Source organism: Microvirga sp. VF16, assembly GCF_016864375.1.
Taxonomy (GTDB): domain Bacteria; phylum Pseudomonadota; class Alphaproteobacteria; order Rhizobiales; family Beijerinckiaceae; genus Microvirga.
This window is the reverse complement of record NZ_CP069354.1, coordinates 2,238,880-2,296,550: the sequence shown is the minus strand read 5'-3', so window position 1 is coordinate 2,296,550 and position 57,671 is coordinate 2,238,880. Positions and strand designations below refer to the sequence as shown.

The 57,671-nt window shown below is 63.3% G+C and carries 51 protein-coding genes (2 of these 51 only partly in view); 28 read left to right on the top strand and 23 right to left on the bottom strand.

Features of this window, described 5'->3' with window-relative positions; all coding sequences use genetic code 11:
• The 5 genes from JO965_RS10885 to JO965_RS10865 form a co-directional block, all read left to right on the top strand.
• Positions 1–396, top strand: the 3' end of a protein-coding gene (locus JO965_RS10885; RefSeq protein ID WP_203443638.1) for an AraC family transcriptional regulator. The gene continues 498 nt to the left of window position 1, outside the view; 396 of the gene's 894 nt are visible here — the last part of the coding sequence; its start codon lies beyond the left edge, outside the window; the stop codon is at positions 394–396.
• Between the two features lie 469 nt (positions 397–865).
• Positions 866–1,261 (top strand): heme-binding protein, encoded by a 396-nt coding sequence (locus JO965_RS10880; RefSeq protein ID WP_203443637.1) that lies wholly within the window; start codon positions 866–868, stop codon positions 1,259–1,261.
• Between the two features lie 64 nt (positions 1,262–1,325).
• Positions 1,326–2,135, top strand: a complete 810-nt coding sequence (locus JO965_RS10875; RefSeq protein ID WP_203443636.1) for an SDR family oxidoreductase — start codon at positions 1,326–1,328, stop codon at positions 2,133–2,135.
• 187 nt (positions 2,136–2,322) lie between these two features.
• Positions 2,323–2,763 carry a nuclear transport factor 2 family protein gene (locus JO965_RS10870; protein ID WP_246776873.1) on the top strand — a complete coding sequence of 147 codons (441 nt, stop codon included), beginning with the start codon at positions 2,323–2,325 and terminating at the stop codon, positions 2,761–2,763.
• 191 nt (positions 2,764–2,954) lie between these two features.
• Positions 2,955–3,428: a nuclear transport factor 2 family protein gene (locus tag JO965_RS10865; RefSeq protein WP_203443634.1), complete on the top strand. Its 474-nt coding sequence runs from the start codon at positions 2,955–2,957 to the stop codon at positions 3,426–3,428.
• A 92-nt stretch (positions 3,429–3,520) separates the two neighbouring features.
• Here JO965_RS10865 and JO965_RS10860 read toward each other — a convergent pair whose 3' ends face one another.
• Positions 3,521–4,945 carry a PLP-dependent aminotransferase family protein gene (locus tag JO965_RS10860; protein ID WP_371826873.1) on the bottom strand — a complete coding sequence of 475 codons (1,425 nt, stop codon included), beginning with the start codon at positions 4,943–4,945 and terminating at the stop codon, positions 3,521–3,523.
• Positions 4,946–5,104: 159 nt separating this feature from the next.
• On the opposite strand from JO965_RS10860, the gene JO965_RS10855 reads away from it, so the two are divergent.
• Entirely contained in the window at positions 5,105–5,539 is a 435-nt protein-coding gene (locus JO965_RS10855) for a DUF983 domain-containing protein (protein WP_203443633.1), read from the top strand.
• A gap of 34 nt (positions 5,540–5,573) precedes the next feature.
• Positions 5,574–6,146, top strand: coding sequence for a cytochrome c oxidase assembly protein (locus JO965_RS10850; RefSeq protein WP_203443632.1), 573 nt, complete (start codon positions 5,574–5,576; stop codon positions 6,144–6,146).
• A gap of 100 nt (positions 6,147–6,246) precedes the next feature.
• Here JO965_RS10850 and JO965_RS10845 read toward each other — a convergent pair whose 3' ends face one another.
• Together JO965_RS10845 and hemA are read right to left on the bottom strand one after the other, a co-directional pair.
• Positions 6,247–7,326 carry a histidinol-phosphate transaminase gene (locus JO965_RS10845; protein WP_203443631.1) on the bottom strand — a complete coding sequence of 360 codons (1,080 nt, stop codon included), beginning with the start codon at positions 7,324–7,326 and terminating at the stop codon, positions 6,247–6,249.
• Complete coding sequence (gene hemA, locus JO965_RS10840) at positions 7,323–8,579, bottom strand: 5-aminolevulinate synthase (RefSeq protein WP_203443630.1); 1,257 nt, start codon at positions 8,577–8,579, stop codon at positions 7,323–7,325. Before hemA ends, JO965_RS10845 begins: the two co-directional genes overlap by 4 nt.
• Positions 8,580–8,851: 272 nt before the next feature.
• Between hemA and JO965_RS10835 the strand changes: the two genes are divergently transcribed.
• From JO965_RS10835 to JO965_RS10795, 9 genes are all read left to right on the top strand, one after another.
• Entirely contained in the window at positions 8,852–9,103 is a 252-nt protein-coding gene (locus JO965_RS10835; RefSeq protein WP_203443629.1) for a hypothetical protein, read from the top strand.
• Positions 9,096–10,520, top strand: a complete 1,425-nt coding sequence (locus JO965_RS10830) for a cytochrome ubiquinol oxidase subunit I (RefSeq protein ID WP_203443628.1) — start codon at positions 9,096–9,098, stop codon at positions 10,518–10,520. Before JO965_RS10835 ends, JO965_RS10830 begins: the two co-directional genes overlap by 8 nt.
• A 3-nt stretch (positions 10,521–10,523) precedes the next feature.
• Positions 10,524–11,531, top strand: a complete 1,008-nt coding sequence (gene cydB / locus JO965_RS10825) for a cytochrome d ubiquinol oxidase subunit II (protein ID WP_203443627.1) — start codon at positions 10,524–10,526, stop codon at positions 11,529–11,531.
• 209 nt (positions 11,532–11,740) lie between these two features.
• Positions 11,741–12,649, top strand: a complete 909-nt coding sequence (tehA, locus tag JO965_RS10820) for a dicarboxylate transporter/tellurite-resistance protein TehA (RefSeq protein ID WP_246776872.1) — start codon at positions 11,741–11,743, stop codon at positions 12,647–12,649.
• Between the two features lie 1,129 nt (positions 12,650–13,778).
• Complete coding sequence (locus JO965_RS10815) at positions 13,779–14,339, top strand: hypothetical protein (protein WP_203443625.1); 561 nt, start codon at positions 13,779–13,781, stop codon at positions 14,337–14,339.
• A gap of 161 nt (positions 14,340–14,500) precedes the next feature.
• Positions 14,501–15,877, top strand: a complete 1,377-nt coding sequence (locus JO965_RS10810; RefSeq protein WP_203443624.1) for an efflux RND transporter periplasmic adaptor subunit — start codon at positions 14,501–14,503, stop codon at positions 15,875–15,877.
• A complete protein-coding gene (locus JO965_RS10805) occupies positions 15,862–16,617 on the top strand; it encodes an ABC transporter ATP-binding protein (RefSeq protein ID WP_246776810.1) in 756 nt (251 codons plus the stop codon). The genes JO965_RS10810 and JO965_RS10805 overlap by 16 nt, the downstream gene beginning before the upstream one ends.
• A gap of 2 nt (positions 16,618–16,619) precedes the next feature.
• A complete protein-coding gene (locus tag JO965_RS10800; protein ID WP_246776809.1) occupies positions 16,620–17,849 on the top strand; it encodes an ABC transporter permease in 1,230 nt (409 codons plus the stop codon).
• Positions 17,850–17,985: 136 nt separating this feature from the next.
• Positions 17,986–19,038 (top strand): IS110 family transposase, encoded by a 1,053-nt coding sequence (locus tag JO965_RS10795; protein ID WP_203443622.1) that lies wholly within the window; start codon positions 17,986–17,988, stop codon positions 19,036–19,038.
• Positions 19,039–19,411: 373 nt separating this feature from the next.
• On the opposite strand, the gene JO965_RS10790 is transcribed toward JO965_RS10795, so the two are convergent.
• From JO965_RS10790 to JO965_RS10740, 11 genes are all read right to left on the bottom strand, one after another.
• The gene (locus tag JO965_RS10790) at positions 19,412–20,290 is read right to left on the bottom strand and encodes an arginase family protein (protein WP_203443621.1); all 879 of its coding nucleotides are present in this window, start codon (positions 20,288–20,290) and stop codon (positions 19,412–19,414) included.
• 113 nt (positions 20,291–20,403) lie between these two features.
• Positions 20,404–20,814 carry a cupin domain-containing protein gene (locus tag JO965_RS10785; RefSeq protein WP_203443620.1) on the bottom strand — a complete coding sequence of 137 codons (411 nt, stop codon included), beginning with the start codon at positions 20,812–20,814 and terminating at the stop codon, positions 20,404–20,406.
• A gap of 298 nt (positions 20,815–21,112) precedes the next feature.
• Complete coding sequence (locus JO965_RS10780; protein ID WP_246776808.1) at positions 21,113–21,757, bottom strand: alpha/beta fold hydrolase; 645 nt, start codon at positions 21,755–21,757, stop codon at positions 21,113–21,115.
• The gene (locus JO965_RS10775) at positions 21,684–21,953 is read right to left on the bottom strand and encodes an alpha/beta fold hydrolase (protein ID WP_203443618.1); all 270 of its coding nucleotides are present in this window, start codon (positions 21,951–21,953) and stop codon (positions 21,684–21,686) included. Before JO965_RS10775 ends, JO965_RS10780 begins: the two co-directional genes overlap by 74 nt.
• 209 nt (positions 21,954–22,162) lie before the next feature.
• A complete protein-coding gene (locus JO965_RS10770) occupies positions 22,163–23,050 on the bottom strand; it encodes a PhzF family phenazine biosynthesis protein (RefSeq protein ID WP_203443617.1) in 888 nt (295 codons plus the stop codon).
• Between the two features lie 443 nt (positions 23,051–23,493).
• A complete protein-coding gene (locus tag JO965_RS10765) occupies positions 23,494–24,372 on the bottom strand; it encodes an MBL fold metallo-hydrolase (RefSeq protein WP_203443616.1) in 879 nt (292 codons plus the stop codon).
• Positions 24,369–24,899: a hypothetical protein gene (locus JO965_RS10760; protein ID WP_203443615.1), complete on the bottom strand. Its 531-nt coding sequence runs from the start codon at positions 24,897–24,899 to the stop codon at positions 24,369–24,371. The genes JO965_RS10765 and JO965_RS10760 overlap by 4 nt, the downstream gene beginning before the upstream one ends.
• Before the next feature lie 41 nt (positions 24,900–24,940).
• On the bottom strand, positions 24,941–25,804 hold the full coding sequence (locus tag JO965_RS10755) for an alpha/beta hydrolase (protein ID WP_203443614.1): 864 nt from the start codon (positions 25,802–25,804) through the stop codon (positions 24,941–24,943).
• A gap of 22 nt (positions 25,805–25,826) precedes the next feature.
• Positions 25,827–26,651: an alpha/beta fold hydrolase gene (locus tag JO965_RS10750; RefSeq protein ID WP_371826872.1), complete on the bottom strand. Its 825-nt coding sequence runs from the start codon at positions 26,649–26,651 to the stop codon at positions 25,827–25,829.
• Positions 26,652–26,797: 146 nt separating this feature from the next.
• Positions 26,798–27,775 (bottom strand): alpha/beta fold hydrolase, encoded by a 978-nt coding sequence (locus JO965_RS10745; protein WP_203443612.1) that lies wholly within the window; start codon positions 27,773–27,775, stop codon positions 26,798–26,800.
• A 71-nt stretch (positions 27,776–27,846) separates the two neighbouring features.
• Positions 27,847–30,606, bottom strand: coding sequence for a winged helix-turn-helix domain-containing protein (locus JO965_RS10740; protein WP_203443611.1), 2,760 nt, complete (start codon positions 30,604–30,606; stop codon positions 27,847–27,849).
• A 609-nt stretch (positions 30,607–31,215) separates the two neighbouring features.
• On the opposite strand from JO965_RS10740, the gene JO965_RS10735 reads away from it, so the two are divergent.
• Positions 31,216–31,887: a hydrolase gene (locus JO965_RS10735; RefSeq protein ID WP_203443610.1), complete on the top strand. Its 672-nt coding sequence runs from the start codon at positions 31,216–31,218 to the stop codon at positions 31,885–31,887.
• Between the two features lie 83 nt (positions 31,888–31,970).
• Here the strand turns inward: JO965_RS10735 and JO965_RS10730 are convergent, their stop codons facing one another.
• Complete coding sequence (locus tag JO965_RS10730; RefSeq protein ID WP_203443609.1) at positions 31,971–33,281, bottom strand: hypothetical protein; 1,311 nt, start codon at positions 33,279–33,281, stop codon at positions 31,971–31,973.
• An 874-nt stretch (positions 33,282–34,155) separates the two neighbouring features.
• Between JO965_RS10730 and JO965_RS10725 the strand changes: the two genes are divergently transcribed.
• Positions 34,156–35,709 (top strand): acetolactate synthase large subunit, encoded by a 1,554-nt coding sequence (locus tag JO965_RS10725; protein WP_203443584.1) that lies wholly within the window; start codon positions 34,156–34,158, stop codon positions 35,707–35,709.
• 370 nt (positions 35,710–36,079) lie between these two features.
• Positions 36,080–37,123 (top strand): IS110 family transposase, encoded by a 1,044-nt coding sequence (locus tag JO965_RS10720; protein WP_203439317.1) that lies wholly within the window; start codon positions 36,080–36,082, stop codon positions 37,121–37,123.
• 480 nt (positions 37,124–37,603) lie between these two features.
• Here the strand turns inward: JO965_RS10720 and JO965_RS10715 are convergent, their stop codons facing one another.
• Complete coding sequence (locus JO965_RS10715; protein WP_203443608.1) at positions 37,604–38,629, bottom strand: IS110 family transposase; 1,026 nt, start codon at positions 38,627–38,629, stop codon at positions 37,604–37,606.
• Between the two features lie 188 nt (positions 38,630–38,817).
• Positions 38,818–39,711: a LysR family transcriptional regulator gene (locus JO965_RS10710; protein WP_203443607.1), complete on the bottom strand. Its 894-nt coding sequence runs from the start codon at positions 39,709–39,711 to the stop codon at positions 38,818–38,820.
• Between the two features lie 142 nt (positions 39,712–39,853).
• Between JO965_RS10710 and JO965_RS10705 the strand changes: the two genes are divergently transcribed.
• From JO965_RS10705 to JO965_RS10685, 5 genes are all read left to right on the top strand, one after another.
• Positions 39,854–40,819 carry an MBL fold metallo-hydrolase gene (locus JO965_RS10705; RefSeq protein ID WP_203443606.1) on the top strand — a complete coding sequence of 322 codons (966 nt, stop codon included), beginning with the start codon at positions 39,854–39,856 and terminating at the stop codon, positions 40,817–40,819.
• Positions 40,820–40,853: 34 nt separating this feature from the next.
• A complete protein-coding gene (locus tag JO965_RS10700) occupies positions 40,854–41,513 on the top strand; it encodes a pyridoxamine 5'-phosphate oxidase family protein (RefSeq protein ID WP_203443605.1) in 660 nt (219 codons plus the stop codon).
• A gap of 350 nt (positions 41,514–41,863) precedes the next feature.
• Positions 41,864–42,121, top strand: a complete 258-nt coding sequence (locus JO965_RS10695; protein WP_203443604.1) for a hypothetical protein — start codon at positions 41,864–41,866, stop codon at positions 42,119–42,121.
• Positions 42,122–42,352: 231 nt separating this feature from the next.
• A complete protein-coding gene (locus JO965_RS10690) occupies positions 42,353–44,131 on the top strand; it encodes an adenylate/guanylate cyclase domain-containing protein (protein ID WP_203443603.1) in 1,779 nt (592 codons plus the stop codon).
• A 490-nt stretch (positions 44,132–44,621) separates the two neighbouring features.
• A complete protein-coding gene (locus JO965_RS10685) occupies positions 44,622–45,458 on the top strand; it encodes a class I SAM-dependent methyltransferase (RefSeq protein ID WP_203443602.1) in 837 nt (278 codons plus the stop codon).
• Between the two features lie 606 nt (positions 45,459–46,064).
• Here the strand turns inward: JO965_RS10685 and JO965_RS10680 are convergent.
• The 4 genes from JO965_RS10680 to JO965_RS10665 form a co-directional block, all read right to left on the bottom strand.
• Positions 46,065–47,846 carry a vanadium-dependent haloperoxidase gene (locus tag JO965_RS10680; protein ID WP_203443601.1) on the bottom strand — a complete coding sequence of 594 codons (1,782 nt, stop codon included), beginning with the start codon at positions 47,844–47,846 and terminating at the stop codon, positions 46,065–46,067.
• Between the two features lie 459 nt (positions 47,847–48,305).
• Positions 48,306–49,112 (bottom strand): DUF1194 domain-containing protein, encoded by an 807-nt coding sequence (locus JO965_RS10675; protein ID WP_203443600.1) that lies wholly within the window; start codon positions 49,110–49,112, stop codon positions 48,306–48,308.
• Between the two features lie 293 nt (positions 49,113–49,405).
• Complete coding sequence (locus JO965_RS10670; protein WP_203443599.1) at positions 49,406–50,452, bottom strand: hypothetical protein; 1,047 nt, start codon at positions 50,450–50,452, stop codon at positions 49,406–49,408.
• Entirely contained in the window at positions 50,403–51,206 is an 804-nt protein-coding gene (locus JO965_RS10665) for an adenylate/guanylate cyclase domain-containing protein (protein WP_203443598.1), read from the bottom strand. Before JO965_RS10665 ends, JO965_RS10670 begins: the two co-directional genes overlap by 50 nt.
• Before the next feature lie 638 nt (positions 51,207–51,844).
• Between JO965_RS10665 and JO965_RS10660 the strand changes: the two genes are divergently transcribed.
• Positions 51,845–52,417 carry an NADPH-dependent FMN reductase gene (locus JO965_RS10660; RefSeq protein ID WP_203443597.1) on the top strand — a complete coding sequence of 191 codons (573 nt, stop codon included), beginning with the start codon at positions 51,845–51,847 and terminating at the stop codon, positions 52,415–52,417.
• Positions 52,418–52,686: 269 nt separating this feature from the next.
• On the opposite strand, the gene JO965_RS10655 is transcribed toward JO965_RS10660, so the two are convergent.
• Positions 52,687–53,505, bottom strand: coding sequence for a transporter substrate-binding domain-containing protein (locus tag JO965_RS10655; protein ID WP_203443596.1), 819 nt, complete (start codon positions 53,503–53,505; stop codon positions 52,687–52,689).
• Between the two features lie 645 nt (positions 53,506–54,150).
• Between JO965_RS10655 and JO965_RS10650 the strand changes: the two genes are divergently transcribed.
• Positions 54,151–54,483: a hypothetical protein gene (locus JO965_RS10650; RefSeq protein WP_203443595.1), complete on the top strand. Its 333-nt coding sequence runs from the start codon at positions 54,151–54,153 to the stop codon at positions 54,481–54,483.
• A gap of 719 nt (positions 54,484–55,202) precedes the next feature.
• Positions 55,203–55,610 (top strand): response regulator, encoded by a 408-nt coding sequence (locus tag JO965_RS10645; RefSeq protein ID WP_203443594.1) that lies wholly within the window; start codon positions 55,203–55,205, stop codon positions 55,608–55,610.
• A gap of 500 nt (positions 55,611–56,110) precedes the next feature.
• On the opposite strand, the gene JO965_RS10640 is transcribed toward JO965_RS10645, so the two are convergent.
• Positions 56,111–57,034, bottom strand: a complete 924-nt coding sequence (locus JO965_RS10640; RefSeq protein WP_203443593.1) for a LysR family transcriptional regulator — start codon at positions 57,032–57,034, stop codon at positions 56,111–56,113.
• Between the two features lie 122 nt (positions 57,035–57,156).
• Between JO965_RS10640 and JO965_RS10635 the strand changes: the two genes are divergently transcribed.
• Positions 57,157–57,671: the start of an aldo/keto reductase gene (locus tag JO965_RS10635; RefSeq protein WP_203443592.1), read on the top strand. The gene runs 520 nt beyond the window's last position; 515 of the gene's 1,035 nt are visible here — the first part of the coding sequence; the start codon lies at positions 57,157–57,159; the stop codon falls past the right edge of the window.

Below are 57,671 nucleotides of genomic sequence, written 5' to 3'. Positions count from 1 at the left end.
CTCGCCCTGTTGTCCCATCTCACTGAAAGATATGCTGAGACCAGAGCCGGGCGAAACCAGAATGGCAGGCTCGCGCCCTGGCAGGAACGGCGGGCCAAGGAATTGCTCGTCGCCAATCTCAGTGGGAAGGTTGGACTCCACGAACTTGCAGAAGCGTGCGGCTTGTCGCGTGCCCATTTCGCCAGGGCCTTCAGGACATCGACAGGCACAACGCCAATGCTTTGGCTCCTGACCCAACGGCTGGAGCGGGCAAAGAACCTGCTCTTGAACTCCGAGTTGTCGATCGAGGACATCGCACGCCACTGCGGGTTCGTCGACCAGAGCCATTTCACGCGCGCTTTCACGAAGCATCTCGGGACCACACCGGGGGCCTGGCGGCGCGACCGTCGGCTCTGACACGAATTTGCATAAGGCGCAGACCCGCGCTGCTCGGCACACTGAAGAGACAGCACTGCGATACAAAACGCAGCACTCCGCTCGCTGGTCGCGTCCTGAGCAGGGGCTAGTGTCGGCCAGGTCACGGGGGCGGCTGATCGGCAATCGATCGGGGCACACCCGTGCAGGAGAACGACGCTATGTCACCCACATTGCACCATGCCCGGGCCATGACTGGCACCGGGGAGCCCCGTGCCGCTGGAATCGACTTTCCCATGAACGTCGCGCTGCTTGAGCCCGCAGTGCACCAGAACCCGTTCGACGGCATCAGATCTGAGGGTGAGACGGTGCGTATTGTTGAATTTAGCTCACTAGCTCAGCAAAAAATCAGGCGATTATCTCATCAGTCGGCTCTTTGTAAAACATCCTCACTCGCTGATCGAAACCGGAGACCGCTTCCGCTTCGATCCTCGAAGGAGGAGACATTACAATGATTACCATCGACCAGGCCCGCACGGTCATCGCCGCCGGCGAGGCTCGGGCCACCCAGATCGGCGTTCCCGTGAACATCGCGGTCCTCGACGCCGCAGTGCACCTGAAGGCGTTCAGCCGCATGGACGGCGCCCTGCTGGGCTCCATCGACATCGCTCTCGGCAAGGCCCGGACCGCCGCCCTGTTCGGCATGCGGACCGAAGCCATCGGCGAGTTCTGCAAGCCGGGAGGCACCTCGCCCGGCCTCGAGAACAGCAATGGCGGCCTCGTCGTCTTCGCCGGCGGCCTCCCGATCCGGAATGCCGAGGGCACGGTGATCGGCGCGGTCGGGATTTCGGGCGGCGCGGTCGCTCAGGATCTCGACATCGCCGAGGCCGCAGCGGCGGCGCTCTGACCCTGATCTCCCATCCTGATCACACTCTCGACCATCAACCGAACTGAACCTGAAGGACTGCATCATGACCGCCAAGACCATCCTCATCACCGGCGCTGGCTCGGGCTTTGGCAAGGGTGCCGCCATCGGCATGGCCCGGAATGGCCACAGCATCATCGCCACTGTTCATGTCTCCTCGCAGGTCACCCCGCTGCGCGAGGAAGTCGCCGCGCTCGGCCTGTCGGACAAGATCCGCGTCGAGCGGCTTGATCTCACCGACCCCTATGACATCAAGCAGGCGCAGAAGTGGGACTTCGATGTGCTGTGGAACAACGCCGGCATGGGCGAAGCTGGCCCGGTCTGGGAGATCCCGATCGAGCTCGTGCGCAGGAACTACGAGGTCAACGTCTTCCTGCCCCTGCAACTCACGCAGGGTGTCGTCCAGCGCTGGGTGCGTGAGGGCAAGAAGGGCAAGGTGGTGTTCACCTCGTCGATGGGCGGCCTGTTCACGCCGGCCAACTGGGGCACCTACGTCTCGACCAAGCATGCGCTGGAGGCCTTCGCCGAGGCGATGCAGCAGGAACTGGCCGCCTACGGGATCAAGGTCCAGACGATCAATCCGGGTGCCTATTACACCGGCTACAACGAGACCATGGCGGACAATCCGTTCCGCTGGCTCGACGACGCGGTGAACTTCACCAAGCGGGCCGACCTGCGCAAGGGCTTCGACGATTTCTTCGCCACGCCCGAGGGCAGGATGGACCCGCAGGAGATGATCGACCGCATGATCGAGATCGTCCCTGCCGATACCGGCAAGTTCCGCAACGTGGTGCCGAAGAAGATCGAGGACATGCTGCGCAATCATCAGCTCGCCGCCTGGGACAACCAGATCTGATGTTCCCCAGAGTGGTTCCCTCCCAACCACTCAACTGCCCCGGGCCGGCGCGCAGCACCTCCAGCGCCCCAACCCGGCTCGGGGCTTTTTCCCGAAAGGATAGACAATGCAAATGGACACACCGGCAGCGTTTTCATTTGGCCACCTTCTTGCCGTGACCGGCGTCGGCGCACTGGCAGTGTTTGCGATGGTGACACCGGCACGGTCTCAGACTGGCGCAGCCCCAACCGAGAACAAGGCACTCGTGCAACAGGCCTTCGAGGCTTGGGCGGCCGGGACCGGCAGCCCCTACGACCTCCTTGCGGAGGACGTGAAATGGACGATCACGGGCAACTCGCTGGCCTCCAAAACCTATGGCAGCCGTGAGGCGTTCATCGGGGAGGTTATCCGGCCCTTCAACGCGCGCATGAGCGTTGGCCTCAAGCCGACGATCCGGCGGATGTACGTGGATGGCGACACCGTCATCGTCTTCTTCGATGCGAGCGGCACGGCCAAGGATGGCGTTCCTTACGCGAACACCTATGCCTGGTTCCTCGAGTTGCACGACGGCAAGATCACGAATGCATCGGCATTCTTCGACAGCATCGCGTTCAACGACCTGTGGACGCGGGTGCAGCCCGCTCGATAGGTGGTTTCAACCTCATTCCGTCGAGAAGCATGCCTCGGACGCCGCGATCCTTCAGCAGTGGCGCTCCGTCTGCCTTTCGACCGACTTTGCCGCGCCGGAGCTCATCACGACTTGAAGGTGACCCGCACCGCATGCCTCTTGCGCGACCCGCTGCAAGATCCCGAGTCCACGTTTTACGACAGGAGAGAAGAATGTCCGAGACACGTCCGCCGTTGCCCCCGTTCACAAGGGAATCTGCCATCCGGAAGGTCCGCGCCGCCGAGGACGGCTGGAATACCTGCGATCCGGAACGGGTGGCCCTGGCCTACACAGTCGACAGCTACTGGCGGAACCGCGCGGAATTCGCCCAAGGCCGCGAAGCCATCGTCGCACTTCTCACCCGCAAGTGGTCCAAGGAATTGGACTACCGCCTGATCAAGGAGCTCTGGGCTTGGGACGGAAACCGCATTGCCGTGCGGTTCGCCTATGAATGGCGTGACGACTCCAACAACTGGTATCGGTCCTACGGGAACGAGAACTGGGAATTCGACGACAACGGGCTGATGCGCCGACGGTTTGCCTGCATCAACGACCTTCCGATCAAGGAGAGCGACCGCAAGTTCCACTGGGACCGCTCCGGCCCGCGACCGGCCGATCACCCCGGGCTGTCCGACCTTGAGCTCTGAGAGGGCATGCCGATTCCTGACAGGCTCCGCCGACCGTGGCGGAGCCGTTTCGACACTGTTTGGTGCCTCGCCAGATGTGCGCTTCGAGGAGGTCATACGATCGAGGACAAGGCACTCGGCCCGTGCGACAGGACCGTCGCCAGAAGGTTGAGCCCGCGTTCCAGGACGGCCTGGTTCTGTGCTGCCCCAAGGGAGACGCGAATGGCATCCGGGGCAAGACCCACCGCGAAGGCCTCGCTCGGCACGAGGGCAAGGCCCGACTGCCGCGCATAGAGGTTGAGATCGGCTCGGCGCCAGCGCTCGGGAAGAGCCAGCCACAGGTGATGGCCTTCCGGGTGGGCCTGGAACCCAAGACCTTGCAGGACCCGGCGTGCGATCGCCTGCCGGGCGGCGCTCTCCTCGCGGATGGCCGCCGTGATGGCATCGAGCGTGCCGTCCACGATCCATCGCGAGGCGAGCGCCGCCATGAGCGGTGGCATCATGAGCGACATCGCGCGGATTTCCGCCGCGAGCCGCAGGGTGTCGGCCATGCCCGGGGTGACGACGTAGGCCGTTCGCAGGGCGGGCGTCACGCACTTCGACAGCGTGGCGATGTGCCAGGTGAGGTCGGGCGCGAGCGCCGCGATCGGTGCCGGCGCCTGCCGGGGCAGCGCCCCGTAGGCATCGTCTTCGATGATCGCGATCCCGTGCCGCCGTGCCACGGCGGCGATGGCTTCGCGCCGCAGGGCCGACATGGTCGCGGTCGTCGGGTTGTGGATGGTTGGAACGCAGTAGACGGCCTTGGGCCGCTCGCGCCCGCACGCCTCCTCCAACGCCGCCGGATCGAGCCCCTCCCCATCCATCGCCACAGGGACCAGCCGCACCTTGAGCTGATCGGCGATAGCCCTCAGGCCGGGGTACGTGAGATCGGGAACGCAGATGGCATCGCCTGGCCCGGCCATGACCCGCACGACGGCGTAAAGCGCCGTCTGGGCGCCGCCGGTCACCACGACCCGATCCACCGAGACCGATCCCAGGCGGGCGCCGAGCCAGCGGGCGGCGGCAGTTCGGTCGGGTGCGGCCCCGACGCTCTCCTGGTAGTGCAGGTGCATGAGGCCGTGCGGCGACGACAGAACGCCCGCGATCCCCTCCTGGATGCGCTCGCGCAGCTTCGCGGCAGGGGGCTGCGGGGGCATGTTCATGCTCAAGTCGATGATGGGCGAGCCAGCAGGCGCGACGTCCTCCTCCGGCGGCTTCCCGCGCACGTAGCTGCCCCGCCCGGTATTGGCCTCGATCAGCCCCAACCTGCGGGCCTCGTTGAAGGCCCGGGTGACGGTGGTGAGGTCGACCCCGAGTTCCTTGGCGAGCTGGCGCTGCGGCGGCAGGCGGTGGCCCGGCTTGAGCCGCCCGGACTGCACGTCGGCCAACAGGGCCTCGGCAATGGCCAGGTACTTGGGCCCGTTCTCGTTCTCGATCTGCGGCATCCAGGACAGCACGTTCCTTGACCTTCTTGTCTTGCAAATGTATGGCTCATGCATGACATACATAATGTGCGAAGCAGGTTGATGCAAACCGCGACCGAAGTCGCAGGCGTGGGTCAACCAACGCAATGAAGCTACAGCCTAATGTATGGATAGTCAATCCATACATATCAGAGCTCCTCGAGGCCCCCAAGGCGCACACCGGAAGGATCCGACATGACCGCTGCTCTCACGGCAACAGAAACCATCCTCAAGTACGGCCTCAAGTGCCGCTGCCCCCGTTGCGGCAAGGGCCGCCTGTTCAACGGCTTCCTGACCCTCGCCCCGCGCTGCGAGGCGTGCGGCCTCGACTTCTCCTTCGCCGACACGGCCGACGGTCCGGCCTTCTTCGTCATGATGACGATGGCCATTCCGGCGACTGCGTTCGGCGTGTGGGTCGAGATGGCCTACGAGCCGGGCCTGTGGGTGCATCTGCTCACGACGCTGCCGGTCCTCCTGCTGAGCTGCGTGCCGACGATCCGGCCCTTCAAGGGCATGCTCGTGGCGAGCCAGTTCTTCTACAAGGCCGAGGAAGGTCGCTTCGAGACAGCGCAGCAGGCGGCGGCAAGCAATGGGTTGCCTTCTCCGGGCTCCGTTGATTCCCGCGGCTGAGTGTTCCGTCTCCTCCGCACCGAAGGCTGCCACCATGTCCGATACCAACCCCTCGCCTGCGGGACGGGCCCGCGCCACGGCCCTGACCTGCCTCGCCGTTGCGGCCGGAATGCTCTGCGTCGCCTACGCGTCCGTTCCGCTCTACAACTTGTTCTGCTCCCTGACCGGCTTCGGCGGCACGCCGATGCTCGCCTCGGCTCCCGCCTCCAGGGTGCTCGACCGCACGATGACCATCCGGTTCGATGCGAACGTCGCGCCCAATCTCCCCTGGCGCTTCGCGCCCGAGACACCGTCGATCAAGGTCAAGGTCGGCGAGACCCGGAGCATCACGTACAGGATCGAGAACAGGGGCGACGCCCCGGCCACGGCGATGGCGACCTACAACGTCCTGCCGGAGCTGGCCGGCGGCCACTTCATGAAGCTGGAATGCTTCTGCTTCGAGGAGAACACCCTCCGGGCGGGCGAGACCATGGAGGCGACGATCGTCTTCTTCATCGATCCGGCCATGGCGGACGATCCGAGCATGGCCGACGTGCACGACATCACTCTCTCGTACACCTACTTCCCGTCGAAGAACGGCAAGGTCCAGGAGGCATCGGCCAAGTGATGGACCAGCGCCTCCCTTCGTCCGGCTCCCCTCCGACGACATCGCCGTCGGGCACGCCTGTCCTGTCCGCCTTCGAGAAATCGTCCCGAGAGGATGAACCCTACGCCCGAAGCAGGCGATCAAGTGCGCGGAGCAGTGCATCGTTCTCGGCCGTGGTGCCGATCGAGATGCGCAGGCTGTCACGGAGCCGGTCCTGGTCGAACCGCCTGACGAAGATTCCCTCGGCCGCCAGCTCCCGCAGCAGGCGCGGTGCCGTCCCGAATCGCCGTGCAGTCATCGTCGCGAGCAGGAAGTTCGCCTGCGAGGGGGCGCAGGTGAACCCACGGGCGGTGAGTTCCCGTGCCATCCGGTTCCGTTCCGCGCGAACGAAGGCCCAACTCGCGGCCGCCTCCCCCTGGTGGCGCAGGGCCGCCTCTCCCACCCGCTGGGCGACGACGTCCACGTTGTACGAATCCTTCGTCTTCGACACCATCGGCGTGACGAGCCCGGGCGAGCCGATCCCGTAGCCCAGGCGCAGCCCGGCCAGGGAATAGCCCTTGCTCATGGTCCGCAGGAGCAGGACGTTACCGCACTCCCGCACCAGACGGATCGTGTCATGCCCAGCCGCCGGATCGACGAAGTCGACATAGGCCTCGTCGACCACGAGCACGCCCCTGAAGGCCCGCGCCACTTCCGCCAGGTCGGCCACCGATGTCAGCCACCCCGACGGGGCATGCGGGTTGACGAGGATCGCCAGCCTGGCTCCGGCCCTGTTCCATCGCCGTGCAATATCGCCCGGCACCGACCAGTCATCGTCGAGCGGCACCGGGCACAGCGGGCTGTCATGAACCGCCGCCAGCACCGGATAGAGGGAGTAACCCGGCTCCGCGAGGCCCAGCGGGGCGCCGGGCGGCAGGAACGTCGTCAGTGCCAGCCGCAGGAGCTCATCGCCGCCATTGGTGGCAACGATGTGATCCGGCGTCAGGCCGTGCAGGCGGGCGGCTGCGGTGCGGAACCCCCAGGCCGTGGGATCGGGGTAGCGGCGCAGCATCTCCCCATCGATGCCGGCCAGGGCCGCGAGAACCGCGTCGCAGGGCGGGAACGGGTTTTCATTGGTGTTCAGCTTGGCGTTCGCCCGGGCGGGCTGCTCGCCTGGGACGTAGCCGCCCATGCGCCGCACGTTCTCGCGCTCGAATGTCATGCCACCTGCTCCATCATGAGCCCATGCTCCTGGAACACGGACACGAGGGATGTGACCAGGCGTTCCACCTGCTCGTCCGTGTGAAGCGGGGTCGGCGTGATCCGCAGCCGCTCCGTGCCGCGTGGCACCGTGGGGTAATTGATCGGCTGGATGTAGATCCCGTGCTGCGTCAGCAGGTCGTCGGAGACGCGCCGCACCAGGTGGGCGTCTCCGACGAAGACCGGGACAAGATGCGTTTGCGACGGCATGACGGGAATCCCGGCCTCCTTCAGGCGGCTTTTCACGGTGGCGACGACCTCCTGGTGGCGCTTGCGTTCGGCATTGCTGGCCTTGAGGTGCGCCACGCTCGCCCGGGCGGCGGCCGCGACGGCCGGCGGCATCGAGGTGGTGAAGATGAAGCCGGGCGCATGGCTGCGCACGAAGTCGATCAGGGGTGCCGAGGCCGCGATGTAGCCGCCGCCGCAGCCGAACGCCTTCCCCAGCGTTCCCTGGATCACCGTCAGGCGGTGCATCTGGCCCTCGCGCTCGGCCACCCCACCGCCGCGCCCGCCGTACAGACCGACGGCATGGACCTCGTCGAGGTAGGTCATGGCGCCGTAGCGCTCGGCCACGTCGCAGATCGCCCTGATCGGACCGACGTCCGCGTCCATCGAGTACACGCTCTCGAAGCACACCAGCTTCGGCCGCGCCGGGTCGTCGGCCGCCATGAGGCGCTCGAGATCCTCCACGTCGTTGTGCCGGAAGATGCGCTTCTCGGCCTTGGAGTGGCGGATGCCCGCGATCATGGAGGCGTGGTTCAGAGCGTCCGAATAGACGATGCAGCCCGGGATCATGCCGGCGAGCGTGGAGAGCGCGGCCTCGTTGGTGACGTAGCCCGTGGCGAAGACGAGAGCCGCCTCCTTGCCGTGCAGGTCGGCGAGCTCGCGCTCGAGCAGGACGTGGTCGCGGGTGTTGCCGGAGATGTTGCGGGTTCCCCCGGCCCCGGTCCCCACGCGGTCGATGGCCGCGTGCATGGCCTTGAGCACCGCCGGATGCTGTCCCATGCCGAGGTAGTCATTCGAGCACCACACGACGACGGGCTCGGACCGCCCCAGGGCGTCCGCGAGCGGAAACTCCCCTGCCCGGCGCTCCAGCTCGAGGAAGGTCCGGTAGCGTCCGTCCGCCTTCAGTTCGGCCAGGGAGTTTCGGAAGAAGCGGTCCGGTTCGAACGCAGTCCGGGATGCGTCGCACTCGAAGCCGAGGTTGGTGTCCATCTGTCTCTCCTGACATGTTCACGAAGTTATGTATGGATGTTTAAGCCATACAAAACGCTTGCCATCCATATAAACTCCGCCTTGCTGATTCTCCACATCGAGCGCGAAATGCCGCAGCACGCCGTATGATCTTTCAAAGAGCAAGTTGTGCCTTTATATCGACTGTCGCGATATGTCAGCAAACTGTATGCATAGATAATCCATACACTGAGCATGAAGGCGAGAGGGCACATCGCCCGGTGCCTTAGCTGCGACGACCATGGAGAAGAGTGATGGAAAGCACCCCAGCCAATGCGGCCTGTCATGACCCGATCCGAGACTGCGCTCGCATCGTGGGACCGTTCGGCAATGTGTCCGACGCGCGAAACGACGACGGCGAACCGATCCAGCTTGTCGAACCTGACCGCCGGAACTACGACTGTGGCAGCGGCGGCTGCCATTTCCGCCCCGACGTCTTTCGTCTCCACATCGACGATCAGGTCCAATCGGCCGTCGTCCTGTCCGGAGGGGAAACAGATGTTTGATCAGTTCGATGCCCTGCTTCTGGCGCGATTCCAGTTCGCGTTCACCATCTCCTTTCACTTCATCTTCCCGTCATTCTCGATCGGGCTGGCGAGCTATCTCGCCGTGTTGGAAGGGTTGTGGCTGTGGACCGGGCGCGAGGTCTACCTGAACCTGTTCAAGTACTGGCTCAAGATCTTCGCCCTCGCCTTTGCCATGGGCGTGGTCTCGGGCATCGTCATGTCCTACCAATTCGGCACCAACTGGGCCGTGTTCTCCGACAAGGCCGGACCGATCGTCGGCCCGCTGATGGCCTACGAGGTCCTGACTGCCTTCTTCCTCGAGGCCGGCTTCCTCGGCATCATGCTGTTCGGCATGGGCCGGGTCGGGCGACGGCTGCACTTCGCCGCCACGCTTGCGGTCGCCATCGGCACCTTCATCTCCGCCTTCTGGATCCTGTCCGCCAATTCCTGGATGCAGACCCCGGTCGGCTACAGCGTGAACGAGGTTGGGCAGTTCGTACCCGAGGACTGGTGGGCCATCGTGTTCAACCCGTCCTTCCCCTATCGCCTGATGCATACGGTGATGGCAGCGTACCTCACCACGGCCCTTGTGGTCGGCGGCGTCGGCGCCTGGCATCTCCTGCGCGAGCGCGCCAATCAGGGCGCCCGGGTGATGTTCTCGATGGCCATGGGCATGGTCGCCGTCGTCGCGCCGCTCCAGATCCTCGCCGGCGACATGCACGGCCTCAACACCCTCGAGCACCAGCCCGCCAAGGTCATGGCGATGGAGGGGCACTTCCAGAGCCATCCGGAAGGCGCGCCCCTGATCCTGTTCGGCATCCCCGACCAGGAGGCCGGCACGGTCCACAACGCCATCGAAATCCCGAAAGTAGGGTCACTCATCCTCAAGCACGACCTGAATGCCCCGGTGGATGGACTCGACACATTCGACCGCGCCAACTGGCCCCACGTCCCCGCGGTGTTCTGGTCCTTCCGCATCATGGTCGGCTTGGGCTTCGCGATGCTGGGTCTCGGGGCACTCAGCCTTCTCGCCTGGTGGCGCGGCAAGCTCCATGACTGGCGCCTGCTGCACCGGCTGGCGCTGGCCATGGGACCGTCAGGCTTCGTGGCCGTGATCGCCGGCTGGGTGACCGCGGAGGTCGGGCGGCAACCCTTCACCGTCTACGGCCTGCTCAGGACGGCGGCATCGGCCTCGCCGCTCGAAGCGCCGGCCGTGGCAGCCTCGCTGCTGACCTTCATCGTCGTCTACTTCATCGTGTTCGGAGCCGGCACGGGGTACATCCTCAAGCTCATGGGCAAGCCGCCCCATCGCGGCGAGACCGGGCCCGAGGCTGGACCCGGCCATCCCATCCGCACCGCCGGCATCACTCCGGCGCCGGCCGTCGATCCGGACCGCACCCTCGGCGCGGAGGCCTGAGCCATGACCCCTGTTCTCGATCTTCCCACGCTCTGGGCCTTCGTCATCGCGTTCGCGGTCTTCGCCTACGTGGTCATGGATGGCTTCGATCTCGGCATCGGAATCCTGTTCCCGTTCTTCAGTCCGGGACCGGAGCGCGACAGCGCCATGAACTCGGTCGCCCCGGTCTGGGACGGCAACGAGACCTGGCTCGTGCTCGGCGGCGGCGGCCTCATGGCGGCCTTTCCGCTCGCCTATGCCATTATCCTGCCGGCCCTCTACGTGCCGATCATCGCCATGGTGCTGGCGCTGATCTTCCGTGGCGTCGCCTTCGAGTTCCGCTGGCGTGATCCCGGGCATCGCCGCTACTGGGACTTCGCCTTCACGACGGGATCGGTCATCGCCACGCTGGCGCAGGGCATCACGCTCGGTGCGTTGCTGCAAGGCATCGTGGTGGAAGGACGCTCCTATGCCGGCGGCTGGTGGGACTGGCTCACGCCCTTCAGCCTGCTGGTCGGCTTCAGTCTCGTGATCGGCTATGCCCTGCTCGGCGCGACGTGGCTGGTCATGAAGACCGAGGGAGCCATCCAGGACCACAGCTTCCGTCTTGCGGGCCGGCTTGCGATCGGACTGATCGCCTGCATCGGGCTGGTGAGCACGGCGACACCGTTCCTCAGCGGCGCCTACTACGAGCGCTGGTTCGCCTGGCCGCAGGTCCTGTTCACTGCCCAGGTGCCGTTACTGGTTGTCCTTTGCTCCGGGACGCTGCTGGTGGGGTTGTCGCGCCGCTGGGAGTACTGGCCGTTCCTGCTGACCCTGGGACTGTTCGCCCTTTGCCTCGTTGGGCTCGGCATCAGCATGTTCCCGTACGTGGTGCCGAACGCCGTGACGATCCACGAGGCCGCGGCGCCGCTTTCCAGCCTCCGGTTCATGCTGGTCGGCGCGAGTGCGCTGATCCCGATCATCCTTGCCTACACCGGCTACTCGTACTGGGTGTTTCGGGGCAAGACCGGACATGAGGGATATCATTGATGTGCGACGAGATCGAACCGAACTCTGCGTTACACCGATGGCTGTGGTTCGTCGGCCTCTGGGCCGCCGGCGTTGGCGCGACAGGAGCGGTCAGCCTCATCATAAGATTCTGGCTGGTCTAACGCCCCATGCAGGACCCGATGCAACGCAACCGAGCGCGATCAGCGCGTCTCGTGTCCCCGCCCGTCGTCCCGGCGACCTTCTTCGGCATGGTCCTCGGCCTGGGCGGGCTCGGCAACGGATGGCGCGCCGCTACCAGGGTGTGGGGCGCCCCCGTGGTTGTCGGCGAGGCCCTGTCCCTCGCCGCGGCGCTCGTCTGGCTCGCTTGGCTGGTACTGTACGTCCTGAAATGGGCGACCTCCCGCGAGGAGGCGTTCGCCGAATTCCGGCACCCGGTCCAGGTCTTCTTCATCGCGCTGGTCCCGGTGGCGACCCTCATCGCCAGCATCGCGGTCGTCCCGTACCTGCCCGTTATGGCGTGGACGATGTTCGTGCTGGGCGTCGCGGGCCAGGTCGTGTTCAGCGCCTGGCTCGTGGGCGAGCTATGGCAGGGCGGACGCCACACGGACGCAACCACCCCGACCCTGTACATGCCCACGGTCGGCGGATGCTTCGTCAGCGCCATCGCCTGCGGCTCCTTCGGCTACCCCGAAGCCGGATTGCTCTTCCTCGGGGCGGGCTTCCTGTCGCTTGTCGTGCTGGAATCGATCGTGCTGCACCGCTTGATGACCCATACGTTGCCCGTTGGCCTGCGTGCCACGATGGGCCTGCACCTTGCGACCCCTGCCGTGGGTTCCGTTGCGTATCTTGCCGTCACCGACGGCCCTCCGGACCGCTTCGTGCAGATGCTGCTCGGGTACGCCCTGCTCCAGACGCTCGTCATGCTGCGCCTTGTGCCGTGGCTGCGACAGCAGCCGTTCTCGCCTGCGGCCTGGGCCTATACCTTCGGCGTCTCTGCCCTGCCGCTCGCGGCCATCCGCTTCGTCGAGCGAGGGCAGACGGGGCCGATCGCCTTCTTCGCCATCCCGCTCTTCATCGGCGCCAACCTGGTCATCTGCTGGATTGCGCTGCGGACCCTACGACTCGCAATCAAGGGGCAACTCTTTCCCAGGTCATAATCTCGCTTCGTCCGAGGGCAAGAGCCTGAACACGGAATGTCAGTCGTGGGTCAAGCTCGGTAGTACCGCAGGCCTGAACGTAGGTCCGCTCATCCCAGCAGTGCGGAAGTACGGCTAAGGTCAGCCCCGTGCCACGAGCGGTCATACGCGGCCGGAGAGACGAAGTCAGTGCAGCATCCCGCGCGTTCAGCCGAAGAGGGCGCGAGCGTGCGGCGCATGTCGACCAGCTTCTCGCAGCGGGGTACATTGGCATCTGCCTCTGGCAGCGCCATTTGCTCATAGCCTGTCGCGTATCTGGTGTCAGCAATCACGGTCATTCGTAGTCTGGCGCGAATGATAATAGCTTGGCGCCGCGCACCGCACCGGGGGAGAGGCCGTAGAGCAATGGCATGACCGAGGCCTTCGTCCGGACGATCAAGTGCGATTGCATTCGGGTGGGTCCGGCCCCAGATACCCGCACGGTGATGGAGAGCCTCCCCTTATGGTTTGAGCGCATAATTCCCGCACAAGGCGATCGGCTTTCGTTCCCAGCGTGAGTTCTTGTCCCACGTCAATCAAGATGATCGGTTCGATCTTTCGGGGCAACAATACCGATTCGGTATGTAGAGCACGCCTTCCCGAAGGTAAGAAACTCCTGACAGGCAGGTAATGTTCTTGCCGCCGGTTGAATTATATTTCGACGCTCACCTACAAGTTCATCACAACCATTGCTGCGCCACGGTTGTGAAGAAACTTTTCGCTCCGAAGGACTATTCCAATAGTGGTATCAGAAAGCAGATGTTTACAGCAAGAAACTTTTTATTTCTAGGACTCCCTAAACATAATACATCTTAAGGGTTAGTATTATTAGTTGAGTCAAGGGACGATCAAGGGCTGAGTAAAGCATAATAGCTCAAATTTTATCTATTGACCTAACAGCGAAGGTGTGCCTCTACTTACTTCGCGCTGCAGCGATAGTCAGAGTTGCTATCCTCCCAGACGCAGTATTGAGCCCGCATATCTATAGCAGAACAACGATGACATGCCTTCGATCATCAAGGGCATGCCGCGACAGACTTGTTAACGTCTTCAGTTAACATTCGCAATTTAAGCTCATACGCACGATCTAAAGATCAGAGGGAATATTATCATGACCGGGAAACGCAATTTCCTGTGCACTGGGCTGTGCACGGCAACCCTTCTTCTCGCCGCAACGGGAGCCATGGCTGCACCGGTTGATCGCGTCGGCAACGACAATACGATCAACGGCTCGACGTTCAACAAGGGCGAATCGGCGACGGGACCTCAGATGAACCGGTGCTGGGGGGAGATGGCCTCGCAACTGGCTAAACTCCCGACCGATAGCGCGGTGGGCGCCAATGGCAGCGGAATGGGCATCCACTCCAAGAGCGCTAACACCCCGCAAGACACGTTCCGCGACTCCACATTTGGTGGGACGGGCCCTCGCCTTGGCATCGGCAACGCCAGTTCCCTAGACGGAGGCCCCCACGGGGTCTCACCGGCAGATGGCGGCAATGGCCAACATGCGATCAACAACGGTAGCACCACGACCGAGGGCGTATCGTTCATCGGCAACGTAGGTTTCTCGCAGTTCGCCGATCCACTGACAGGCGAAATTACCACGACCTTTGGTGGAACCGCCGATCCGGTGACAACACTGCATTGCAGCCTAGAGCAGCCAGTTCCCTAGGCCAAAGCCGGTTTGCCCAAGTCACAGCCTTCGTCCCGCCGCGGCACCCCGCGGCGGGTCCCTTGCTCAACTCGGGGCCACGCGACGGCCGTTATACTGTGGTCACGTCCAGGAGCACGCAGCGCAAAAGCAGCATCGCCAGAAGCATGTGGGGCTGAGCTATGAAACGTCGCTATTGGATCTTGGTCCTGGGAACGGCGCTCGGCTCCGCCGCCTCCCTGGTGCCGCCTAGTGCTATCCCCGGCGCGCTCCAGCCGGCCGCACCTGCCCCTCAGTACATCACCGCTCCGGTCGACCGGGGCGACATCCGCACCACTCTGTCGGCGACCGGCACCCTCAACGCCGTTGGGACTGTCAAGGTAAGCTCCCAGCTCTCGGGCCAGATTGCCGAGGTGCTGGTCGACTTCAACGACCGCGTCACAAAAGGTCAGCCTGTGGCCCGCCTCGACACCACGGCCTTCGAGGCCCGGGTGCGGCAGGCCCAGGCCGCGCTTGACAGCGCCAAAGCGCGGGTCGTCATGGCCAAGGCTGGTATCGACCGCATGGCGGCCGGCCTCCTCCGCGCCCGCTCGGCCGTCCAGATGGCGCACGCCAACGTCGAAGGGGCGCGGGCCCGGGCGGAGAACGCCCGCCGTGACTTCGCGCGCAAGCAGACGCTCGTCGAACGCTCGACGATGTCGCAGGCCGCCGGTGACAGCGCCCTGGTGTCGGTTCAGTCGGCCGAGGCGGCGCTGCAGGCGGCCGAGGCCGAGCGCACTGGCGCCGACTCCGCCTTGCTGGCTGCCGGAGCCGACCACCGGTCCGCGGCCTCGCAACTCGCCTTCGCCGAGGCCCTGCTCAAGCAGCAGGCGGCCGTGCTCGACCAAGCCGAGGCCGATCTGGCGAACAGTGTCATTCGTGCGCCCGCCGACGGGGAGGTCATCGGCAAGGATGTTGATCGTGGTCAGATCGTCGCCGCCAGCCTGTCGGCGCCGACCCTGTTCGTCATCGCCCAGGATCTGCGCCAGATGGAGGTTCACGCCCGGGTCGACGAAGCTGACATCGGCCGCATCCGGCCCGGGCAGGCCGCCGCCTTCACCGTCGATGCCAGTCCCGGCCGGGCCTTCGCCGCCAAGGTTGCCCAGATCCGCAAGGCGCCGAGCCTGGTCCAGAACGTGGTCACCTACACCGTGGTGCTGTCGGCCTCGAACCCCGACCTGGCGCTGCTGCCCGGCATGACTGCCCTGGCGCAGATCACCATCGACCAGGCCAAGGACGTGCTGCGCATTCCCAACGCGGCCCTGCGCTTCCGGCCCCCCGGGACGGCCACACCGGGCGCCGCCCAGGCGTCCGAGGGTGGCATCACTGCCGTTTGGGTGTTGGACGGCGGCCGCCCCGTCAAGGTCCCGGTCCGGACCGGACGGAGCAACGCCAGCGCCACCGAAATCGTCGCCGGCTCGCTGCACCCGGAGCAGCAGGTGATCGTCGGCGTCGCGGCAGCGCGGGCTGATGGCTCGCTCCTTAGCCGCCTGGGAGGCGCCCTGTGGCCGCGCCGCTGATCCAAGCCACCAATCTTTGTAAGGAGCACAGACTTGGCGACACTACCGTCGCGGCGCTGCGCGGCGTCAGCCTCACCCTCGAGACGGGGGAGTTCATCGCCATCATGGGGCCGTCTGCCTCCGGCAAGTCGACCCTGATGCACCTGCTCGGCCTGCTGGATCATCCGTCCGCCGGCGGCTGTCTCCTCCTCGCCGGGCGCGACGTCATGAACTTGAATCCGGACGAGCGCGCGCGGGTCCGGGCCCAAGAGATCGGCTTCATCTTTCAGGCGTTCAACCTGCTCGGACGCAGCACCGCAATCGAGAACGTGGAACTGGCCATGACGTATGCCGGCATCCCCAGGAGCGAACGGCGACGCCGGGCAGCGATGGCTCTCGAGAAAGTCGGGCTTGGCCACCGTCAGCACCATTGGCCTGGTCAGCTATCCGGCGGGGAGCAGCAAAGGGTGGCGATTGCACGAGTGCTCGCGGCAGGACCGGGCCTGATTCTCGCCGATGAGCCCACGGGCGCCCTCGACACCGCCACGGGGCGCGAGATCATGGCTCTGCTCCAAGATCTGAACCGAGCGGGGCGGACCATTATCCTCGTCACTCATGACCCTGCGGTGGCTGGTTATGCGCAGCGCATCGTGCGGATGCAGGACGGGTGCGCCATCAGCGACGGACCAGTTGTCCGTGACGATGGCTCTAAAGGCATGATCTCACAGGACTTGGCTGTCTCAGAGATGGTGGCGTCATGAACATGGCGGAAACCATCCGCATCGCTTGGCGTGCCATCAGGGCCAACCTCCTGCGCAGCACATTGACGATGCTTGGGATGATCATCGGCGTGGCCGCCCTAATCACTATGGTGGCGATTGGCAGTGGAGCTCAGAGCCAGATCGACGAGCAGATCCGCTCGCTTGGCGCCAACCTCTTGATGATCCAACCAGGTTCGTCAAACCAAGGCGGTGTGCGCCTGGGAGCGGGTTCGCGTCAGAGTCTGACCGAAGAGGATGCAGCCGCAATAGCGAGCGAAGTGCCTGGGGTCGTCGTTGCAGCGCCAACGACTTCAGGAGCCATCCAGGTCGTGCATGGCAATGCCAACTGGTCCACCCTCGCCGGCGGCATCACTCCGGCCTATCTGGTCGCGCGCGACTGGCGAGTCGAGACGGGACGCGGCTTCACTCTTGATGAGGTCGACACCGCCGCCAAGGTAGTCCTGCTCGGAGGGGCTGTCGTCGACAAGCTGTTTGAGGACAAGGACCCTCTCGGCCAAGTGGTTCGGATAGCCAATGTTCCGTTCACCGTAATCGGGGTTCTGACCAGGAAAGGGCAGAACGCAGGTAATGGCCGCGACCAGGATGATGTTGTACTGATCCCGTTGTCTACCGCCAAGCTCCGCGTACTCGGGAGCAACAAGGTGAGCCGGAATGCAGTAGATTTCATTATGGTCAAGGTCGTCTCGGACGAGGCGAGCGTCTCGGCGCAAGAGCAGATCCACCGATTGCTGCGGCAGCGGCACAGGCTGTCCGCCGAGGCGCCGGATGATTTCCAGATCCGCAAGCCATCGGAAACCATGGAGGCTCGCGCGGCGGCTACCCGCTCTCTCACCTTCCTGTTGGCTGCCATCGCCTCGGTTTCGCTGGTGGTTGGCGGGATCAGCATCATGAACATCATGCTGGTCTCGGTCACCGAGCGGACCCGTGAGATTGGCCTGCGCCAGGCGCTTGGGGCACGCCGACGAGATGTTCGGAACCAATTTTTGGTCGAATCTACCATGCTATGCGTGTTGGGCGGCCTGCTCGGAGTGGGTGTGGGCGTGCTCGTGGCAGTTGGGATTGGCAAGTTGGCGGGGTGGCCGATTTGGGTGAGCCCGGCGTCGATTGCACTTGGGTTTGCCTTTTCCGGGGCCATCGGAGTGTTCTTCGGGTTCTATCCTGCCCACAAAGCCGCGCTGCTGGATCCCATTGAGGCACTCCGTTTCGAATAGGATGGATCTTCGGGTGAGCCCTTTGGCGGCACAGTTGGACGTCTGCTCTTGTTCCCCAAGGACTGCTAATGGGATGGACCGGCCGTGCTTACCGGCGCACCCTTCATCAGGGGCGCCCAGCACGAGGATCTGAGCCATGCCTAAAGCCCCGCTTCCGCCCATTGCCACCCTTGGCATCGACATCGGCAAGAACAGCTTCCACCTCATCGGCCTGGATGTCCGTGGCGCCATCGTTCTGCGCCAGAAGCTCTCGCGTGGACAGGTTGAGCAGCGCCTCGCCAATATGCCAACGTGTCTGATCGGCATGGAAGCCTGCGTCGGCGCCCACCATCTCAGCCGTCAGTTGCTGGCCCTTGGCCATGACGTGAAGCTGATCCCCGCCCAGTTCGTGAAGCCCTTCCGTAAGAGCCACAAAAATGATTTCCGCGATGCCGAGGCCATTGCTGAAGCCGTGGAGCGTCCCACGATGCGCTTCGTGCCTACGAAGACAGTCGAGCAACTCGACCTGCAAGCTCTGCATCGTGTTCGCGCCCGCTTGGTCAGCCAGCGCACGGCCGTGGTCAACCAGATCCGCGCCTTCCTGCTCGAGCGCGGGATTGCGGTGCGACAGGGCTTGCGATCCCTGCGCCAAGCGCTGCCGGACATTCTCGCCCAGCGCACCGATGTCCTCACGCCGCGCATGGTACGCCTGATCGAAGGCTTGATGCAGGACTGGCATCACTTGGATGAGCGCATCGATGCTGTCACCGACGAGATTGAAGCTCTCGTAGCGGCAGACGAAGCCTGCCAGCGTTTGATGAGCGTGCCAGGCGTGGGACCGATCATCGCCAGCGCCATGGTAGCCGCCATTGGCAACGGCGCCGCCTTTAGCCGAGGACGTGATTTCGGCGCCTGGCTCGGGTTGGTGCCCAAACAGACGTCAACGGGCGACCGCACGATCCTGGGCCGCCTGTCGAAGCGCGGCAACAGCTACCTGCGCTCGCTCCTGGTTCAGGCCGCTCGCGTGCTGCTGCTCTGGCCGGCCAAGTGGCGCCAACACAGTTTCGGGGCATGGCTCACCGCCGCGTCCACACGCCTGCACCACAACGTGCTGGCGGCGGCTTTAGCCAACAAGCTGGCGCGGATTGCCTGGAGCGTGCTGAGCCAGAACCGCACCTATGAACCACGGACAGCGGCTGTAATGGGTTGAGGGCAGCATCGCCCCTCCCCTGCATCAACCGCCTGGAACTCGCCGAGGTCTGCGAGAGGAACACGAGATGGAGAACGGTCGCGCCGTCGCATCTGGGCTCTGGTGACCCGTTTGGCCATGAAGGGCCGGTCCGCTTATGAGAACCGATGCGCGCGGATATCCATGATGGCCAGGAGCAATCGCTCCACATGGGCCGGATACATTAGCGCAAGACCAACCTCGCCATCTCGAAAAGCCTCTTGCGACGCACGGCCGGTCCATACATTCGGGTCAGGAACCGAGATTTCCTGCGCTTTCGGAACGTCCGCTTCTGAGGATTGCTGCCTTCGAGCTTAGGTCTCAGGCGTGCCTGGAGCTGCCGTTCCTTGCCGCCTTATCCATGGCCAAGAAGCGGCAGCGAGCGCAGTGAGTCCGACAACTTGATCGCGCTCCAAGGCATGTATTCGGTGATGGCCAGTCCCACGATGTCGGCTTCCGCCGCAACCGTATTGAGGATCGCCGCGACCTCCTCAAACCGCATCCGACCCTTGGGCACGTCATCATAGGTGCCCGGTGCGGCATAGGGATCGTGGAACAGGAGAAAGTCGTAGAGCGCGGGATCGAGGACATCGACATCGAAGTGGACCGCCACCTTCGTCGTCCCCGAGGCGCGCAGCCATTCCAGAACGCGCTCGGGCGAGCCTGCCAAGTCCTCCGGGCTAAGATGGGCGATCCCATGCGCGTGGATGAAGGCGGTCTCGCCAGGCGAGGTCTCGGTCAACCCGACATAGAGGACGCACCTCGGATCTACCGGCCGACGCACGGCCGCCACGAATGCGGGATCGCCTTCGCCCATGAGCGTCGCCAGCACATGCGTGTGGGCGTACCGGTTCTCCGCCGGAGGCATGATGTCCGGATGGGCGTCAATCCAGAGCACGGCTAGGTTGTCGCCATAGCGCTCGCTGAGATAGGCGATGGGCGCCAGATCGACGTGGCAGTCTCCGCCCAGCGTCACGATGGCCTCCGGTTTGTGCCGGGCGATGGCCGAGCGGGCGGCGGCGAGCTGTTCGAGCAAGATCTCGCGCGAGACGATGCCGCCCTCGACGGGCCGCTCGTCCTCCCTGGCGCGGGGAACCGGGACGGTCTCCTCCGGCCCCTGCGGCTCGGGTGCAATCGCGGCCAGCACCCGTCCTCCAATGCGGTAGTTGGGCCGGTCGCCACCCTGCCACTGCGGCAGGTTGAGGCGCAGAACCTTCCGCGGGTCGACGGCCATGGCGCGGCTCCTCGTCCTTACGATGCGCCAGGACATAGCGCGTGCGAGCAATCCGACAAACGGAGCGCGCGCGCCAGACATCGCGGAAAGCCAATTTTGAAGGACGTTTGCTCCTAGGCTGTGCTGGCCCGCAGCTCGCTCCAAGGCGCCTCACCGGACATATCGACCTGCTCCACTCCCAAGTCGCCAACACAGGGCCCGAGAATGGCAATGACCTTGGCGTCCTCCGTGCCGATATTGAAGGTCGCGTGCACGACCTTGGGAGGCATGAAGACGCTGTCTCCTGGGCTGAGAATACGCTTCTCCTGCTCGATCCAGTGTTCGACGGTGCCTGACACCACGTAGATGAGTTCTTCCTGATCGGCGTGATAGTGGAAGCTGTGTCCCTTGCCGGGGAAGAAGGTGCCTTCGAGCACGGTGAACCTGCCGGCGCCGGTCGAGGCCGGATGGCTCAGCCAGCCGAGCCGCATGATGTCCAGCTCCTCCCGCCTGACGTCACCCTTGAGTATGAACTTGCCAGGCATAGGTCGTCTCCCTCGATCCCCAACCCGCAGTCAGGATGCGCCCAAAGCGGCATGAGCGGAAGGAGGGCAATCGGGGCTGCGCGTGCATGAACCGCAGGTCCAATATTAACAGAACGAGGCGTCATGGAATGCAGAATTGGGTTACGGAGCGACGAACAGCAGATGAAATGACGGTCCGTTTACTGCTTCATGAGCAGACCAAAGTGTTCCTTCCGCGTCTGCCAGGATTTGAGCTTTCCGGGTCTCGGTTCGATCTGGCATTCGGTAGCAGAGGCCACCAACAGTCGCTCTACTTCTCTCACGTCGTGCGATCGAGTTCCTCGACCACAGCCGAGAAACCATGAGGGCTCTCCTGCGGCCAAAGATGCCCGACACCCGGTACTTCCACGTGCCGGGCATGACGGATGCACCGTGCGGCAGCGAGGGAGGGGATGGCGAAGACGGGTCTGGTCAAACCACCGTGGACAATCGAGACCGGCATCCTCAATGTCGTGAGATCCTCACAGGTGATCTTCGGGGGTGGCTCCTGAGCCATCAGGCACGGCAGTGAGTGAAGGTTGTCGCGGATGATGGTTCGGTATTCCGGACTTTGACGGTCCAAATAGCCATCCCCACCGGAGCCGTCGATCATCAGTCGAGCGGCTTCTTCCAGATTGCCCGCACTTGCGGCGGTGGCAATCGGTCCATAGATGGCCTGGGCATCCCGTCCGAACGCAGCCACTTCTTCCGGATCGGTGACATAGCTCGGCACGCCCGGTTCGTAGACCATCACACGTCGGAACAGATCCGGCCGCCGCAGCGCGGCCTCGAAGGCGGCATGACCGGAATAGGACCAAGCCACGAGGTACACCGGGGCAAGTCCGAGAGCCTCAATGAAAGAGAGCCTCAATGAAAGCAAGGAGGTCCTCGGCGTGCGTGGTGACGCCGAACGGGGGGCCCTCATCGCGCCACGAGACGCGACCGAAGTAGCGCTGGGTGTAGCCGATGCAGCGGTAGCGGCCTGACAATATCTCGCTATGTCCTTGCCAGGTCCTGAGGTCACCAAGCGCTCCGTGCAGGAACAGGATAGGCGGACCATCGCCGACATCGAAGTATTCGAAGACATCGCCGTTCAGGGTAGCGCGACGGAGTTCATTCATGGCGGTTTCCGGTCTGATCGCCGCAGTTTCACTCGTGAGGTGTAAGGAATGTTACTCTAAAGCTCAGTATGCACGGTGCCAGGCTATCCGGATTTCGTTCGTCAATAGGAATATGCGCCCTGCCCGTATCAGGCGAAGGAGAATTGATGGCTTATATCGCCTGTGCAGGTTTGATCCCGCAAAGGGATGCTCTTGGAGCACTCAGTCCTCTAAAGCAGGGCCTCGCCCCGGAACATCGGGGTGCAACTGCCGCCGACGCGCGAGCGATAGCCATCCTCGGCGCGCCACGAGGTTACCTTGAGCAAGCTCGGCCGGCCCATCTCGACGCCCTGAGTGATCGTGAAGGCGGCCTTGTCGCCGCCGTCGAGCGAGAGCAGCAGCGCGCCCAGCGTGGCGCTGGCACTGCCTGTCGCCGGGTCCTCCCAAGTGCCCGCGAGCGGTGCGAACATCCGCGCTCGGATCGTATCGCCGTCACGCGCATAGAGGAACAGTGACAAGCGTCCGGCCAATTCGCTATGCAGCCGCACGAGCTTGCGAAAAGCGGTGAGATCGGGCGTCGCCCTGGCAAGAGCTTCCGGCGCGACCTGCGTCAGCACGAACTTGACGCCGACCGAGGCCTGCACCGGCTTGTGGGCCGCTGTAACGATATCGGTGACGGAAAGCCCGGCGCAGGCGGCGATCTCGTCGATCGGCAACTCCATGCCGAGGGACAAGGCCTGCGGCGCCGCGATCACCGCCCCTGTCACGGCTCCTCCTGCATCGCGCTCCACTGCGATCTCGACGAGGCCAGCCTTCTGCTCGAAGCGCAGCACGCCGTCGCGGTCGCGGCCCTGGCGCGCCAGCACACACGCCGTGCCGACATTGGGATGGCCGGCAAAGGGCATCTCGGCCGTGCGATGGAAGATGCGCACACGGGCATCATTGGCTGGATCGTCGGCGGGCAGGACGAACGTTGTCTCGCTGTAGTTCATCTCCGCCGCCAGCGCCTGCATCTGCCCGTCGGAAAGCCCCTGCGCATCGGTGAAGACAGCCAGCGGATTGCCACCGAAGGGGCGGTCGGTGAAGACGTCGACAGTCTCGTACGGAAAGCGAGGCACAGCAAGCTCCGAAGTCGGATTGGGCTCAGCCGATCCCTAGCAGCGAAACCGGCTGAAAACCAATGCAGCGATGGAATGCGACCTATCACCTTTGCTGATCGTAGTCGGAGGCAGGACCGCAGAAAGCGCGCCAGTCGTCTCCGTCTGTTGACCGAGGGCACCAAGGCGGAGGCCCCCTCAATTGCACAATGCATCTTCTCTCAATCAGGACATGGTGCATCTACGCTATACCTATGAGGCGCGCAAATTCCTGAGGACAGTTCAGCGGCTACATCAATGTCCCAGACGTCCGGAATGGGTCAAAGAGTAACAAACAGCAAATGAAATGAAGGTCTGCTCACCACCTCATGAACTGACCAAAGCGCTCCTTCCGAGATGTGCCAACGGACCAAGCAGCCGTTCCAATCAACGAGCATGTCGCCCCCGGAGAGTAGGGCTTGGACTCAACTCGAGGCAGGCACATACCGATATGCGTTGCCGTACCTCTCCACCCTACCCAGTCCAGGATAGGTGAAGTGGTAGCCAAGCAGCAGCAGGCGGTCGGCCGCGGCGCGGTCCACGAAACGTTGCCGGGTGGCCGAGCCCATATCCTGGTCCGTGTCATTGCCGAAGCGCCAGGCCGGATGCTCGAAGGAGACAATCTGGTTGGTAACCACATCTCCACTCACGACCATGGTCTCGGGTCCAGCAAAAGCGTACGACAGATGACCAGGTGTATGGCCTGGTGTCGCGATGACCTGGAGACCCGGCATGATCTCGTCACCGTTCCTCACCGGGACGATGCGGTCACGGACTGCGGCCAGGTCGCGTTGGGCTCCCCTGGCGAAGTCGTGCAGCACGGGGGGTATCGAGGATGCATAGTCTGGATCCATCCAGAAGTCCCATTCGCTTGCTCCGACATAGTACGTGGCGTTCGGGAACCGCGGCTTGCCGTCCGGGCCGAGCATGCCCCAGACGTGATCGGGATGCGCATGGGTGAGCAGCACCTTGGTGATCGCACGATTATCGAATCCTGCGGCCTGAAGGGATTGCGCAAGCCGACCCTCGGTCGGCTGGAATTTCCCGCCACCCCCAAGGTCGATCAGGATCAGGTCCTCTCCCGAACGGATCAGCGGGATGTTGGCATTGGCGCGGATCGTTCCGGCGCTCCCGCAGAGACGTCGTTCGATGTCGCGCCATTCTTCCGGCGTGGCCTCGGGAGCCACGATTTCGGCGGGTAGCGCAAAGTGCCCATCGCTCAGCACCGTCACATCGAAGGCTCCATGCCGGAATGCGAAGGGTGCCCGATCAGGAAGGGATGCGGTGCGATCAAGCGTCATCATGAATCTTCTGGTTCATTGCCGGCCCGCAATGCCGCCAGCAGGGCTCGGATCGCGGAAGGCAGGCTTGCTCCGCCGTTGCTGAGAAGTGTCAGGCCACCAGCCCTTCCCCCGGGCGCGACACCGGATCTGCTGCAAATTGCAGCGACGGGCTTGCCCGACTTCAGGAACGCTCCGACCAGGGCATGGGTGTCGCTGCCGTTCGGCTCCCACACGGGGCCGACGCCTCCGATCACTACGCAGGCCTCGAAGTCCTCGACGAAGACATCGCGAAGCGGAAGCGTGTCTGCGACCTCGTCCCTGGCCTGTCGGTCCGACAGGAACCTGGCTATCAACTCGCTTCCGCTGCCCTGGCCTGGCGCGGGCCGGCTCAGCCACGGATAGCCACCGGCCTCCGAGGCGATCAGCAGCCGCGCACCTGCCGCCACCAGGGCGTAGTACACCGCCAGGAAATCCTCGAACGGATCGGGATCCGGCACCATCGCCGGATCGACGACGATCAGGATGGAGCTCGACGTTGTCTCCGGCATGGCCGCTTCTTTCCCCTGTGCAGGACCTCATGTGCAGGACCTCAGCCGACCGCTAAAACCCTTCCCGTCACCGGAAGCCGGGCATCCAGCCATTCGACGACATCCGCCAGGACGCGCTCGCGGCCGAGGTCGTTGAAGAGGTCATGGCTTTGCCCGTCATAGAGCTTGAGCGTCTTGTCCCTGGATCCGGCCTTCCCGTGAAACTCCTGGCTGCCGCCCGGACGCGTGACCTTGTCCTCGGTTCCATGCAGGATCAGGACCGGAAGCCTGATCGAGGCGAATACCGCCTTGAGCCTGTCGTTCGCCTTTGACAGAGCGGCGACCGTCGCCATCGGCTGCACCTCGCCAGCGATCAGCGGGTCGGCATCCATGAGGGCCACGACAGCGGGATCGCGCGAGAAGTCGCGGTTCTTCAGCCGGAGCATGGGAAGGCGCGGCACGATCCGGCTGATGGCCTTGATGACAGCCAGCAGGAAGTCCGGTGCGTAGACCTGGTAGGCAAAGCTCTCGCAGATGAAGCCTGCGAGCCGCTTCTGGTTGTCGAGCGCATAGGTCGACGAAACCACGCCGCCGGCGCTGTGACCGAAGAGGAACAGGGGCAGATCGCCCTCGCGGCGGCGCGCCAGCTCGATCACGGCGGATACATCGCCAACATACTCATCGACGTCGGTGATGAAGAAGCGTTCGCCGCCTGACCGCCCGCGGCCGCGCAGGTCGAGGGCATAGACCGCAAACCCGCTCGCGACCAGTTGCTCCGCAAGCCAGTGGTAATAGCCGCTGTGGGACTTCACCCCATGGCAGATCGCCACCACTGCCCTGGGCGGACCGGGGGGATGCCAGGACCGCACAAAGATCCGCAGCCCGTTTTCCCGATCCAGGAATTCCTCGTTCGCTTTCATGGTCATTGCACCCACCCTGTCGTATCGGTCAGCCCTTGATGAAGGCCAGGAGATCGGGATTGACGACGTCCGGATGCGTCGTGCACAGCCCGTGCGGAAGCCCCTCGTAGACCTTGAGCGTCCCGTGCTTCAGGAGCTTCACGGACAGCGGCGCGGAATCCGCGAACGGGACGATCTGATCGTCGTCGCCGTGCATCACCAGCGTGGGAACGTCGATCTCTTTCAGATCCTCGGTGAAGTCGGTCTCGGAGAAGGCCTTGATGCAGTCATACTGTGCCTTGATGCCGCCCATCATGCCCTGGCGCCACCAGTTGTCGATCACCCCTTGCGAGACCTTGGCACCGGGACGGTTGAAGCCGTAGAAGGGCCCGGCTGGGACATCGACATAGAACTGCGCCCGGTTCGCGGCGACCGCCGCACGGAAGCCGTCGAACACCTCCAGCGGCAACCCGCCGGGGTTCTTCTCCGACTTGACCATGATGGGTGGTACCGCGCCGATCAGGACCGCCTTGGAAACGCGTCCCGGCTCTGCGCGGGCAACGTAGCGCGCCACCTCGCCGCCGCCTGTGGAATGGCCGATATGGATCGCATCCCGGAGATCGAGGGCTTTCGCGAGCTGCACGACGTCATCGGCATAGGTATCCATCTCGTTGCCGTGAGCGGTCTGGGTCGAGCGACCGTGGCCACGGCGGTCATGGGCGATGACGCGATAGCCCTGATGCAGGAAGAACAGCATCTGGCTGTCCCAGTCATCGGCACTGAGCGGCCAGCCATGATGGAAGACGATGGGCTGCCCGCTGCCCCAGTCCTTGTAGAAGATTTCCGTGCCGTCCTTCATCGTGATCGTCGCCATCGTTCTGTCTCCTTCAGTGGATTGCATCATCGGATTCTTTGGGGTCGTCCCGAGCCCCTGAGCGTTGGCTCTTGCCGTGGTGGCCAAGCCGAGACCTGCTGCCATTACGTCGCGTCTGGTGAGATGCGCGGAGATGGCGGTCGCGCTCATGGCTGGACCTCCGGTCCGAGGAAGCGCATGACCTCGTCCCCGAACTCCTTGGGGTACTGGAACAGGAAGGCGTGGCCCGAATCCGGATAGATGATCAGCCGAGCATTGGGGATCGCCTGCGCCAAGGCATAGGACTGGTAGGTCGGGATCATCACGTCCTCGTTGCCGTTGGCGACAAGGACAGGCTGGCGGATCGATCCGACGCGCCGCAGCAGCGAGGTCTCCGGCGTGCCGACGTCGCTCCCGGCCGAGAGCATCGCCTTCCAGGCCTTCTCGCTGACGCGCTCGGAAAACGCATCCGCTCTCAGGCGCAGGCGGGCCAGATGCTCCCGCCCGGCCGCCTGGCTCGTCGGCGTTTCCTTGAAGAACAGGTAGAGGAAGTCCTCGTCCGTGTTGACCGGCTTGGTGGCGACCTCGATCGCCTTGGCACGAAGGTTGGCGCCTTCGACATAGCCCGCCCCGCTACCGACGATGATCAGCCTGCGGACGAGTTCCGGCCGCTGGAGGGTCAGCTCCTGTGCCACCAGACCTCCGAATGAGAAGCCCAGCACGTCGACCTGGCGGTAACCCAGGGCCTCGATGAATTTGGCGGCATTCGTGGCCCAGTCGGCCATGCGAGCCGGCGCCTCACCTCCGGAGCGGGCGACGCCTGCATTGTCGAAGATGATGACGTGTCGCCCGGCTGCGACGTGATCGAGGAAGGCTGGATCCCACTCGTCCATCGTCCCGCGGAAGCGGTTGATCAGGATCAGCGGCGTCCCGGACGGGTTGCCCAAGGACCGATAGGCGTAGGGGATGCCGCTGATGCCGACCGTCTGCGTCCCGACGCAGGAGGCGCCACACGTCTTGGAGTACTCCTGTGGGGAGCGAGCGGCCTGTGCGGTTGCCGTGGCCGGAAACGCCACCGACCACATGATGGCTGCAAGGCCAGCCGCCGCAGCCCGGGGCAGTGAAAAGAATGTCCGTGATGTCATCGCACGTCCCTCGGAATTGGTTGCGTCTTCGGGTCGACGCAACCATGGCTCCGGTCGGCGATGTGAACCAGTTAAGCGGTGTTAAAGCGCGTTAAATCATTCGAGGTGCCAAGTGTGCCGGCAGCTCTGGTGGCCCACGCCATCGCGCCCTGTTCCCTCGCCAAGGCCAGGGACTGTTCGATCAGGCGACGGGCGTCCTCTTGGGCGTCGTCCCGCGTCATGAGCAACTGGGCGTACTGACGAAGGAGTTCCGGCACGTACCAAGCCTCTCCGGTCTGCCGCGTCAGCGCCAGGGCCGTGTCCAGCAGCCTCAGCGCCTCCTCGACGCGGCCCAATGCCTGGAGGCCGGAAGCAAGGACGGCGTGGAAAACCGTCCGGTAGAGATGGAAGCCCGCGCGCTCGAGCCGATCCTGCGCATCCCGGACGAGCGATACACCGGCTGCGGCCCTGCCCTGACGGATCAGGATGTCGCCCTGGAAGCACTCGGCATAGGCATGCCAGACATCGAGGGCATGGGCCTTAGTCCGCTCCAAAAGCATTCCCGTGTAGTGCTGCGCGCGCGCCAGATCCCCGGCCATCAGGTAGATCGGGCAGACGGCGTCGGACAGGACGTGGCAGGTGGTCAGGTTGTGATCCGTATCCAAGGCCGTCCCGACCATGTCCTCCACTTCGCCGAGAGCCTCCTTGGCGCGACCGCGCAGCCACAACACGCGGGCGAGCGTGATCCGCGCCGTGAGGCGCTGCTCGTACTGGAACCGGGCCAGATGGGCTCCGCTGGCCGGCGTACGATATTCGTCGAGCATGCGGCGCACATGCGCTTCGGCTCGTGGCTGGTCACCCAGGAAGTGCAGCGATCGCGCGCGCATTCTTTCGCCGATGAGCCGATCCGCTGGATCCCGCGAGCGCGCAGCCATCCGGTGGAATTCCTCTGCCATCTCGAGAGCAGCACGGGAATTGCCGCTGTTGGTCCGGTCCACCCAAAGAGCCCACAAGGCCCGCAACTGGAAGTCGACGTCGTCGATCCGCCGGGCGATCCCAAGCGAGCGTTCCCACGCCTTCGCGCCGCTCGGGCGGCCGGAGATCGCACGCATGTGCGGGAAGCCCAACGCCGCGTATAACATCATGAGACTGGAATCATCGGTTCGATCCTGGCGCTCGAGCCAGTCGAGGGCCTGACGGACCCTCATCAGGCACTCGTCAACCAGGGAGAGCTGATACCAGAGGGGGATGGCGGCGACCGTCAGTCCGACCCCGATCATGGGATCGCCCTGCGGGGAGAAAGCCCAGTCCAGGGCGGCCCTCAGATTCCCCATGTCCCGGTGATGGAGCGCGAGCCAATCGGTATCATGGGTGGCCTGCCATTGCCCGGCGGCTTGTCCGAAGAACCCAAGGTAATGCATGGCGTGGCGCCGGGATGCCTCTTCACCTCGGCCTGATGCCGACAGCTTCTCCGCCGCATGGGCGCGCGTCATGTCGAGCAGGCGATACCGGGCCGGATGGATGCTGCGGTCGGCCACGACCAGTGACTTCGCGACGAGGTCGCCGAGGCAGGCCGCGACGTCGATGGTTCCTCCGTCGGAAGCCACCGCTCGCGCAGCCTCCATCGTGAATTCCTTGTTGAACAGCGACAGGTGGCTGAGCACGAAGCGTTGCGGCTCGTCCAGGAGTGAGTGACTCCAGTCCAGCGCGGCGTGCAGGGTCTGGTGGCGCGGGAGCGCAGTGCGCCGCCCTCGCGTCAACCCATCGAAACTGTTCCGCAGCGAGACGGCAAGACCCTGGATCCCCAGGCTGTCGACCTGGGAGGCCGCCAACTCGATGGCGAGGCCGATGCCGTCCAGCCGTCTGCAAATCTCCCCCACGAGGGGAGCCTCGGCATCGCCCAGATCGTAGCCTCCGATGCCGTCGGCGACCCGCTCGACGAAGAGCTGTACGGCCGCGAACCCGAGAGCCGACGCCGCATCGTCCGCCTCTCCCTCGGATGGGAAATCGAGCGGGGCCAGGCGAAGGACCCGTTCTCCCTGTGCGCGAAGCGGTTCACGGCTCGTCATTAGGAAGTTGAGCTCAGGCGCCCTTGCAGCCAGCGCCTCCACCATCAAGGCAACGTCATCGATGAGATGCTCGCAGCAGTCGAGGATAAGAAGCATCGAGCGGTCGCGAAGCTGCTCGGCCAGTTCCGCGAGCTGATCCGTCGACCCGAGGACGCATCCTGCGCCTTTTGCGACGACCACCGGCAGCAATGCCGGATCCGTGAGTGTCCCGAGGTCGACGAAGGCGACACCATCCGCGTAGCGGTCGAGAGTGCGCTGGGCAAGGGAAACGGCGATGGTCGTCTTGCCGATGCCCCCTGGGCCGACGATGGTCAGGAGCCGGAGCTCGGCGAGCTGCCGGTCGAGCAGGTCGAGCTCCCCGTCCCGCCCGATGACGCGTCCACTTAGGCGTGGCAGGGAGCCCGTTGCCGGGGCAGGCTGCCGAGGCTTGGATATCGCCGCTTGAACCTCTCCGGCCAACTCATCCGTTTCATTGAGGGGGGCAACGAAGCAGTAGCCTCGGCCAGTGATGTTGGAAATGAACCGGTGGGGCTCATGTCCATCCCCGAGCGCCTTGCGCAGGGCGGCAACATTGACCCGGAGATTGGTTTCCTCGACGAAGGTTCGGGGCCAGACGATCGAGATCAGGTCTTCCTTCGAGACCACTTCTCCGGCGCGTGAGACGAGAGCAATCAGAATGTCCAGCGCACGGCTGCCGATCTTGATCGGCCCGCTGTCGCGCAGAAGAAGACGCTCGGAGGGGATGAGCGTGAACGGACCGAATCTGACATTGGCGTTCTTCATCTGGCTCAGGCATCAAGGGGCAGGCATGAAACTATGCCTAACAAGATGCCGAAAGGGAAGGAGGAATCAGGGATCCGGCCCGCGGCGTGTCATTGGGTTCCGAGGCGATGTCCGGTCACCGCCATGGGATCGCTCGCCGGGAATGTTGCTGCGAGCGCCTCATCGAGGCCATGCTTCCGCCTCAGGTCCTCCACGCCGTAACGTCCCGCCGCGTGTTGGAGGAACAGACGCGGCCGGAGTGCGTCTCGTGTTTCAAGAAAAGCGTTCCGGTGCCCTGCATCGGGCAGCGATGGGATAGTGGCGGAGATCTCCGGTCTCGCCTAACCAAGCTGGATTCGCTGGAAGCCATTCCGCACGCGACGCGCAAGCTTCGGCATCCGCGCGGCTTCACAAATATTTACACGGTTTAACTTCCGACCAGGCCGGCTCCGGGACAATGTGGTTGCGCCCATCGGCGGGACGCAAGGAACTCCGATGACGCACGCTGCCCTCCTAAGCTGTGTTTCGCGCAGGGAGAGCCCAGACCCGCCCGACCGGTCGTCGGTGCGCTGGTCGCTGCCCACGGTGAAAGCCAGCATCGAACGGAAGATCAGGACACAAGGACAAGCCATGACGACAGCTACGTCGACACCCGGTTCCAATCTCCTCACACCCAGCGATCACGTGCTGATCATGATCGACTTCCAGTCGCAGATGGCCTTTGCCACCCGGTCGATCGACGGGGTCATGCTGCGCAACAACGCGGCTTTGGTCGCCGAGGCCGCTGCCGGCTTCGGCGTCTCGACCATCCTCACCACCGTAGCGGAAAAGAGCTTCTCCGGCCCCATGTTCAGCGAGATCACGAACGCCTTTCCTGGTCAGAAGATGCTCGACCGCACCTCCATGAACGCCTGGGAGGACGCAGGCATCATCGAGCGCATCAACGAGATCGGCAAGAACCGCATCGTACTGTCGGGTCTGTGGACCTCGGTCTGCATCGTCGGCCCGGCCCTCTCGGCGCTTGATCAAGGCTTCGAGGTCTACGTCATCGCCGATGCCTGCGGCGATGTCTCCGAGGAGGCTCACGAGCGAGCGATGGATCGGATGGTGCAGGCCGGAGTGCGTCCGATGACGTCGCTACAGTACCTGCTGGAACTCCAGCGCGATTGGGCACGGACCGAGACCTACGACATGACCACGAGCATCGCGAAGAAGTACGGCGGTGCCTATGGGCTCGGCATCATCTACGCCAAGACGGTGTTCGGCGCGAGCGAGGGCTCTCACGCCCAGGCACCCGAATAGCGGTTGCGTTCCCTTTTGATCCTCGGATGAGGAACCGTCCTGATCAGGGCACGCGGTGCGGCCAGGCCCGACAACCCCTGGGACTAGCCGCCCCCGCCGCTGGCGAGGTTCGCCGGCATGCCGTCGACGGGAAGATCGAGCCCCTGCTGGAGGCTGCCCAGGCTGTATTCGCGGACGCGCTTGTTTATCGGGTCGCTGACGAAGGCGCTCTCGCCGATGATGGCAAGCGAGGGCATCGGGGTCTTGGCCCCGTAGGCACAATCGAAGGCAGGAACCGCATCGAACTGCGCCACCTGCTTCCAGGCTGGGGCCGCATCATAGATCCGCAGCTTGCCGTCAGCCGTCAGGTTGGCAATGCGCTTACCGTCGGAGGCGACCTCAAACTGGCAGATCGCCTGTCCATCCGGAACCTGGAAGATGTCCTCCGGCTTCAGGGCTTCCGCCGTGGGATCGATGCGAAGAAGCGCATCATAAGGACTCTTGTTGCCATAGTTGGCAATCATGTACTGGGCACCTTCACGCGCCTTGATCGTCGAGGAGCGCCGGTTGTCCGGATACCGCACCCGGCGTGACGTCCACTGACCGTTGGTCTTGGCAAGGACCAGTACGCCGCCGGCTTTGGCATCGCCCTCAGGCCCCTGAGCACAGCCGAAGACATGGACGTTGTTCAAGGACGCGTGCCCGTGGAATTCCTTGCACGACTTCTGTGGGTCGGACAGGTCGTCAAAGGAGGCCACAACCTTCCAGTCCTCGCCCTGGACGACCTTGAAGCCGTTCGAGCGCGAACTCGCCTTCTGGTCGCCCTTGGCGTACGGCTCGTTGTGCGTCGACACGAGCCACTCGTCAGAGCCGAGCGCAAACGCAATCCCGTGCTGGGGCGCAGGGCTCTTCCAGGTCAGCGCCGTCGGATTGGCCGAGCCCAAGGTGTCGAGCTTGATGAACGTGGCCCGAGGCTCGCTCGAACGCACCCATGGCCGTTGTCCGTCGAAGAACACGGCGACCCAGTCATTCTCGGAGACGACATGAGCCGGCACATCGCCGGTAAGGGTGTGGCCGAGCAGTTTAGCCTCCCCCTTCTCCACGTCGGTGTGATCGCCGTGGGATTCGTACGTCAGGCCGGTGTCGAGAAAGCGAACGGTACCCGCATCATCGCCCGTCTTGATGACCGTGTAGCGGCCATCTTCCGTCGTGGAGAGCACCGGATTGGCTTTTGGCATATCGAAACTGTGGGTAACCTCACCGCTGTCGAGATCAAGTACGCTGACTAGGGGCTTCTCGTGATCGGCAAACACAAGACGACCTCGCAAGACGGCGTGATCGTGCGCCAACGCGGCAGCCGTGAGCGCCACGAGAGATGACCCCATGGCAAAGGTCAGCATCGCCAATTTGTTCATGCAACTGTCCTCTGGTGTTGGGACGCAGAATGCGCTCCCGGGGCTCACCGTCTGGCGCAGCCCGATTCCCGTATAGTATACTGTACGTACAAGCACCGTATAATGTACGTCAAGGGGGATGATGCGATCGGGCCAAACGTCGAGTGTCCTCGGTGGGCTTCAAGAGAGCTACCTGGAGGCCCCAGGCCCGATCCAACAGGGCGGAAGCGCACGTGGCGAAGATCGAGATGGCGTTGTAAAGGACCGGCGGAAGGTCCGCGTCGGGTCAGGAGCCGAGATTCCCGCGCTTTCGGGACGTCCGGTTCGATGAGGATTGCTGCCTTTGAGCGTAGGTCTCAGGAGTGCCTGTTCCGGACCTTCGCAGCGCGGGCAGCTGGAAGTCTATACGGAGATTTTCAGGGGCACCCGAAAGGTTATCGGGACGGGCTCAAACTTCCCAGGCTCCCGCACGCGGGAGCCAAAGTAACCTCGTGCAGAGCGGCAGTTGGCTCGCGTAGGCATGTTCTGCGCAGTTACTGCCTCCTATCAACAGTTGTGGCGGGATCAATCAGGCATCGTGACAGGACCAGGGTTCGTGGCTGCGCTACCATAGGCTGATGAGATATCCCATGATCGACGCAAGGATGACATCGACGGGCCATCCGGTAAGCGATGCACTCTGGCTGGAACTCCACTTCCAAGTTGCCCGAGCTGAGTACGAGGAGGCCCAAGTCTTCGTCATCACATAAGGGCGTGTTCTGGCCTGACGCAGGGCCTTTCAGGCCATGGCAGAACAGGACTTGGAAAGCCGCCGAATGGCATGCGCACGGCTTCCCGACCGGAGGGATACGATCCCCCTCGGCTCCTGGGCCGAGATACGACAAGCGAGGACGATATGAACGGTGCCGACCGCCTGTGTGACGTGCTGCTCGCGAACGACGTGGACGTCTGCTTTGCCAATCCCGGAACCTCCGAGATGCATTTCGTGGCGGCGCTCGACCGCAAGCCGCGGATGCGCTGCGTGCTCGGCCTGTTCGAGGGCGTGGTCACTGGCGCCGCCGACGGCTACGCCCGAATGGCCGACAGGCCGGCCGCCACTCTCCTCCATCTGGGACCCGGGCTCGCCAACGGGCTCGCCAATCTCCATAATGCACGGCGCGCCCATACGCCGATGATCAACGTGGTCGGCGATCACGCCACCTATCATCTCCAACATGATGCACCGCTGACGAGCGATATCGAGAGCCTCGCCCGACCGATGTCGCACTGGGTCCGGCGGATCGCCGATGCCGAGAGCGTCGGGCCGGATACGGCCGCAGCCTATCAAGCGACCATGTCCCTGCCGGGCATCACGACCCTGATCCTGCCCGCCGATGCCGCCTGGGGCGCGGTGTCGGAGAGGCCGATCCAGCGGACTGTAGTCCCCAAGCCGGAGCCCTTGGCGGCAGAGGCGGTCCTGGCAGCGGCGAACGCCGTCCGCTCGGGCCGGCGCGCAGCCCTCATGCTCACCAGCCGGGCCCTGCGGGCGGATGCGCTCGAAATTGCCGGCCGCATCGCTGAAGCTACAGGGCTGCGGCTGACCGCCCAAGCATTCAACGGACGCATTGAGCGCGGCGTCGGCCGCGTCCCGGTCGCGCGGGTTCCCTATCCGATCGATCTGGCGCTGGAGATGCTGCGTGACGTCGAGGTGCTGATCCTTGTCGGCGCTGAGGTGCCGGTAGCCTTCTTCGCCTATCCGGGCAAGCCCGGGCGGCTCGTGCGTGACGATTGCGAGGTGATCGAGCTGGCACAGCTCGGGCAGGACCTCAAGGGGGCTCTCGCCTGGCTTGCAGACGAACTCGGGGTGCGGCCGGATAGGCCGGCGCCCATCCTCCGGTCCGCTGCTCTCGCAGACCCGCTGCCGGCGGGGCGTTTGACCGCGGATGCAATCTCGCGCGTCGTCGCCCGAATGATGCCGGAGAACGCCATCATTTGCGACGAGGCCATCACATCGGGCCGACAGTTCTTCGCCCTATCGCAGGACAGTGTGCCACATGATTACCTGCACATCACCGGCGGCTCCATCGGCATCGGCATCCCGCTTGCGGCTGGCGCGGCGATCGCCTGCCCCGATCGCAAGGTCATCGGCCTCCAGGCTGACGGCAGCGGCATGTACACGGTACAGGGGCTGTGGACGCAGGCGCGTGAAAACCTCGATGTGATCACCATTGTGTTCGCGAACCGCGCCTATGCGATCCTCCAGGGCGAGATGCGCAATGTCGGCGTGAACGAGTTCGGCCGCAATGCGCAGCGCATGCTCACCGTCGACGAGCCGGCGCTCGACTGGCTTGCGATGGCGAGGGGCCTGGGCGTAGAGGCAGGACGCGCCAGCACGGTTGAGGAGTTCGTGCGGCTCTTCGAGGGCGCTCTGTTGCGCCGCGGCCCCTTTCTCATCGAAGCCGTCCTCTGATGTGTCTCCGAGGCGGGGCCTCCCCGGCCTGACCCAGAGGCTTGAACATTTAGAACACTGACCCGAAGGCCGATAACAGATCTCCACCCACGGTTTGCCTCCAACCCATGGACTATTGGACGTCTGCAACGGGTCAAAGTATAACGTCAAAGTATAACATTGAGCGGATCAAAGGAAAGTCCGCTCAGCGCGCAATCGCGGAACTTGGGATAAGGTCAGCCCAGTGCCATGTGTGGACGGCTCCCTATTGGCAAGGGATTTATTAAACGCTTCTGCAAGGCTGGTCGATGCTGTTGGAGTGGACGGCCCCCTTACGGCATCGCTGTGCCAGAATGAGGTCGTTGCAGATCTCAGTCACAGGAGACCGTCCATGGACCAGATTATCCGCATCGGAATGGATACGTCAAAGCACGTCTTCCAACTGCACGGCGTGAATGCCGCCGAGGAGCCGGTGCTGCGCAAGAAGCTGCGGCGCCAGGATCTGATCACCTTCTTTGGCAAGCTTCCGCCCACCGTAGTTGCCCTTGAAGCCTGTGGGGGCTCGCACCATTGGGCGCGCCTTCTGCAGTCGTTAGGGCACCAGGTGAAGCTGATCGCGCCGCAATTGGCCAAGCCGTACGTCAAGCGTGGCAAGAACGATGCGGCTGATGCCGAGGCGATCTGCGAGGCGATGAGCCGGCCCACCATGCGCTTCGTGCCGGTCAAAACAGCCGACCAGCAGGCGGCCTTGATGCTGGTGGGCGTGCGCGATCGCTTGATCCGGCAGCGCACCCAGCTGGTCAACGTGATCCGCGGCTATGCGGCGGAGTTCGGGCTCATTGCCCCTAAGGGGCTGTGCCGGATCGAGCCTCTGCTGGAGCGGGTCAAAACCGAGGAGACCTTGCCGGCTCTCGCCCGGGAGCTGTTTGCGATGCAGGCCACGGAGTATGCGCAGCTGCAGGCCCGATTGGAGGAGATTGAAGATCGCCTCATGGCTTGGCACCGCGCCCATGAGATCAGCCGACGCTTGGCCAGGATTCCTGGGGTGGGTCCGATCGGCGCTGCGATGTTGGTGATGAAGACGCCTGCACCCGAGGCCTTTCGCTCGGCCCGCCACTTTGCCGCCTGGCTTGGCTTGACCCCGAAGGATCATTCCACCGCCGGCAAGGTGCGGCATGGGGTGATCACGCGGGCCGGTGACGAGGCCCTGCGCAGCGTGCTGGTGGTCGGGGCGACTGCTGTCATCCGGCAGTTGCGGCGCGGCCAGAGTGCGCCGCCTTCGCCGTGGCTGGTGGCGTTGCTCCAGCGCAAGCCGCCCAAGCTGGTTGCCGTGGCGCTGGCCAACAAGATCGCCCGCATTGCCTGGAAGCTGATGGTGACAGGGGAGAGCTACAAAGCCCCAGCGTCAGTATCGGCAGCGGCGTGCGCTGTGTAGAGATCAGCCCGACATGAGAACCCTTCAAGCGCTCTCGTGTTGAGCTGGTGTCGGACCTTGCAAGGAAGCGAGCAGATGGTGTGATCGATCGATCCAGACGGTGAGACACTCCGCACATGACTGTGGTCTGGCGAGGCCGCGGTGCTGTTGGGAACTCACAGAGCGGACGCCATCTTGGCCAGCGGTCATGTGTGACTGCAATGAAAGGCCGGACATATGACCGCAAGCGATCCGATCAAACCATGCCGAAATCTTCTTGCGAGGCGGGGGCCGTCCACATAGGCCATGTGTTCGACCTGTTGATGCGGTGCTTATGACCGCTGGCCATAATGCCCTCCGCGAAGGGGTCCCGACCAAAAGCTCGCATTCCAAGATGCTCTGGCACGAGTGGGGTGTCCCGCTTCCCGGTTCGACCGGATCCTGCATTAACGTCTGTTCGCCCTTTCCAACCTCGTGATCGCCGGAGCCTTCCGACGATGATTATGCCGCTTGTACAACAGGCTCCCGATAGTGCTCGCCCTTGGCCATGATCGCCCACACCATCCGGGCCATCTTGTTGGCCAGGGCCACCGCCGCTACCTTCGTGGCCCGCCGCGCCAGCAGTTGCACGATCCACGGCCGCTTCGTCCCGTGCCGCTGGGCAAAGCGGATCACTGCGAGTGCGCCCACCGTCAGCAGGGAGCGCAGGTAGCGGTTGCCCTGTTTGGTCACGCCGCCGAGCCGCTCCTTGCCGCCGCTGGAGTTCTGCTTCGGCACCAAGCCGATCCAGGCCGCCAGATTGCGCCCGGATGAGAAGGCCTTCGGGTTGGGAACATGGGCCACGAGAGCTGATGCGAGCAGCGGACCCACACCGGGGATCTCGGCCAACCGGCGGCTGACTTCGTTGGCGCGGTGGCAGGCGGTGATCCGTCGGTCCATCTCCAGGATCTGGCGCTTGAGCAGCACCAGTTGCTCGGCCAAGGCCAGGATGCAGGCCCGGGCCAGCTCCGGGATGCGCTCATCTTCGTTGCTGACCATGAGCAGCAACTCATCAACACCTTCCCGGCCGATCTTCGCCACCACGCCGAACTCCGCCAGGTGTGCTCGGATCGCATTGGTGAGCATGGTCCTCTGCCGCACCTGCATCAGCCGCACCCGGTGCAGCATCAGGGTGCTTTGCTGCTCGCACGTCTTCGTCTCGACAAAGCGCATGGTGGGCCGGGTGACTGCCTCGCAGATCGCCTCGGCATCGGCCATGTCGTTCTTCTGTCGTTTTACATACGGTTTGACATAAGCCGGCGGCATGAGCTTCACCTCATGACCGAGGCTCTGCAACTCCCGTGACCAGTGATGGGCGCTCGCACAGGCCTCGATGCCGATCAGACAGGGTGGCAGGGAAGCAAAGAACTTGAGCACCTGCCCTCGCCTGACCTGGCGTCGGATGATCACGACCCCTTCGGCATCGATGCCATGCACCTGGAAGACGGACTTGGCGATGTCCAGACCAATGGTAGTGACCGTGCTCATGGGCTGCTCCTGTGTCGCTGGCTGCTGACAACAGCCATGCTACCTCACCGCTGGGTGGGAGCCGTCCACAGCATCAAAGGCAGACCTTCCCAAGCTCCTTTGACTTCAGGAATGCTCCGATTGGAAGGTCCACCATTGCAAGGTGAGAGGAATGCTGACTGGACCGGGGGTGAATTGCAGGGCCAACGTCATGACAGTCGGACTCGAAGCCGCGGTGCCGCCCAGTCGATGAAGGCCCGAGCCTTGGGTGCGAGCCGACCTCCTTCGGGATAGACAAGGGTCACCGGCATGGGCTTGGGGGCGAACTCTTCGAGAATCGCGAGCAGGGCACCTGAGCGCAACTCCTGCTCGATTTGATATGACAGGAGACGGACAGTCCCCAGACCCGCCACCGCCGCGGCCACGGCAGCTTCCGTCGAGTTCACGGCCAGGCGCGTCCGCGGCTCGGCTGTCCAGGCGGGGCTGTCACCGCGATAGCGCCATTCGGGCGCGCGCTCGAAGCCCTGGAACGTGATGCCGTCATGCTGTGCGAGATCGCCTGGCGTATTGGGAACTCCGCGTCGAGCGAGGTAGGCAGGGCTGGCGCAGGCAATACGGCGGATCGCGCCAACCTTCGTCGCCCGTAAGCCGCCATCGACCAAATGGCCAATGCGAACGGCAACATCGACGTGTTCCTCGACTAGATCCACTTGGCGGTCGTTGAGGAAAAGCCGCAGGTCGATCTCTGGGTGCTCCTTCAGGAAGTCGAGGGCGATCGGCAAGACATGAATTCGACCGAACATCGTAGGCGCTGTCACGTGAAGCTCACCCCTGAGCGTAGTGTACTCGCCCGCCGCCTCGCGCTCTGCTTCCCCGACTTGCTCCAGGATGCGTTTGGCCGCCTCCACATAGCCGCGGCCCGCGTCGGTCAGCTCAACCCGTCGACTTGTGCGCACCAGAAGCTGGGCGTTCAGGTGCCGCTCCAGGTCCGCCACCTTGCGGCTCACCGTAGCTAGAGGCGCGCGCAGGCGGCGTGAGGCGGCCGACAGGCTGCCCTCCTCCACGACGGCGAGCAGAACGGCCATGGCGTCGAAGCGGTCCATCGTACCTTCCAAAAAATGAGAGGAAAGGTCTTGAATTCGCAGGATACCGGTTGGGACAGGGAGGGTCTAGTGTCTGCCCAGACCCGGGCGTCGACATCGATCAGGATCATCACCTGGGTCACAAAACCTTGGAGCTTCTCCCATGCCCCTCTCGCTCTCCCGTCGCGCTTTCGCCTTTGGCCTTCCGACTGCCGGGCTTATGGCCGGTGCGCAGACCCTGCCTGCGCGAGCCGCAAGCAGCCAACCCGCCTCCGCTGTCGCGCCGCTCGCGCAAATCAAGGTGGGCCGCTTTACCGTGACGGCCCTGTCGGATGGCTACGCGGATATGCCCTATGGCTACTTCCCTGGCCGGACGCCCGAGCAGGTCGAAGCCGCGGCCAAGGCCCAGTTCACGGCACGGCCGAGCGGTGTGCGCTTTCTGTTCAATCAGTATCTCATCGAGGACGGATCGAGCCGCATCCTGATCGATGCCGGACCCGCCGGCTCGCTGGGCCAGACCGGGCAACTCCCCCAGGCGCTTGCCGCCCGTGGGTTGGGGGCCGACCAGATCGATGCCGTGATCGTAACCCATATGCACCAGGATCACCTGGGAGGCCTTGTCGCGGGCGGCCGCCGTGTTTTCCCGAAGGCGGAGGTGTATGTCGACCGGCGCGATATCGCGCATTGGACCGATCCGGGCAAGCAGGCCGCCGCGCCCGACTATCTGCAACCCAGCTTCCGCCTCTCGGCCGACCTCGTTCGCCTGTATCCGAAGCTCCAGGCCACCCAGGGCGACCACCAGATCGCCCGCGGCGTGTCACTTGTCGACCTTGCGGGACATACTCCAGGCCACATCGGCGTGCGGATCGAGGACGGAGGACAAAGCCTGATCATGGTCTCCGACATGCTCTTTCCGGTGGTGCACCCGGCCATGGGAACCGACGTGAACTTCCTGATGGAGGCGGATCGGCCAGCAGCACAAGCCATGCGGGCCCGCTTCTTCCCCCGGGCGGCTGAGGAGGGTGTGCTCATTGCAGCAACGCACATGCCTTTCCCTGGTCTCGGCCGGATCGTGTCCGACCAAGGCCGTTTGGCTTGGCATGCCGCTGACTGGGCCTACCAGGACTAATGCCGCAATCCTCCTGTTTTCCACGAGGTTGACGATGCTACACAGATGGCTCGAGATCGCATCGACCCCTTCAGTGAAGGCCGCGCGTGAGCGCTACGGAAGCGCGGCCCAGTACGCGCGCCTGGATGGCACGCTGAACAGGGCTGGGCTGGTCCGCAACGACCGGCTCGGCGACGCAGAAGCGGCTTTCATTGAAGGACGCGACGGGTTCTATCTCGCCTCTGTCTCCGAAACCGGCTGGCCTTATGTGCAGTACCGGGGTGGCCCGGCGGGATTCCTGCGCGTCCTGGACGATCACACGCTTGGCTTCGCGGATTTTCGGGGCAATCGGCAGTATGTGACGACCGGCAACGTTGCGGAGAATGACCGGGTCTCGCTGTTCCTGATGGACTACGCTCATCAGCGGCGGCTCAAGATCTTCGGGCACTTGCGGATGATCAACGTGAGCGCGGACCCCGAACTGGTCGCAACCCTCGCCGTGCCAGACTATGCGGCTCGTTCCGAGCGCGGGGCCCTAATCCAGGTTGAGGCTTTCGACTGGAACTGCCCTCAGCACATCACCCCTCGCTTCACGCACGAGGAATTGGACCAGGTGCTCAACCCGGTGCGTGAGGAGATCGAGAGTCTGCGCGCCGAGAGCCAACGCCTGCGTCATCGGCTGGGCCAAGAGGCGGGAACGGCCGGTCAGGATTGATGTCACCAGGCGCACGACGCGCATCATTGTACGCAAGCAATACCGTCGGCGCCCTTGAACCGCCCTTCGAAGATTTCAATGACAACCATAACCTCGGGAAGACCTGCGGTCTGCATTGGGTCACGCACTGACGATGCCTTGCCGATGAGGAACGGCCGGTGCCCTTACCAGAGCGGATATTCGGAGCACCCGATCGCACGGCGCGGCGGGTCCAGAGCCATCGCTCACATGTGGGACCTGCGCCTGTGGCGGCCACGATTCTTGATGAATCCCACAATTTATATTTGATCGACATACCGACCGCGCCGCCTATCCTGTCTTGCAGAAACTCCCGCAGGTCCGAGGGTGCCATGCCTCGCTACCACTTGAACGTGCATGATGAGCTGAACCCCGCTCCCGCTGGGTTCGAAACCCTCGCCGCAGCCGAACGGGAGGCGGCGCGCACCGCGGCTGCCATCGGATTGCATAAGCTGCCGCACGACGGCGCCTGCCAAGCGGTGGTCGAGGTGAGCGACGAGCATCACCAGCGCGTCGCCGTCATGACGGTCTCGATGAGGATCGATCGACCGATCTCCCCGCCTCGGATGCTCAGCCCTTGGGCTGCCTGACCCAAGGGCGGCTTGCTGCTGACGCCAATTATGGAACAGTCGCGATGTGACCCTCACGAAGGGCAAACGTCGACCCAGAGATCGCGGTCGGGTTTGGCTGCAAGATCGCACGATGGGTGTCGTTCCGACAGAGGGCTATCACTATTTCTGCCAGCAAGCCCACTCCAAGCCCGGTAGACCCGGACCCGAGATCGGCGCAAACTGCTCCTGCATGAAAGCGCGGACACGTCCATGCCTGATCTGCGTCCAAAATCCCAGCGCAGGCTTGCCGCCATCCTGGCTGCCGACGTGGTGGGATCTTCCCGGCTCATGGAAGAGGACGAGGAGGCCGCGGCCGCAGCCATCGGGACGATCCTGTCGGACATCATCGGGGCGGCCGCCGCGCGGCATCACGGACGCATCGTCAAGACCATGGGCGACGGAGCCCTCCTGGAGTTCGCCAGCCCGGTCGAGGCCGTGCTGTGTGCGATCGAGGCCCAGACGGCGGTCACTGATCTCGCCGCCGACTATCCGGGGAACGGGACAATCCGGCTCCGCATGGGCATTAACCTCGGCGATATTCTCGTCAGCGAGGACGAGGATATCCTTGGCGACGGCGTGAACATCGCGGTGCGCCTGGAGGGCGTGGCCGATCCCGGCGGCATCTGCATCTCCGGCAAGGTGTTCGACGAACTCGAGGGCAAGCTGTCCCTGCCGTTCGAGGACCGGGGCGAACAGCGCCTCAAGAACATCGCACGTCCCATCCACGTCTATGCCTTGAAAGCGGGGGACATCACGCCCCAAGAGCCGAAGGCAGCCCGGCCGATCCCAAATCAGACCGATAAACCTTCCATTGCCGTCGTGCCGTTCGCCAACCTGAGTGGCGATCCCGAGCAGGAGTACTTCGCCGACGGGATCACGGACGACATCATCACGGCCCTGACGAAAACCCGCTGGCTGTTCGTCACATCCCGCAGTTCCTCCTTCGCGTTCAAGGATAAGGCCATCGAGACGGAGCAGGTCGCCCGTCGCTTGGGCGTTCGCTACATCCTCAGTGGCAGCGTGCGCCAGAGCGGGTCCCATGTCCGCGTCTCGGTCCAGCTCACGGAGGCCGAGACTGGCGGCTCGATCTGGGCAGAGCGATATGACCGTGATATCGGCGATGTCCTGGTGCTCCAGGATCAGGTCGCCGAGGAGGTTGCGGGGGCCATCGAGCCCGAACTCCTCAGGAAGGAGGGGCAGCGCGGCGCCGAGCGCTCCCGAAGCCTGACCGCCTGGGATCTCGTCCGACGGGGCATGTGGGAGTTCCACAAGATCAGGCCCGACTCGCACCAGCGCGCCCGCGAGCTGTTCCTGAAGGCCATTGAGGCCGAGCCTAACTCTGCCGATGGCTACATCTGGCTGGCGCGGGTTGAGGCCGGTCTTGCCGCTTATGGGTGGGGGAGCGATCCAGAGGCCGGTCTGCGGAGCGGGATGGAAGCCGGACTGAAGGCTGTCCAGCTTGATGAGAAGAACCCCTACTCGCATTATGCCGTCGCCGTGACCCATGTCTTCGGCGGCGAGTACGAAACCGCCATTCGAGCCGCTCAGCGCGCCATCGGCCTCAGTTCCAGCTTCGCCCTGGGGTACCTGGTCCTCGGGGTTGCATATCTGAGTACCGGTCGCTTGCGGGAGGCGATCGAGTCGCTGGAGCATGGGCTGCGCCTCTCCCCCTTCGATCCGCAGAACTTCACGTGGCTGTTCCTGTTGTCAGCAGCCTACGCCTTCTCCGGGAATGCCGAGGCTGGGCTGGACACGGCACGCCGGGCCCTGTCGGTGCGCCCGCACTGGGTTCCCGCGCTCAAGATGATTGCCCTTTGCTGCACACGGCTCGGCGACTTGGAGCAGGCTCGTTCCGCGGCCTCACAGGTCCGATCCGCCACCGTCTCGGAAGGCGATCTTGCCCGGTTGATCCCGTCCGCCGATCCAGCCTGGATCGAAGAGATCGAGCAGGCGGTTCAGAATGCACTCGGGAACGGGCAACCTCGGTGAGCCTTGGCCATGGAGGCCGAAGCGTTCTGCCGGGCCTACAAGCACGATCCACAACGTGTCTTTCAATATGAGCCCATTCCCGTCAGGTATCGAAGCGCTTTTAGATGCTGCATTTTGGGAGCATTGTGACGGCGGCAGCCCGAGCTCCTCCATCCTCTGCCTTAACTGACGGCGGAGCGCCGGATCACGGTAGCGCTCGGTGGCTCGGGTAAGCCTTCTGGATCCGGCGGGAAAGTGGCGATGGGTCGGCGGCTCCCGAACTGAGCGGGAGGTCGGTTCAGGGTCAAAGAGTAACGAACAGCAAATGAAATGAATGTCCGGTTACCGCCTCATAATCAGACCAAAGCGCTTCTTCCGAGAAGTGCCACAAGCCGACCTTAATTGGGCCATTCCCCCTTTGGCCAAGGTAGATAGCAGCCCGGTCATGCCGTCGCGTGCATCCATGGAAGGAGGTATACTCCTTCCATGTCCGGGGCCCGGGAGCGATCCCATGAGCGACATGGCGATGACGTCAACAGGCCACAGGGGGAGCGCTGCCTCGTGGTTGGATGCCCACTTCGAGGCCGCTAGGGCCGAATATGAGGAAGCGCTCCGCTTTGTCGGCATTCAGTCCGGCTGGTCGGTGCTCGATGCGGGCTGCGGTGCGGGCGGCTACGTCCCGCTCCTCTGCGAACTTGTTGGGGTCGCGGGGCGAGTCAGCGCGCTCGATCTGGCGCCCGAGAACATCGCCCATGTCGAGCGGCTCGTCCGTGAGGCGAACTGCACGGTTCCCATTGACCTACGCGTCGGCAGCGTGCTGGACCTTCCCTTTGCCGACAGTTCGTTCGACTGCGTGTGGTGTGCCAACGTCGCGGCGTTTCTGACCAAGGCGGAGTTCGGCCGCGTCATGGGCGAGTTCCGTCGTGTGACCAAGCCGGGCGGCTTGGTTGCCGTGAAAGAGTTGGATGTCACGCTTCTCCAATTTCTGCCCCTGGACCCTGCGATCCTGGCCCGGCTGGCCGCGGCCCGGCGCGCGAAGGCGGCCGAAACCGGATTGGGCGCGTGGTGCGGCCCGTCGTTGGGGCCGTTCTTTCGTCGGGTGGGGCTTGAAGAGTTGGTGCGCCGGAGCTGGCTGGTCGAACGCTGGGCGCCGCTGCCGCCCGCAACCCGCCAGTTCATTACGATGCTGGTTCGCTTCATGGCGGGCTTGGCCGTGGAGCACGACCTCCCGCCAACGGATCTCGAAGCGTTACGCGCCGCTGCGGCCGACCCGGACCGCTTGCTCGATGACCCGGACTTCTGCTTCCGCGAGGCTTTCGTCGTCACGCTGGGATGTGTGCCGGCGTGACAGAGGACCTTCCCGGCGTGAGACAGCGGTTGCGATGTTGAATTTCGTGGAAGGCCGTTTATGGAACTGCCTTGGACCGGCGAGAAGACCCATCACGACTAACGGGTCAAGCTGACATGCACGCCCCAGCCCTTTTGGCGGCCGGCGCTGGTGGGTCTGCCCCAGCCGCGGGGTCTCATGTCCAAACTCTACAAGCCCAGCGGCGGCATCTTCGCCTCCACAAGGCCCATCGCCTCGCTTACTGCTCTCAGCGCCAGAGCCCGCATAACCGGACCCTCGGCCGCACCTTCAGGCTCGGCGGCGCCCTGCATCAACCGCTGGCATCGGGGACTACATCGAGAAACCGAAAGGCATGCCCTGGGCCACCTTCGACTGCAAGATGGAGCCGATCGAGGCCGCAGAGGCGGTCTGCAACGCCCACCTCGCCCGCTTCGTCCAACCGCTCACCCGACGCAGCAAACGCAGGAGATGACATGCCGAGAGGCAGGAAGGTGACGCGAGCAGGTTAATTCAGCTTCCACCAATAGGCTGTCGGGCATAAACGCTTCCGCTTCTCTGCACAGGACCGGGCCGGCGCCTCACGGCAGGAGCGTCGCCCGGCTGCTGTCAGATTGTCACGCGGCTGCCGTCGAAGCGCGTAAAGGAGAAGCCGTCGAAGGGTTCGCGCAGGGTCATGCGCTCGTCCCGCAGCATGCCGATAGCCACTTCCTCGCCGAGCGCCATTGAGGCGGAAGCGTCGGACCGCCAGTGGATGCCCGCCCAATTACGTCCGAAACCGAAATTCACCGCAAGCTTGTTCAACTCTCCACCAACCGTGAGCGGCGGGCCGCTATAGGGCACGAGCCTCGTCGGGTCAGCCGGATCGGGCTGTACCGGGTTGGCGATGACGCGGCTCTCGTCGAAAAACGCCTTCAATATGGTAGCCGTGACAGCGCCAACGCCCGTGGCGCCGCCGGGATAGGTGGAGTGAAGCGGCGCGGCCTCCGGATAGCTTTGTGACAAAAGATAGGTGCCGTATTTGGCTTTACTGCGATCGAGGGCTTCCGATTTCAGGAAGTTATCATGCAACGGGTAGTCGCTCACGCCATTGGCGAGGCGATGGTGCGCCAGACCGCCGTAGGCTTCCGGTCGCAGAGCCCGGTGCACGAAATACTTCTGCCAGTAGGACGCGCGGGTGGAGTTACTGATCCCCGTAGCGAGGAGTGCTTGCACATAGGGCAACCCGAAGGTGGCACCCGCAGGGCTTTGGGTTTTCGATTTCCGATACGGGTTCGATGGGTAGGACACGGCCTCTGCCGGTGGATACATTCCGGAGTAGCGTTGGTCCGTCCCGCCGCTGGGGGTCGCAAGGATCAGTGCTGCCGCCCACCCGAGGGCAGGACCAGCGTGGATATACTCCGCGAGATCTCTTCCTGTCGTGATGTATCGCGGCGTCGCGTCGAACTGCAACGGGCGTTTCGGTGCGGCGCCGTTCTGGATCGCCAGCCATTCCTCGTATTCGGTCAGGAATTCGTTGGCGGGCAGCACAGTGCGTATTTGAGCACTCATCCACTGTGCGGCATAGGGCACGTCCCGGAGCAGGAATTGCGAGATCAGCGGCCCGTCCAAAACCCCTGACGGCGTGACGGAGCGGCCCTTCGGGTCAGCCGGGTCGAAATAAAGCACATTGGCACGGAACAGCGTCCCGGGTGTGACCCGCCCACCAGACTTCGGCCCCCGAAAATCGGTCAGCTTGTTGAGTTCTTCGGTTGCTGCGAGCACGTCGCGGTTGGAGGTGTCGTCGCGCAATTCAGTAAGCGGAACATCACGAAGCAGGGATTGCCAATAGACCTCGACGGCCTCGCCGCCGCGCTCCGCACTGGCAAGGGCTGGTGCCGGCGGTATCGCAATCTGAGTAGGGTTCATGCCGCTGAGACTGACGGCCAGTGTGCCTATGGGGTTGACTATTTTGCGAGTGCCGCCGAGCGGGACTTTCTCGAAATCAGCGGGATCGCCCGACTGGCAAGCGGTATAGAGGGCCTGCCATGCCGCTTGCTCCACTTCGCCGCGTTTATCGTGCGGCAGGCCCCGTGAATCGGAACCGATCTTGTTGGTGTAGCGTGCCTCATCGCCATTCGTCGGGTGGGGCGCGATGGGAATTTTCTCGTTGTTGCTCGCGCAGGCCTCTCGGACTTCGAAGGCGCGGCGCTTGAACACCGCGTCGAGCGGCCGCTGGTCCGCGCTCACAGGCTGAGCCGCGGCCGGGGCGATTCCGGGCATGCCCGGCGGAGACGCAAGCGCGGCGGCGCCAACCGCAATGCCCGCCCCGCCGAGCAGCGAGCGGCGAGTGACCGCAGTGGTCGGCGATGCCAGATCGGATTCAGTCGAAATGGTGGGGTGGTCAGCCATGGAGATCTCCTCCCTCGCAGGCACCGCTCTGGGACCCGCGTTTTTCCCTTTTCAGGATTCTATCCGGTATTCCCCAGATAGACGGGCAACCAACCAGAGCGTCAAATCGCTCTTGGGGTGAGAAGGCTATCGGCGCGGCGACACTGCCCACTCTGCGGCGTCGGGAAGTCCACTCACGCGGGGAGCGACTACTATCATTAGACGCCTCTTCGCTTTCGTAGGGAACTGCGAGTCTGTCCGGGATGTGTGCTGAGACACATCTGGATTACGTGTATTACACGGGAGAGAAATTGCCTGCGGTAGGCCTTGAGGAGACGGAAGACCTGCCGGCGGGTGATCGCAGCAGTTGGGCAGCCTCATTGACGATGATGCGCTCTGCCGTCACGTCGCGCAAGAACATGCATCCGATCGATCCCGGGACGGCTCATGGCAAGGGGACATACTCGGCAACGTGTGGTCTCAAGGATTCCCTTCGCCCTCCCACGCCTCCTCTTCCTGGCGGAGTTTCTCGCCTGAGAGGCAGTCGGCCTGCGCTCCGGCATGAAGGACCAGCGGCGATGGGCCAGGTCCGGCGATTTCGTGCAGGACCTTGGTCTTGATCACGGACGGGAACTGGTCGGCCTGGCGGACCGGAATCATGAACGCGCCGGCTCCTCCGATGACGCAGTCCGCGTAGTATCGGTCCAGGTCACCGAACTCCCAGGCACTCACCATCCCCGGGATCTGGATTGGCAGCCCATTGATTGTGATGCCCTCAGCCACGGCATCATCGCGTACGTACCTGACCTTGGGACCATCGTTGTTCGGGCCATCACCCGAGATATCGATCACCCGCCGCGCCGGCCTGTCCGCGAGATCGGCGAAAAGCCGCATGCTGAAGCCGATCACGCCGGAGATCGAGGTCAGGCCCGCCTGCCGGATCGGCTGGCGCTTGAGCTCGGACGCGAAGGTCCGCGCCCCGTCCGGACCATTGATCACGGTCCACGGCACGAGAACGGTCTGATCATCCGCCCCTGACCATTCGACGTAAACGACGGCGATGCGGCCGAGTGCTCCCCTTGCGATGGCCTGATGGACCGCCGGGGACCGAAACGCCTCGATGAAGCCCGAGCGCTGAAGCGACTGCTCGGCCGGCGCCATTGAGGACGACACGTCCACGGCGAGCACGAGGGCAAGGTCGAGTGTCGTCTCGGAGGCGGCGACGGCGCTACCCCAGAGACAGGCCAAGGATAGACCCAGGCACGCACCGTGATGTCGCCGCGGCATGATGGCCTCCCTGTGGGATGCTCTTTCGAGCTGTCATGCCATGGACTTGGGGCCAATGAATGTCGGCCACGGTTCAACTCACGAAATCACCTGCCCTTCGCGAATGTCCGATGTTCTCCGCTTGAGCCGACATTCGGTCTACTTCCGAGACGTCCGCGACACGGTCAGCGAACACCTTTCCTGGGAAACGTTTGGGCGTGATCTCCCATGGGCTGGCCAACCTCCAGGCAAAGGGCCTGGATTTGGGGACGAAAGCTTTTGCCGATTGCCGTGATCATGGAGGATGATGAAGCTCATTCGAGGAGCCCTGTAAGACGCAGGCCTTCCCAAACTAGGGATACGTCATCTGAGCGCTTATACGGGCAGTTGTACATCAGATCCCACCTTACGAACTCGCCCACATTGGCGGCAGGGGGGCCAATCCAACTCGTTCGCAGTTCCTCGACATATTGTTGAGCGTGGTGGGTTGCTTGCTCAATCCGGCCCGCATGCGCATAGGCAGCAACGACTAACCTGCGCTCCTCATGCACAGGAACCTGATCGAAAATCGCGACTGCCGCTTCATGATTTCGTGCGAAGAAGCGAGCGATCCCTAAGTCAAACAGCGCTACCGGCCAGCGAGGATTGTGTCTCAGCACCCCTTCCACTTTCGTGATCGCCTGCTCCGCCTTTCCCAGATACGACAGAGCCGACACATGATGGATGGCCATCTGATCATCATGAGGATTCAGGGCCACGGCACGGTCGATGTAGTGCTCTCCTTCCGCGAAACGGCGCTGATACAACAGAGTATAGCCCAGGGCCAGAAGCGAATCTGCGTCGTTCCTGTCGAGTGACACCCCTTTCTGAGCCCACTCCTGGGCCGCCGCCAATGAGCGGCTACGGGCCTCGTTGTCTCCTCTCGTCAGCCTGGCGAGAACCGTATAACTCGCCGCTAATTTCCCATGGGCACGGGCGTATTTTGGATCGATCTCGATGGCTCTCTGAAAAAACTCAATCGCGCGAAGCTGGTTTTCTCTGGTGCGTGGCGAGGCGAACGCTTCCATGCCTAACAGGAAGCAATCGAATGCCTCCCAGCTTGGCGGCGACTTCCGCTTGGCGCGCTCTGTCACATCGCTCTTGATGCGCCCTGACAACATGGAGACGAGTCCGCCGACGATCTCGTCCTGAACGTCAACGATGCGCCCCATCTCTTCATCATAATGCTCTGCCCATACCTCGGCTCCCGTCACAGTATCAACAAGCTGGGCCGTGAGACGTAGGCGAGGGCCGATCTTGCGGACGCTGCCCTCAAGCAGGTACCTGACGTTCAGCTCCCGGCGGATGGCTTGCAGGTTCACCGACTTTCCACGGAACGCGAACGAGGCGCTTCGTGCGGCAACGGCCAGTTCCCTGAAGCGGGACAGTTCCGTGATGATGTCCTCCGTCACACCGCCCGCGAAGTAGCCCTGCTCGGGATCGCTGCTCATGTTGGTGAAAGGCAGCACGGCAATGGACGGTTTGCCGCGGTGGGAAAGGGTCTTGCCCCGTGGAGATCGTGGCTTTCGGGTCGAGGGTGCCGGCCAGCAGGCTATAGACCCTCAACGGCCGCACGATGTTCTTGACCTGCTGCTCACCACGATCCTCGAAGGCATACGGCAGCTTGTCCCGGACCTCCTCGTAGACCTTATTCGAAATCCAGATGCCTCCAGGCTCTGCCATTTGCTCCAATCGGGCCGCAACGTTCACCCCGTCACCGTAGATGTCCCCATCACCCTCGATGATGATGTCGCCCAGGTTGATGCCGATGCGGAGTTGGAGCGCCTGGGAGGACCCTTGTGAAGCCCTGTCGGCAATCGCTGCCTGTACCTCCACGGCACAGCGAACTGCCTCAATGGGACTCGGGAACTCAACGAGGATACCATCGCCGGTGGTTTTGACCACCCGCCCTTGATGGTCACCAATCTTCGGCTCGAAGATCTCCCGACGCAGGCTCCTGATATGTGCAAGGGTGCCTTCCTCGTCCTGGCCCATGAGAGCCGAGAACCCAACCACGTCGGCTGCGAGAACGGCAGCCAGACGCCTTTGCACCTTCTGGTCGACAGGGTCGGTCATCTCACTACCATGACGAAGGCATCGGCAAACAATGGTGATGTGTGAGTGGCGCTTCGTCCAGGGGCAATCTGGCGGTCGACCGACAAGTATAGCCGAGCTCTTTCGGGTGCTGACCCTTGCTGATTCAGCCAGTTCCAATGGACGACTATTCCGCGCTGGCGGATTGGGCGATGTCGCAATCCGGCGAAAACTGTTCGTCGCTGGGGACTGAGGTTCGGACTGGATGCGGTCGGAGCCAGGAAGGTCCTCTTCGGGTAATGCAGAGAAAATCAGCATTCTCCCAGGAATGACTGCTGTTCCCTCCTTGAGCAGACCAAGCTCTTACTTCTCAGGAGTGCCGGGACGAGACATTCCCCTCGGATATGCCGGCTATCCGACGAACCCTCATATATCGATCTCTGCATGAACCAGACGCGGTTTTCCACCACGTGACGCGGACCCCGACATTGCCCTCAATAGCGTAGCGATGCGGTCCGTTGAGATTGGCGGTATGGCTGACCATCGCATACAGGCTCCCGTCCTTTTTCCGGCCATTCCGGAGGCCGGAAATCCTGACTGCCGTTAGAACTGCCACGATTCTGATGGAGGTTAGATTGGATCAGGGATCCGGTCAGGATCCTTCGCACCAGGAGAGAGCCATGACCACCTTCAAAGTCGGCTATCTGATCGGCAGCCTCGCGAAGGAATCAATCAACCGCAAGCTCGCCAGGGCGCTGACGCGCCTCGCCCCGGAACATCTTGAGTTCGCCGAAATCCCGATCCGGGATCTGCCGCTCTACAGCTATGACTACGACGCCGACTTCCCGCCGCCGGCACGAGCGTTCAAGGCCGCCATCGCGGCTGTCGATGCGGTGCTGTTCGTGACCCCGGAGTACAACCGTTCGATCCCGGGTGGGCTGAAGAACGCCATCGACTGGGCCAGCCGGCCCTATGGCCAGAACGCGTTCACACGCAAGCCTTCGGCCGTGATCGGCACCTCGCCCGGCGCGATCGGCACCGCCATCGCGCAGCAGCAACTGCGCAGCGTGCTCAGTTTCTGCAACTCGCCCCAGATGAACGCGCCGGAGGCCTACATCCAGTTCAAGCCCGGGCTGATCACCGACGAGGGCGAGGTGACCGACGAGACAACGGCCGAGTTCCTGAGGAACTACATGGCGGAGTTCCACCAGTTCATCGTCAGGGTCTACACCGCCCTGCCGCGCAACATCTAACGCGGACGGAAGTGTCGGACGGCCGGGCCGCGCTGGACGATCATGCGCACGGGAGGTTTGACAATGGCGACAAAGGTCCAAGACTGAACCGGCAACGTCCGATCACGGCCGGTAACCTCATCACTTGGCATGGGAGATGGTCGACTTCATGGAGGTCGCCGAAGCGTCGGCGACCTCCGGCGCGGAACCCTTGAGGGCCTCGCAACGTCGCTAGCAGGCGACCGCCTCCGAGTCTCCAATCCCGCCCATCCCGGGCGCTTGCCGCTCGATCACCTCACGAACTGGTCGTAGATCCGGCCAAACTCCCCGTTGGCCTTGGCCAGATGCAGCCACTGGTCGACAAAGGCCTTGAAGACGATGTCGCCCTGCGGCAGCAAATAGCCCATCTCACCGTACTGGAGCGGCTGGTCGGGATTGATGGCACACAAACCGGGGCGCAATTTCTCCTGCACCTTCGTCTCGATCGACTCCGCGATCATCAAGTCGGCCTTGCCTTGCAGGACTTGATCAAAGATCGTGACATTGTCGGGATAGACTTCGATCCTGGCCTGTTTGAGGTTTTGGCGCACGAAGCGCTCGTTCGTACCACCTGGATTGACGATCACCGTCACCTCTGGCTTGTCGATGTCGGCCACCGACTGAAACTTGGCCTTATCGGCACAGCGGGCAATCGGAGCCTTGCCGTTGACGAGATAGGGCGCGCTGAAGAAGGCACGCTTCTGGCGCTCGAGGGTGACCGAGATGCCGCCCATGGCAATGTCACACTTGCCCGACGTGAAGTCAGCCATGAGGTCTGACCACTTGGTCTTCACAAAACGCGCCTCGACCCCGATGGCCTTGGCGAGCGACTTGGCCAACTCGATGTCAATGCCCTCGTAGGCGGCGGCATCGGTCTTGTGGAAAGTGAAAGGCTTGTAGTCGCCGGTGGTGCAGACCTGGAGGGAGCCGCGCTGCATCACAGTATCGAGAGCGCTCCCTGGCCCGCCGGTTTGGGCACTGGCGGATAATCCAGCAAAAACGACGGCAACAGAACCTGCCAACGCGGAATGGGCGGCGCGACGGACGGCGGCGGGATACCTGACAATCATCGATGGTCCTCGGATCGGGTCGTTGTGCGATCAGACACTAATGGCTATCCGCAAGGGTGGGCAAGTCGTGGCCCAAGATCTGTGCGCCCAAGGTACGACCGCGGGGGCTGATGTATGCCACCGTAGGGTCGATCCATTGGGTGAATGACCGGCAGTGAGGCATGTCCTCATGTCCGTTCCGGCATGCTGTTCCTGTGCAAGCCAGGAAACGAGACTCCGCCACTGTGAATGACAGCTTCGGGTCATTTTCAGACGTTCCGGGCGTACGACGCGAATTTCGCGGAAGCGCCTTTATGGAATGCACGTGGAAGGCTGGATCAAGCAAGAAAAAGCGCCCGTCCGAAGAGGGCGCTTTAAGTTTTCGGATCCGTAGGGGCAAACAAACAAATCCGCTAAACGCGACTTGCCCAATCAAAGCAGGTGCTGTCACTGCTCTATGTTAATCCTGAGCGCGATATTCTGATACAGCATGGTGCAGAATTACGTAGTTGCACTTATTGCATCCCCAATCCGAGGTCGGTATACGGCCCCTACTCGTAGGGGCAAACTACGGTTCAAAGGGTCGCGAACACGGTCACAAGACTCGGCGCGGCCCTTTTTCATGGGCGCTTTGGCTCCTTTGCTCGCGCATGAAACTGGAAGCGGATGTCCGATAGGCCGCTTTATGAAGGGGCGAACAATGACGGCTGCTTGCCGTTGAGAGCCGTGGTGAGGCGCATCGACCATGTCGACAATGACCATGAGCGGCGGCTGGGCTCCGGTCAGCACCGCCCCCGCGACGGCACACCTGTGATCCTCTGGACGGTTGAGGACAATGTCCCACCCGTTCTCCCGCTGACCGTGGGGTTCTGGACGATCAGCCATGAGGCACGGGTCGGCTACTGGCGGATCTTCGCCGATCACCCGCGTATATGCTCTGATAGGCAAATTCGCGGATGGACGCCGCTTCTTAGTAGCTACGACAACCACGCGAATTGAGCGTAATGCCTTTATGGAACCGGATAGGGTGTCTTTTTGAAGTATTCGGACGATGATTTGGTCAGCATCGGCAGAGACTAAGTAGAAAGCTAGTTCAACCTGCCTTCTCAGGCCACCAGCATCACACAGCAATATTGTCGAGATCGTTCGCGCCGATCGCCTTCAAAAGAGCTGCCGCGCTTAACCTAAGTGAGGGACAAGCCCGGCCAGGCAGATAGAGCTGAAAGTGACTCCTGACTTTCGCCCATCCTCAACTCCCTCACCCGGCATGGGCTGAGGAGGGAGTTCTTTCGAGCCGGCTCAGGCATGACACACATCAAGATACCAAGCCAAGGCCCAGGGCTCTTCCCGCTTCCGGCATCAAAGGCTCGATTGCACGTATAATCTGTTCCACCGCTTAGGATGCGATAGCCTAGTTTGTGCTGTGCCAGTAGATCGTCCCGTGCCCGGCTTCCTCGCAGGGCAAGATTGGCTCTTCCTTGGTTCTCTCCATCCCCTCGACCGGCTGCCACCCGGCTTTTCTGTCATGGCCGCTTCCGAGGCGGCCCGCTTCAACGGCTTTTACCTATTTTATCTAACGGCCGAGTTGAGACTCCCTCACGGTCGTTCCGGCTTCGCATCAGATGCCGAGATCCGGGCTCATGTGCACGCCATGCTAGAACGGCTCAGGTCAACCTAAGTGAATGCAGGATTCTCTGCCCACCCTTAGCGGTGAGGCCATGAACAGAGAACAGACACATCAGCCCTGCTGCTTGGTGATCGAGGACCAGGCGCTCATCGCAATGTCGATTGAGACATACCTGGAAGAGGCCGGCATCGCCGTGAAGACGGTAAACTCCGTGGCCGAGGCGCGTGCCTGGCTGGAAACCCATATGGCTGATATCGCGATTGTCGACTTCATGCTTAAGGATGGCCCTACCACAGAGTTGAGCGACGACCTCAACAGGCGCGGGATCCCCTTCATCATTTATTCCGGCTACCCGCCGCGTCAGGGCGTGCCGACTGAGCTTCTGGGCGTGCCGTGGCTCGAAAAGCCCACGAGTCGTGACGACTTGCTGAAGGTCGTATTGAAGACCCTCATGACCGTGTCTGGCCTGATGCCATCAGTTCAGACGCTCCATTCCTGATCTCTACTGTTTTCTCCAGTCTCATCCCAAACTCGCAGAACGGGACGTTATGGAATACAGCGCATCGCAATGGTCCGCCCAGGGTCGAGCCTGTGTCAAAACTCAAAGCAGCCTGATCTCAACGAAATGTTTGTACAATTCGACGCCCTTATACTGGGAAATCCTCGGCTCGTTTAGACCTACAAGACATAAAATTGCCCTTGGCAAGGCCCCGTCAGCGTTTTGACACACTCTCGGTCATCCGAAGAAAGTGCGAACGCCTCGGGAATGTCTGTTGTCCCCTGCGTCAACAGACATTCGTTCTACTTCGTAAATGTGCCATGAGACGACCTTCCTCGTGCTTATCAGCCGGCTGTCCCATTGCCGTCTAATGCCGCGCAGTCGAATGCGAGATCGCTCAGTTCATGCGCTAAGGAATGTTGTGATGCGGTGTTGGACGTCAAATACAGCCGATGCTCCGGACCTTGTCTGAGGCAACGAAGTGAGTGTCCTACTCACGATCACCCCTCGGTAAAACGCGGTGACAGCTCCAGTCCAGGGACCTGCGCCAGACTTGCAATGAGATGATCGACAAGAGCCCGGACCTTGCGGGGGACGAAACGCCTTGACGAATAGACCGCGTGCAGGTCCATCGGGGGATAGGCATAGTCTTCCATAACCCGCACTAGCTCGCCGTTCTCAAGCAGGTCCTGAACCAACGGCAGTTGCACTCCGCCGACGCCGAGCCCCCTTCGCAGCGCCTCCACGAGAACGAACGAGTTGTTGGCTCGGAAGCTTGATCTGACATCGACGGTGACTGGGCCCTCAGGACCGATCAGGGTCAGATGCTCGCCCGCTGACGCCCAACTGAAGCGGACATGGTCGTGCCGGGCGAGTTCGTCTGGCGTCGCCGGACTGCCATGGGCTGCGACATAGCCCGGTGAAGCGACGAGGATGCGCGAGATGGATCCGAGCTTCCGCGCAGCGAGACTCGCGGAAGCGAGTGCTCCAAGACGCAGCGCCACGTCCACGCCTTGTTCAATCAGATCGGCCAGATGGTCGTCGAGGATCAGGTCGATCGTCAGACCCGGGTGCCGGCGGTGGAAGTCCACGATCAGAGGAGCCAGATATTTCTGGCCCAGTCCGCTGGGTGCCTGCACGCGCAGGCTGCCCTTGAGCTCGCTTGAGAGACTGAGAAGGTCGTCCTCGACCTCGGCCACCTCGTCCAGGATCTGCCGGGCCCGGGCAAGGTATGTCTCCCCGCTTGCCGTCAGCGTCAGCTTTCGCGTGCTGCGGTTGAGCAGGCGGGTCCGGAGATGACGCTCGAGGCCCGCGATCTGCTGGCTCACGGCCGGCTGCGTCAGGCCAAGCTCACGGGCGGCCGCCGACAAGCTGCCCAATTCCGCCACCCGCACGAAGGTGGCCATCGCCGCGAAGCGGTCCATCAACGTCCATCTCTAAATTCCGCTTATGGATGATAGTAGAAGACGCCGCCTACGCAAAGATCCGCAAATGGCTCATGTCTTCCCCGGCGGCACGCTCACGCCGTTCAGGACAGGAGTTCGACATGGAGTACAGACGACTGGGGACATCCGGCCTGAAAGTTCCGGCTCTGAGTTTCGGGGCCGGCACCTTTGGCGGCCAAGGCCCCCTCTTCGGTGCCTGGGGCCAAACGGATGCGCAGGAGGCACGCCGGCTGATCGACATCTGCCTTGAGGCCGGTGTGACGCTGTTCGATACAGCCGACGTCTACTCCAATGGAGCGTCCGAGGAGGTCCTGGGCGCCGCTATCAAGGGCCGCCGCGACCGGGTGATGATCTCGACGAAGACCAGCCTCCCGATAGGGGACGGGCCGGATGATGCAGGCTCCTCCCGCTCTCGCCTGATCAGGGCCTGCGAGGCGGCTCTGCGCCGTCTCGGCACCGACTACATCGACCTCCTGCAATTGCATGCCTTTGATGCAGGCACGCCGGTCGAGGAGGTGCTGGCGACCCTCGATGATCTCGTCCGGGCCGGCAAGGTTCGATATGTCGGCGTGTCCAACTTCTCGGGCTGGCAGGTGATGAAGTCGCTCGCTGTCGC

Excerpts from the sequence above, each read along its gene's own strand:
- JO965_RS10700 (WP_203443605.1), top strand. The coding sequence starts at position 40,854 with ATGCTACACAGATGGCTCGAGATCGCATCGACCCCTTCAGTGAAGGCC.
- JO965_RS10795 (WP_203443622.1), top strand. The coding sequence starts at position 17,986 with ATGCCTAAAGCCCCGCTTCCGCCCATTGCCACCCTTGGCATCGACATC.
- JO965_RS10655 (WP_203443596.1), bottom strand. The coding sequence starts at position 53,505 with ATGATTGTCAGGTATCCCGCCGCCGTCCGTCGCGCCGCCCATTCCGCG.
- JO965_RS10715 (WP_203443608.1), bottom strand. The coding sequence starts at position 38,629 with ATGAGCACGGTCACTACCATTGGTCTGGACATCGCCAAGTCCGTCTTC.
- JO965_RS10760 (WP_203443615.1), bottom strand. The coding sequence starts at position 24,899 with ATGCCGGAGACAACGTCGAGCTCCATCCTGATCGTCGTCGATCCGGCG.
- JO965_RS10725 (WP_203443584.1), top strand. The coding sequence starts at position 34,156 with ATGAACGGTGCCGACCGCCTGTGTGACGTGCTGCTCGCGAACGACGTG.
- tehA (WP_246776872.1), top strand. The coding sequence starts at position 11,741 with ATGGTCCTCGGCCTGGGCGGGCTCGGCAACGGATGGCGCGCCGCTACC.
- JO965_RS10680 (WP_203443601.1), bottom strand. The coding sequence starts at position 47,846 with ATGGCTGACCACCCCACCATTTCGACTGAATCCGATCTGGCATCGCCG.
- JO965_RS10755 (WP_203443614.1), bottom strand. The coding sequence starts at position 25,804 with ATGACCATGAAAGCGAACGAGGAATTCCTGGATCGGGAAAACGGGCTG.
- JO965_RS10815 (WP_203443625.1), top strand. The coding sequence starts at position 13,779 with ATGACCGGGAAACGCAATTTCCTGTGCACTGGGCTGTGCACGGCAACC.
- JO965_RS10720 (WP_203439317.1), top strand. The coding sequence starts at position 36,080 with ATGGACCAGATTATCCGCATCGGAATGGATACGTCAAAGCACGTCTTC.
- JO965_RS10645 (WP_203443594.1), top strand. The coding sequence starts at position 55,203 with ATGAACAGAGAACAGACACATCAGCCCTGCTGCTTGGTGATCGAGGAC.
- JO965_RS10835 (WP_203443629.1), top strand. The coding sequence starts at position 8,852 with ATGGAAAGCACCCCAGCCAATGCGGCCTGTCATGACCCGATCCGAGAC.
- JO965_RS10810 (WP_203443624.1), top strand. The coding sequence starts at position 14,501 with ATGAAACGTCGCTATTGGATCTTGGTCCTGGGAACGGCGCTCGGCTCC.
- JO965_RS10790 (WP_203443621.1), bottom strand. The coding sequence starts at position 20,290 with ATGGCCGTCGACCCGCGGAAGGTTCTGCGCCTCAACCTGCCGCAGTGG.
- JO965_RS10785 (WP_203443620.1), bottom strand. The coding sequence starts at position 20,814 with ATGCCTGGCAAGTTCATACTCAAGGGTGACGTCAGGCGGGAGGAGCTG.
- JO965_RS10745 (WP_203443612.1), bottom strand. The coding sequence starts at position 27,775 with ATGACATCACGGACATTCTTTTCACTGCCCCGGGCTGCGGCGGCTGGC.
- JO965_RS10850 (WP_203443632.1), top strand. The coding sequence starts at position 5,574 with ATGTCCGATACCAACCCCTCGCCTGCGGGACGGGCCCGCGCCACGGCC.
- JO965_RS10730 (WP_203443609.1), bottom strand. The coding sequence starts at position 33,281 with ATGAACAAATTGGCGATGCTGACCTTTGCCATGGGGTCATCTCTCGTG.
- JO965_RS10710 (WP_203443607.1), bottom strand. The coding sequence starts at position 39,711 with ATGGACCGCTTCGACGCCATGGCCGTTCTGCTCGCCGTCGTGGAGGAG.
- JO965_RS10650 (WP_203443595.1), top strand. The coding sequence starts at position 54,151 with ATGTCCGATAGGCCGCTTTATGAAGGGGCGAACAATGACGGCTGCTTG.
- JO965_RS10735 (WP_203443610.1), top strand. The coding sequence starts at position 31,216 with ATGACGACAGCTACGTCGACACCCGGTTCCAATCTCCTCACACCCAGC.
- JO965_RS10775 (WP_203443618.1), bottom strand. The coding sequence starts at position 21,953 with ATGAATGAACTCCGTCGCGCTACCCTGAACGGCGATGTCTTCGAATAC.
- JO965_RS10685 (WP_203443602.1), top strand. The coding sequence starts at position 44,622 with ATGAGCGACATGGCGATGACGTCAACAGGCCACAGGGGGAGCGCTGCC.
- JO965_RS10705 (WP_203443606.1), top strand. The coding sequence starts at position 39,854 with ATGCCCCTCTCGCTCTCCCGTCGCGCTTTCGCCTTTGGCCTTCCGACT.
- JO965_RS10845 (WP_203443631.1), bottom strand. The coding sequence starts at position 7,326 with ATGACATTCGAGCGCGAGAACGTGCGGCGCATGGGCGGCTACGTCCCA.
- JO965_RS10860 (WP_371826873.1), bottom strand. The coding sequence starts at position 4,945 with ATGCATGAGCCATACATTTGCAAGACAAGAAGGTCAAGGAACGTGCTG.
- JO965_RS10675 (WP_203443600.1), bottom strand. The coding sequence starts at position 49,112 with ATGCCGCGGCGACATCACGGTGCGTGCCTGGGTCTATCCTTGGCCTGT.
- cydB (WP_203443627.1), top strand. The coding sequence starts at position 10,524 with ATGACCCCTGTTCTCGATCTTCCCACGCTCTGGGCCTTCGTCATCGCG.
- JO965_RS10875 (WP_203443636.1), top strand. The coding sequence starts at position 1,326 with ATGACCGCCAAGACCATCCTCATCACCGGCGCTGGCTCGGGCTTTGGC.
- hemA (WP_203443630.1), bottom strand. The coding sequence starts at position 8,579 with ATGGACACCAACCTCGGCTTCGAGTGCGACGCATCCCGGACTGCGTTC.
- JO965_RS10690 (WP_203443603.1), top strand. The coding sequence starts at position 42,353 with ATGCCTGATCTGCGTCCAAAATCCCAGCGCAGGCTTGCCGCCATCCTG.
- JO965_RS10660 (WP_203443597.1), top strand. The coding sequence starts at position 51,845 with ATGACCACCTTCAAAGTCGGCTATCTGATCGGCAGCCTCGCGAAGGAA.
- JO965_RS10665 (WP_203443598.1), bottom strand. The coding sequence starts at position 51,206 with ATGACCGACCCTGTCGACCAGAAGGTGCAAAGGCGTCTGGCTGCCGTT.
- JO965_RS10800 (WP_246776809.1), top strand. The coding sequence starts at position 16,620 with ATGGCGGAAACCATCCGCATCGCTTGGCGTGCCATCAGGGCCAACCTC.
- JO965_RS10695 (WP_203443604.1), top strand. The coding sequence starts at position 41,864 with ATGCCTCGCTACCACTTGAACGTGCATGATGAGCTGAACCCCGCTCCC.
- JO965_RS10880 (WP_203443637.1), top strand. The coding sequence starts at position 866 with ATGATTACCATCGACCAGGCCCGCACGGTCATCGCCGCCGGCGAGGCT.
- JO965_RS10640 (WP_203443593.1), bottom strand. The coding sequence starts at position 57,034 with ATGGACCGCTTCGCGGCGATGGCCACCTTCGTGCGGGTGGCGGAATTG.
- JO965_RS10830 (WP_203443628.1), top strand. The coding sequence starts at position 9,096 with ATGTTTGATCAGTTCGATGCCCTGCTTCTGGCGCGATTCCAGTTCGCG.
- JO965_RS10740 (WP_203443611.1), bottom strand. The coding sequence starts at position 30,606 with ATGAAGAACGCCAATGTCAGATTCGGTCCGTTCACGCTCATCCCCTCC.
- JO965_RS10855 (WP_203443633.1), top strand. The coding sequence starts at position 5,105 with ATGACCGCTGCTCTCACGGCAACAGAAACCATCCTCAAGTACGGCCTC.
- JO965_RS10750 (WP_371826872.1), bottom strand. The coding sequence starts at position 26,651 with ATGGCGACGATCACGATGAAGGACGGCACGGAAATCTTCTACAAGGAC.
- JO965_RS10870 (WP_246776873.1), top strand. The coding sequence starts at position 2,323 with ATGGTGACACCGGCACGGTCTCAGACTGGCGCAGCCCCAACCGAGAAC.
- JO965_RS10780 (WP_246776808.1), bottom strand. The coding sequence starts at position 21,757 with ATGAGGGCCCCCCGTTCGGCGTCACCACGCACGCCGAGGACCTCCTTG.
- JO965_RS10765 (WP_203443616.1), bottom strand. The coding sequence starts at position 24,372 with ATGATGACGCTTGATCGCACCGCATCCCTTCCTGATCGGGCACCCTTC.
- JO965_RS10865 (WP_203443634.1), top strand. The coding sequence starts at position 2,955 with ATGTCCGAGACACGTCCGCCGTTGCCCCCGTTCACAAGGGAATCTGCC.